The organism is Paenibacillus arenilitoris, assembly GCF_014705655.1.
GTDB lineage: Bacteria > Bacillota > Bacilli > Paenibacillales > Paenibacillaceae > Pristimantibacillus > Pristimantibacillus arenilitoris.
Genome location: NZ_JACXIY010000002.1, coordinates 115,344 through 173,014, shown reverse-complemented (window position 1 = coordinate 173,014; position 57,671 = coordinate 115,344). Strand labels below are relative to the sequence as shown.

Annotated in this window: 44 protein-coding genes and 3 pseudogenes (2 of these 47 cut by a window edge); 11 read left to right on the top strand and 36 right to left on the bottom strand. The window is 57.0% G+C overall.

What is annotated here, in order from left to right:
• From IDH41_RS02185 to IDH41_RS02115, 15 genes are all read right to left on the bottom strand, one after another.
• Nucleotides 1–848 carry the 5' portion of a glycoside hydrolase family 76 protein gene (locus tag IDH41_RS02185; RefSeq protein ID WP_190857876.1) on the bottom strand. 214 nt of this gene lie to the left of the window's left edge, so only the first 848 of its 1,062 coding nucleotides appear in the window; the start codon lies at nucleotides 846–848; the stop codon falls past the left edge of the window.
• Between the two features lie 330 nt (nucleotides 849–1,178).
• A complete protein-coding gene (locus IDH41_RS02180; protein ID WP_190857874.1) occupies nucleotides 1,179–1,919 on the bottom strand; it encodes a MerR family transcriptional regulator in 741 nt (246 codons plus the stop codon).
• Nucleotides 1,894–2,820, bottom strand: a complete 927-nt coding sequence (locus IDH41_RS02175; protein ID WP_190857872.1) for a DUF2268 domain-containing protein — start codon at nucleotides 2,818–2,820, stop codon at nucleotides 1,894–1,896. The genes IDH41_RS02180 and IDH41_RS02175 overlap by 26 nt, the downstream gene beginning before the upstream one ends.
• Nucleotides 2,821–3,033: 213 nt before the next feature.
• On the bottom strand, nucleotides 3,034–4,182 hold the full coding sequence (locus IDH41_RS02170) for a GntR family transcriptional regulator (protein ID WP_190857870.1): 1,149 nt from the start codon (nucleotides 4,180–4,182) through the stop codon (nucleotides 3,034–3,036).
• Between the two features lie 198 nt (nucleotides 4,183–4,380).
• A complete protein-coding gene (locus tag IDH41_RS02165) occupies nucleotides 4,381–5,475 on the bottom strand; it encodes a glycoside hydrolase family 76 protein (RefSeq protein ID WP_190857869.1) in 1,095 nt (364 codons plus the stop codon).
• Nucleotides 5,476–5,528: 53 nt separating this feature from the next.
• Complete coding sequence (locus IDH41_RS02160) at nucleotides 5,529–6,536, bottom strand: carbohydrate ABC transporter permease (RefSeq protein WP_190857868.1); 1,008 nt, start codon at nucleotides 6,534–6,536, stop codon at nucleotides 5,529–5,531.
• A 5-nt stretch (nucleotides 6,537–6,541) separates the two neighbouring features.
• Nucleotides 6,542–7,504, bottom strand: coding sequence for a carbohydrate ABC transporter permease (locus tag IDH41_RS02155; RefSeq protein ID WP_190857867.1), 963 nt, complete (start codon nucleotides 7,502–7,504; stop codon nucleotides 6,542–6,544).
• A gap of 24 nt (nucleotides 7,505–7,528) precedes the next feature.
• Nucleotides 7,529–10,135, bottom strand: a complete 2,607-nt coding sequence (locus tag IDH41_RS02150) for a DUF5696 domain-containing protein (protein WP_190857865.1) — start codon at nucleotides 10,133–10,135, stop codon at nucleotides 7,529–7,531.
• 30 nt (nucleotides 10,136–10,165) lie between these two features.
• Nucleotides 10,166–12,292 (bottom strand): YIP1 family protein, encoded by a 2,127-nt coding sequence (locus IDH41_RS02145; RefSeq protein ID WP_190857863.1) that lies wholly within the window; start codon nucleotides 12,290–12,292, stop codon nucleotides 10,166–10,168.
• A 20-nt stretch (nucleotides 12,293–12,312) separates the two neighbouring features.
• Nucleotides 12,313–13,176, bottom strand: coding sequence for a carbohydrate ABC transporter permease (locus IDH41_RS02140; protein ID WP_317890675.1), 864 nt, complete (start codon nucleotides 13,174–13,176; stop codon nucleotides 12,313–12,315).
• 10 nt (nucleotides 13,177–13,186) lie between these two features.
• A complete protein-coding gene (locus IDH41_RS02135) occupies nucleotides 13,187–14,149 on the bottom strand; it encodes a carbohydrate ABC transporter permease (RefSeq protein WP_190857861.1) in 963 nt (320 codons plus the stop codon).
• 40 nt (nucleotides 14,150–14,189) lie between these two features.
• Nucleotides 14,190–16,979 (bottom strand): extracellular solute-binding protein, encoded by a 2,790-nt coding sequence (locus tag IDH41_RS02130; protein ID WP_190857859.1) that lies wholly within the window; start codon nucleotides 16,977–16,979, stop codon nucleotides 14,190–14,192.
• Nucleotides 16,980–17,167: 188 nt separating this feature from the next.
• Nucleotides 17,168–18,652: an ABC transporter substrate-binding protein gene (locus IDH41_RS02125; protein ID WP_190857857.1), complete on the bottom strand. Its 1,485-nt coding sequence runs from the start codon at nucleotides 18,650–18,652 to the stop codon at nucleotides 17,168–17,170.
• 188 nt (nucleotides 18,653–18,840) lie between these two features.
• On the bottom strand, nucleotides 18,841–20,139 hold the full coding sequence (locus IDH41_RS02120) for a glycoside hydrolase family 125 protein (protein WP_190857855.1): 1,299 nt from the start codon (nucleotides 20,137–20,139) through the stop codon (nucleotides 18,841–18,843).
• A 356-nt stretch (nucleotides 20,140–20,495) separates the two neighbouring features.
• Entirely contained in the window at nucleotides 20,496–21,953 is a 1,458-nt protein-coding gene (locus IDH41_RS02115) for an MDR family MFS transporter (protein ID WP_190857853.1), read from the bottom strand.
• A 245-nt stretch (nucleotides 21,954–22,198) separates the two neighbouring features.
• On the opposite strand from IDH41_RS02115, the gene IDH41_RS02110 reads away from it, so the two are divergent.
• Genes IDH41_RS02110 through IDH41_RS02100 form a run of 3 tightly spaced genes read left to right on the top strand, consistent with a single transcriptional unit; the run spans nucleotide 22,199 to nucleotide 24,061 of the window.
• Entirely contained in the window at nucleotides 22,199–22,696 is a 498-nt protein-coding gene (locus tag IDH41_RS02110; protein WP_190857852.1) for a DinB family protein, read from the top strand.
• A gap of 58 nt (nucleotides 22,697–22,754) precedes the next feature.
• The gene (locus IDH41_RS02105) at nucleotides 22,755–23,735 is read left to right on the top strand and encodes a helix-turn-helix transcriptional regulator (protein ID WP_190857851.1); all 981 of its coding nucleotides are present in this window, start codon (nucleotides 22,755–22,757) and stop codon (nucleotides 23,733–23,735) included.
• A 20-nt stretch (nucleotides 23,736–23,755) separates the two neighbouring features.
• The gene (locus tag IDH41_RS02100; RefSeq protein ID WP_190857850.1) at nucleotides 23,756–24,061 is read left to right on the top strand and encodes a putative quinol monooxygenase; all 306 of its coding nucleotides are present in this window, start codon (nucleotides 23,756–23,758) and stop codon (nucleotides 24,059–24,061) included.
• A gap of 45 nt (nucleotides 24,062–24,106) precedes the next feature.
• On the opposite strand, the gene IDH41_RS31720 is transcribed toward IDH41_RS02100, so the two are convergent.
• The 3 genes and pseudogenes from IDH41_RS31720 to IDH41_RS31135 all read right to left on the bottom strand — a co-directional run.
• On the bottom strand, nucleotides 24,107–24,433 hold the full coding sequence (locus IDH41_RS31720) for a hypothetical protein (protein ID WP_263364552.1): 327 nt from the start codon (nucleotides 24,431–24,433) through the stop codon (nucleotides 24,107–24,109).
• Nucleotides 24,434–24,472: 39 nt separating this feature from the next.
• Nucleotides 24,473–24,688: pseudogene (locus IDH41_RS31715) on the bottom strand (HEAT repeat domain-containing protein); the annotation flags it as partial.
• Between the two features lie 493 nt (nucleotides 24,689–25,181).
• A pseudogene (locus tag IDH41_RS31135) lies at nucleotides 25,182–25,433 on the bottom strand (HEAT repeat domain-containing protein); the annotation flags it as partial.
• A 384-nt stretch (nucleotides 25,434–25,817) separates the two neighbouring features.
• Here IDH41_RS31135 and IDH41_RS02090 point away from each other — a divergent pair.
• A complete protein-coding gene (locus IDH41_RS02090) occupies nucleotides 25,818–26,687 on the top strand; it encodes an AraC family transcriptional regulator (protein WP_190857849.1) in 870 nt (289 codons plus the stop codon).
• Between the two features lie 267 nt (nucleotides 26,688–26,954).
• On the opposite strand, the gene IDH41_RS02085 is transcribed toward IDH41_RS02090, so the two are convergent.
• From IDH41_RS02085 to IDH41_RS02060, 6 genes are all read right to left on the bottom strand, one after another.
• Nucleotides 26,955–28,049, bottom strand: coding sequence for a GerAB/ArcD/ProY family transporter (locus IDH41_RS02085; RefSeq protein WP_190857848.1), 1,095 nt, complete (start codon nucleotides 28,047–28,049; stop codon nucleotides 26,955–26,957).
• 13 nt (nucleotides 28,050–28,062) lie between these two features.
• Nucleotides 28,063–28,296 (bottom strand): hypothetical protein, encoded by a 234-nt coding sequence (locus tag IDH41_RS02080; RefSeq protein ID WP_190857847.1) that lies wholly within the window; start codon nucleotides 28,294–28,296, stop codon nucleotides 28,063–28,065.
• 10 nt (nucleotides 28,297–28,306) lie between these two features.
• Complete coding sequence (locus tag IDH41_RS02075) at nucleotides 28,307–29,506, bottom strand: Ger(x)C family spore germination protein (protein ID WP_190857846.1); 1,200 nt, start codon at nucleotides 29,504–29,506, stop codon at nucleotides 28,307–28,309.
• Between the two features lie 5 nt (nucleotides 29,507–29,511).
• A complete protein-coding gene (locus IDH41_RS02070) occupies nucleotides 29,512–31,116 on the bottom strand; it encodes a spore germination protein (RefSeq protein ID WP_190857844.1) in 1,605 nt (534 codons plus the stop codon).
• A 123-nt stretch (nucleotides 31,117–31,239) separates the two neighbouring features.
• Nucleotides 31,240–31,842 (bottom strand): GNAT family N-acetyltransferase, encoded by a 603-nt coding sequence (locus IDH41_RS02065; protein ID WP_190857843.1) that lies wholly within the window; start codon nucleotides 31,840–31,842, stop codon nucleotides 31,240–31,242.
• 183 nt (nucleotides 31,843–32,025) lie between these two features.
• Nucleotides 32,026–32,652, bottom strand: coding sequence for a nitroreductase family protein (locus IDH41_RS02060; RefSeq protein ID WP_190857841.1), 627 nt, complete (start codon nucleotides 32,650–32,652; stop codon nucleotides 32,026–32,028).
• Nucleotides 32,653–32,825: 173 nt separating this feature from the next.
• Between IDH41_RS02060 and IDH41_RS02055 the strand changes: the two genes are divergently transcribed.
• Both IDH41_RS02055 and IDH41_RS02050 read left to right on the top strand, forming a co-directional pair.
• Nucleotides 32,826–33,419, top strand: coding sequence for a TetR/AcrR family transcriptional regulator (locus tag IDH41_RS02055; protein ID WP_190857840.1), 594 nt, complete (start codon nucleotides 32,826–32,828; stop codon nucleotides 33,417–33,419).
• A pseudogene (locus tag IDH41_RS02050) lies at nucleotides 33,412–34,392 on the top strand (glycerophosphodiester phosphodiesterase family protein). Before IDH41_RS02055 ends, IDH41_RS02050 begins: the two are co-directional and overlap by 8 nt.
• Before the next feature lie 158 nt (nucleotides 34,393–34,550).
• On the opposite strand, the gene IDH41_RS02045 reads toward IDH41_RS02050, so the two are convergent.
• Entirely contained in the window at nucleotides 34,551–34,976 is a 426-nt protein-coding gene (locus IDH41_RS02045) for a DUF1801 domain-containing protein (RefSeq protein WP_317890669.1), read from the bottom strand.
• 120 nt (nucleotides 34,977–35,096) lie between these two features.
• Nucleotides 35,097–36,116 (bottom strand): AraC family transcriptional regulator, encoded by a 1,020-nt coding sequence (locus tag IDH41_RS02040; protein ID WP_190857836.1) that lies wholly within the window; start codon nucleotides 36,114–36,116, stop codon nucleotides 35,097–35,099.
• 132 nt (nucleotides 36,117–36,248) lie between these two features.
• On the opposite strand from IDH41_RS02040, the gene IDH41_RS02035 reads away from it, so the two are divergent.
• Entirely contained in the window at nucleotides 36,249–36,830 is a 582-nt protein-coding gene (locus IDH41_RS02035; RefSeq protein WP_190857835.1) for an NAD(P)H-dependent oxidoreductase, read from the top strand.
• 614 nt (nucleotides 36,831–37,444) lie between these two features.
• Here IDH41_RS02035 and IDH41_RS02030 read toward each other — a convergent pair.
• Nucleotides 37,445–38,596, bottom strand: a complete 1,152-nt coding sequence (locus IDH41_RS02030) for an enolase C-terminal domain-like protein (protein WP_190857833.1) — start codon at nucleotides 38,594–38,596, stop codon at nucleotides 37,445–37,447.
• A gap of 191 nt (nucleotides 38,597–38,787) precedes the next feature.
• Between IDH41_RS02030 and IDH41_RS02025 the strand changes: the two genes are divergently transcribed.
• On the top strand, nucleotides 38,788–39,711 hold the full coding sequence (locus IDH41_RS02025; RefSeq protein ID WP_190857831.1) for an ArsR/SmtB family transcription factor: 924 nt from the start codon (nucleotides 38,788–38,790) through the stop codon (nucleotides 39,709–39,711).
• Between the two features lie 632 nt (nucleotides 39,712–40,343).
• A complete protein-coding gene (locus IDH41_RS02020) occupies nucleotides 40,344–41,018 on the top strand; it encodes a DUF559 domain-containing protein (RefSeq protein ID WP_190857829.1) in 675 nt (224 codons plus the stop codon).
• Nucleotides 41,019–41,321: 303 nt separating this feature from the next.
• On the opposite strand, the gene IDH41_RS02015 is transcribed toward IDH41_RS02020, so the two are convergent.
• The 3 genes from IDH41_RS02015 to IDH41_RS02005 form a co-directional block, all read right to left on the bottom strand.
• On the bottom strand, nucleotides 41,322–41,888 hold the full coding sequence (locus IDH41_RS02015; protein WP_190857827.1) for a DUF1697 domain-containing protein: 567 nt from the start codon (nucleotides 41,886–41,888) through the stop codon (nucleotides 41,322–41,324).
• Between the two features lie 130 nt (nucleotides 41,889–42,018).
• Nucleotides 42,019–42,642, bottom strand: a complete 624-nt coding sequence (locus IDH41_RS02010; protein WP_190857825.1) for a TetR/AcrR family transcriptional regulator — start codon at nucleotides 42,640–42,642, stop codon at nucleotides 42,019–42,021.
• Nucleotides 42,629–43,066 carry a VOC family protein gene (locus IDH41_RS02005; RefSeq protein WP_190857823.1) on the bottom strand — a complete coding sequence of 146 codons (438 nt, stop codon included), beginning with the start codon at nucleotides 43,064–43,066 and terminating at the stop codon, nucleotides 42,629–42,631. The genes IDH41_RS02010 and IDH41_RS02005 overlap by 14 nt, the downstream gene beginning before the upstream one ends.
• A 235-nt stretch (nucleotides 43,067–43,301) precedes the next feature.
• On the opposite strand from IDH41_RS02005, the gene IDH41_RS02000 reads away from it, so the two are divergent.
• The gene (locus IDH41_RS02000; RefSeq protein ID WP_190857821.1) at nucleotides 43,302–45,317 is read left to right on the top strand and encodes a hemoblobin-interacting domain-containing protein; all 2,016 of its coding nucleotides are present in this window, start codon (nucleotides 43,302–43,304) and stop codon (nucleotides 45,315–45,317) included.
• Nucleotides 45,318–45,701: 384 nt separating this feature from the next.
• Here IDH41_RS02000 and sigZ read toward each other — a convergent pair whose 3' ends face one another.
• Nucleotides 45,702–46,265 carry an RNA polymerase sigma factor SigZ gene (sigZ, locus tag IDH41_RS01995; RefSeq protein ID WP_190857819.1) on the bottom strand — a complete coding sequence of 188 codons (564 nt, stop codon included), beginning with the start codon at nucleotides 46,263–46,265 and terminating at the stop codon, nucleotides 45,702–45,704.
• A 102-nt stretch (nucleotides 46,266–46,367) separates the two neighbouring features.
• Here sigZ and IDH41_RS01990 point away from each other — a divergent pair, with 102 nt between their 5' ends.
• Nucleotides 46,368–47,009, top strand: coding sequence for a ThuA domain-containing protein (locus tag IDH41_RS01990; RefSeq protein ID WP_190857817.1), 642 nt, complete (start codon nucleotides 46,368–46,370; stop codon nucleotides 47,007–47,009).
• Nucleotides 47,010–47,139: 130 nt separating this feature from the next.
• Here IDH41_RS01990 and IDH41_RS01985 read toward each other — a convergent pair whose 3' ends face one another.
• From IDH41_RS01985 to IDH41_RS01965, 5 genes are all read right to left on the bottom strand, one after another.
• Entirely contained in the window at nucleotides 47,140–49,470 is a 2,331-nt protein-coding gene (locus tag IDH41_RS01985) for a DUF7948 domain-containing protein (protein ID WP_190857815.1), read from the bottom strand.
• A gap of 217 nt (nucleotides 49,471–49,687) precedes the next feature.
• Nucleotides 49,688–51,508, bottom strand: coding sequence for a heparinase II/III family protein (locus tag IDH41_RS01980; RefSeq protein ID WP_190857813.1), 1,821 nt, complete (start codon nucleotides 51,506–51,508; stop codon nucleotides 49,688–49,690).
• A 162-nt stretch (nucleotides 51,509–51,670) separates the two neighbouring features.
• Nucleotides 51,671–52,810, bottom strand: coding sequence for a hypothetical protein (locus IDH41_RS01975; protein WP_190857812.1), 1,140 nt, complete (start codon nucleotides 52,808–52,810; stop codon nucleotides 51,671–51,673).
• A gap of 196 nt (nucleotides 52,811–53,006) precedes the next feature.
• On the bottom strand, nucleotides 53,007–57,176 hold the full coding sequence (locus tag IDH41_RS01970) for a sugar-binding protein (RefSeq protein WP_190857809.1): 4,170 nt from the start codon (nucleotides 57,174–57,176) through the stop codon (nucleotides 53,007–53,009).
• A gap of 104 nt (nucleotides 57,177–57,280) precedes the next feature.
• Nucleotides 57,281–57,671, bottom strand: partial view of an extracellular solute-binding protein gene (locus IDH41_RS01965; RefSeq protein ID WP_223829370.1) — the 3' end only. It continues 1,280 nt past the right edge of the window; the window shows 391 of its 1,671 coding nt (coding positions 1,281–1,671); the start codon falls outside the window, past its right edge — the gene reads right to left on this strand; the stop codon is at nucleotides 57,281–57,283.

The following is a 57,671-nucleotide window of genomic DNA, read 5'->3' as shown; positions in this document are numbered from 1 at the left end:
TCTCCCGCGTAACGGACGAAAATCCCTTTGAACAAGCCCGCGTCTCCCCTGCCCTCCGCAGGCAGCAAGCCGGTGCCGGGCTCGGCCAGCACGTCGATCGCCGCGCGCCACGTCCGGATAGCGTCGCTCAAATAATCCCCGTCGCCCGTCAAGCGGTACAGCTCGACCGCGGCGCCGATAAAGACGCCCTGGCAGTAGGTGAACTTCCAGTCCTTGTCGATGGCGCCGTCGCCGAGCCGGTTCATGCCGTCCCATACGAATCCGGTAGCCGGATCGACGAGGTTGTTCTTCTGCCATTCATAAAGGTTAACGGCCCACTCCAAATCCTCGTCCCGGCCGAAGGCGGCGTGCAGGCGGGCCGCCAATATGGCGGCGGGAGCGTTGGCTGGCGTGTTCTTGTAATCCAGCTGCGTCTTCTGCCAGGCAATGCCGCCGCCCATATGATCGTTCCAGCCCGTCTTGATATCATCCCAAAGCGTCAGCGCCGCCGACTTGTACGCCTCGTCCTGCCCGATCGCGTACGCGCGAAGCCAGCCGATCGCCATCCATTCCATGTCGTCGTACAGATTGTTCGGCCACTTGCCGCCGTTGCGCCGCAGGATGCCTTCATGGAACGCCGCCAATCGCGCTTTGAAAAAAGGATCGCCCGTGCGGTTCCACCCGTCCACCTGCGTCTCGACCGCATGGGCCATCCACCAATAATGAAAAATCGTATTGCACGATCCGTCCGGGCAAGGCGTCTTAATGTCGTACATCCCGATCGCCGGATTCCAAAACCGGACATCCAGCGCCCGCTGAGCCCGCTCCGCCCTCGTTCCCCAAATTGCCGCCTTCACGTTGTTCGTCATCGCCACTCTCCTTATCCTATTCGTCCAGCGCCGTTCGCAAGTAAAGCGCTTACAGTTAATATACTATATTCGTCATATCAATATGTCAATATGCTAACCTTAAAATTTTACGATTTTAATGTTCGGTGAAAAGAATTGAAGAATCGTCAGCTTTTGAAAAATAAGTTTTAGACTGATCCAATCAAAAAAGCAGCGGCGGACCAAGACTTGATAAAATAGTCTTAGACTGCCGCTGTTGTCATTTAACGTGATTCGCTGATCATTAAATTATTGAGTCGTCGCGTAGTTGGTTTAAGAACGGCAGTCGAGCATTACCATTCATTGAGATGTTTACCGATTGATATTATGCATGATTGCATTGTAAAGAAAATCTGTTAAATCCTCGTTGCCATATTGATTAAAATAGTTTTTGAATCGCGCATCGAATTTGTAGGTATGGGCAATGCAAGCCAGTAACTCCGCATCGCATGTCATGAATTGCATTAGATTTTTTTTCCACTCCTCGATTAATCGCTGAACTTCATCGGAGGAAGGATCCTGATCGAAACAGGACGCAATTTGTTTGAATATTTCCTCCATGGACGAAAAACGTTCCTCTTTTTCATCTGGTGATAACTTTTCCAACGTTTCATTAAACGCTTTATACGCCTCTGTTTCGCCATAAATGAATCTCGCTTCGTTTGCATATTGTTCTTTCAATGGCAAAGAACTATTGAAGATTTGCAAATGACTAATATCATTTCCCGAAACGTATTCTTCGAGAGCTGCCATGATGGTTTCTAGTCTTTGTTTTTTCGCTAATAAGGTTTGTCTCTGCTTGCTTACGATTTGTTTCTGTTCTTGCCTGGTCAGCTTCAAAATGTCCGCAATCTCCTTCAAGGAAAAATCCAATTCCTTTAAGAACAAAATCGTTTGAAGTTTTTCCAGACTGCTTCGATCATACAGGCGATACCCTTTTTCCGTCAGATGCGTCGGTTTAAATAAATGAATTCTATCGTAATAATGCAGGGTCCGACCTGTAATGCCTGTAATCTGAACAATATCATTAACCGTTAATAATGGTTTCTTCATCCCAAAATCCTTTTACTTCGTCTAGTATTTGAGCAGCAGGCGTTATGGTGGCCTCAAAGATCGTTCTTCCTGTTTTTCTTAAATAATATTGGATTAAATAGTATCCGCAAGCGTAGCCGGCGCTATAAGGCATATTGACCGGTTTGAAGTTTTGAAGTTTGGCGATCTCGTCACCGTAAAGGTACGGAGCAAATTGATCAAACCCGGTTAATTGCAATTGCTCTCTAAGCACGGGCTTTATGCGCCTGTTAAGTGTTTCTGCGTTTGTTCTCGTTACCCAAGGGCCGAGCAATTCTTCTCCGAATAGGAACGTCGCATAGTTTTCGGCTAATCCTTCGCTTACGATTAGCTCGCCCAAATTAACGGTGTGATCCCACTGAATGAATTGGTATCGCACATTATGGTTGCATTCGTGCGCCAGCGCTGCCTTCATTCGAGGAATCGTGTACTCGTTCGGCAAGAGTGTACCCCAGATAAACCCGGGAATGCCTCCAAAGCCGCTATATCCTTCGTTTATTGCCAAGGCACGGCTTTCCGGATTCCCTAGTTGAATGGTAAACAAATATTCGGATACGGGGAGACTTATTTCATGTTCTATAAATAGACGGAGGCTTTTCGTTACAGCGCGCTCGCACTGTGACCAAAAAGAATCCGACGAAATCAACTCTACCTCAGGTGAAATTTGCCGGGTAATCTGATCCGGGGATCGATGCGTCATACTATTAAACGCAATAACGTCAAAACCGTTCGCCTCTTCGGCTCTGAAAGGGATCTGTTGAATTTGCCATTGTTTCATAAAGGGAGCCATCATTTCGTTTCTGAATAATTCAAGCTTTTCCTCGGGCGGGGCTTGGGCAACTTTTTGATAAATTCGGTCTGAACGCAATGTTTTTATATACATATTCTCACTCCTAGAATTTATAGAGAGAATTATGCACTATGACCTTACGTCATAGTCAAGAACTTTGAATCAAATAATGAAAATCAGGTACTTGGTTCTCCGCCACATCCCCCGCCAAGCCGGTCGCAAAAGAAGAAGCGCTCCGAAGGCTCGACTGCCTTCGGAGCGCCCATCGGCTCCTGCTCCCGTTCCCGGCGGCGCTGCGGCTCGGCTTTACGGGTTAACCGTCGACCTGCCGAGCACGATCTGATGCTCCACGATATGGTTGAGCGGCGTCTCCTCGCGATGGAGCCTGCTCATGACGACTTCCACCGCTTTCCGACCGATCTCGCGCTCGTTCTGCCGGATATGGGTGAACAAATATTGCCCGAAGTGCTGGCCGGGGGAGTCGAAGCAGACGATCTGGTAATCGTTCGGGATCGACTTGCCCATCGACTGCAGCACCTCCTGCAGAATGAGGCTCAGGTTGTACTCCGAGACGACGAATGCGGCAAGCTCCGGGTTCATCTCGACGAACCGCCGCACCGTATCGATATCCGGCTCCACGTTCACCTCTTCGAACGACTGGGGCAGCGTGCTGTACAGATTCGTCATGATATGCTCTTGCTTCGGGGTCCATCCGCGCTGGACGCAGGCGTCGGTATAGCCGAGCAGCCGGTCCTCGATCGTCGTCGTGCTGTCGGCCGGCGACGACAGGAAGCCGATCTGCTTCAGCCCTTTGTCCAGCAGCAGGCTGGCCGCGTCGAACGCCGCCTTCCGGTTGTCGGTGAACACCGCGCTCGCGGCGATGCCCTTCAAATACCGGTCGACGAGCACGATCGGGAACCCGTCCAGGACGAGCCGGAGCAGCTCGGAATTGTAGTGCTCCCCGTGCCCGGGGAAGACGATGATGCCGTCCACGCCGAGCTGGACGAACGAGCGGATCGCCGCCTCCTCGTCCTCCCGGTTGTCGTACGTCAGCTTCATCAGCATCCGGAAGCCGGAGAGGGAGCAGCACTCCTCGATGCCCCGGATCAGCTCGGCGCCGAACACGTCGCCGAAGTCGGGCAGGATGACGCCGATCGTCCGCCACTCCGCCACGGCTTCGCCCTTCGGCACGGCCGCTTCCGCCGGCTTCTGCAGCTTCATCTCCTTAAGCTCCGGAATGACCTCCGCGACGAAGGAGCCTTTGCCTTGAATCCGCTCGATCAGCTTGTACTGCGACAGCATCTCCAGCGCCTTCTTCGACGTAATCCGGCTCACGCCGAACTGGTCCGCGAGCTCCTTCTCCGACGGGACGCGATCGCCTCTGTTCAACTCGCCTTCGTTGATCTTCTGGAAAATATGATTGAAAATCCGCTCGTATAAAGGAATATCCATCATTCGACCTACCTCGTCATTTAATCTTGATATATCAACTATACCTCTTTCTTATTACGACATCAAGATTAAACAATCGCGCCATCGGCGGGCGCAGTTCCGCAATTGACGTTCCTTATCCGCCGCCGGGCTCCGCATGGAAACTCTCAGCATTTGTGACATGACCGGAATCGATTCCCTATACCTGGATAAGTTGATATACTATTCCCTCCCCATCCTTTCGAGCTTGGCGGCGGCCTCCAGCAGGAATACCCCGCTAAGCTGCACCGTCAGGTCGAGCGGCTCCGCATGGGGCCGGTCCCACGCCGTACCGAATAAGCCGATCTCTTCGGTGCTGCCCTTCTCCAGCAGCGCGTCGGCGTTATCATAAATCATTTGCTTGATGTCGTCGTTGCCCCCGGCTTCGTACAGGTTAGCCAAATACCGGATCAGGATGCCCTTGAACAGCCCGCCGTCCCCCGATCCCTCATCCTTCATGACGCCCGTTGCTTCGTCGACGTGGCGTGCCGTCGCGGCCGCGGCCGTCTTCTCCGCGTCCGCGAGATAAGCTTCGTCCTTCGTAAGCTTATACAGCTCGACGGCCGCGCCGATATACGTCCCCTGGTTGTACGTGAAGACCCAATCCTCGTTCACGTCGATGACGCCGTCCTCGCCCAAGACGAGTCCGTCGTACACGTTCCCGCTGACCGGATCGACCAGATGCTCCTTCTCCCAGTCGAATATTTTCTTCGCCCAGGCAAGGTCCTCTTGTTCGCCGAACCGCTCGTACAGTCTGACCGCAAGTATGGCGGCCGGACCGTTCGAGCAGGCGTTGCGGTTATGCCGCTGATCCTTCTTCCACGCCATTCCGCCGAGATCGTCCTCCCACCAGGCCGTCTTGATGTCGCCCCACAGCTTGAGGACGTAATTTTTGACCGTCTCGCTTCCGCCGGCGTCATAAAGCCGCAGCGCCGATAACGCCAGCCACTCCATGTCGTCGTAAAATTCGTTGAACAACGAGCCGTTGCGCTTGATGATGCCTTTGACGATGTCCTCCGCCTTCGTCAAATAAGCCTCGTCGCCGGTACGCTCGTAGCCGTCCACCATCGCGTCGACGGCATGCGCCTTCCACCAATAATTCAGGTGGCCTTCCCTCTCTTCCGCGTAAGGATACGCGTTGTTCATGAAATTCGCGTCCCCGTTCCAATAATGCGCAATCAGCTTCTGCTCCGCCCATTCCGCGGCGTCGCCGTACTTAGCCGTTGCGCCTCCGGCGCAGCCCGCCAGGAAGAAGCTGCCCGCAAGCAAGATGCGCATGCTTCGCATAACCCCCACCTCATCCTTCCTTTCTCCCTCGCGAATTCAAACGACTAGCCGACGATGCCGCTGTGCTCGATGCCTTCGACGAGCGATTTTTGCGCGAACAGATACAGCAGGATGAGCGGCGCGATGACCAGCAGCGACATCGTATTGGTCAGCGTCGCCGTCAGCGGCTGGCCGTTCTTGAGCCCGACGGTGGCGCCCTCCAGCATGAGCCCTTCGAATCCGGTCATAAGGGAATTCGACAGCAGCTTCACCTGGCTGAAGAACATGGAGGAATAGAAGCTGTCGGTCCACTGCCAGGAGAAGGAGAACAGGAAGATCGTCACCATCATCGAGAACGAGATCGGCAGGATGATCCGGCCGAACGTCCGGAACAAGCCCGAGCCGTCCACGTACGCCGCTTCCTCCAGCTCCTTCGGAATGCCTTTGAAATACTGCCGCATGATCAGAATGTACAAGCCGTTCTTGAACCCGAAGCCGATAATCGACAGGACGGCCATCGGCCACACCGAGTCCATGAGCCGGACCGTGCCGCCGGTTACCGCGGAGATGAGCCCGAACAAGTCGAAGAAGCTGAACTTCATGTAGAGCGAAATCATGTACGTCTGCGGCGGGATCAGAATCGTCAGCACGACGAGCGTGAAGACGATTCCCTTCCCTTTGAAATTGAACCGCGCAAGGCCGTAGCCGACCATCGTGCAGACGAGCATCTGCAAGGCGCCGCTCATGAACGAAATGCCGAACGTATTCGCGAGGCCTTGGAAGAACGAGGTGTATTCGATGACCGTCTCATAGTTAAACCACGTCGCTTGCCTCGGGATGAAGCGCACCGTGCCGTCGATCAAATCCTGCCGGCTCATGAAGCTGTTCGACAGCTTGACGAGCAGCGGATACAAAATAAGGAACGCCAACCCGATCAGCAGCAAATAGCGCAGCACGCTCCAGAGCAAGCGGTTCGCGTACATCCATTTCAAATATTTGGCCCTGCCCGCCATCAGGCCGCCCTTGGCCGCCGTGGCCGCGACCGCGGCCGCTCCCGTCCGAACAACACGCATCCAGCTCACTCCCTATTCTGATAAAATACGAACCGGCTGACGAACAGCCCGATCACGATAAGAAATACCGCGGCGACCAGAAAATAAATCCACGCCATCGCCGAGGCCGTCCCGTACTGCCCGAGCTTCATCGCCGCCGTGATCCGGTCCATAATCTGATTGTTGCTGCCGGTGAACGAATCGATGACGGAATAAATGATGTTGACCAGAATAAGCGGGCTGATGAGCGGGAACGTAATTTTCCAGAAGCTTTCCCAGCCGGAGCAGCCTTCGATCTTGGCCGATTCGTAGATGGACGTCGAGATCGCCTGAAGCCCGGCCAGGAAGATCAGGATTTGCACGCCGGAGTGGCTCACGACGTCGTAGATGTTCTCCGCCGCCCCGACCGTAATGTTCACGAGCGCGGGGCTGAAGTCGAACATTTGGAACATATACCGCTTAAGCTGCAGGCTGCTGAACATGCCGCCGGCCGATTCGGTCACTTCCGCGATGCCGGTGTCGAGCCCCGGAATGCTCTGGTAGGCGTTCATGATCGAATTGCCGAGATCCGCCTTGTCGACGATGCCGGTCGCGAGGATGACCGGAACGAAGAAGATCGCCCGGAAGATCGCGCGCCCCTTCATTTTCTGATTGAGCAGCACGGCGATGAAGAGGCTGTACATGACGATGATCGGAATGTCGAACAGCATGTTCTGCACGGCCCCGTACAGCTGCCGGTTGAAATTGGGATCCACTCTTAAGATTTGATGAAAGTTGTCAAAGCCGATGAACTTCGCCGAGTAGCCGCCCTGGGACAGCACGTTCACTTCCATGAAGCTGAAGCGGAACGAATCGATGAATATCCCGAGGAACAGCAGGAGAAAGCCCAGCACGAAAGGACTTACGAACACCCAGCCCATCAAGTCCCGCTTCTGCGTCACGGTGAAGCTTATCCTCTTCTTGCCAAAGGCTGCAGACCGTTTGATCATAGTCGATGATCCTCCTCGCGGGGATTATGGGGTAACGGCCGCATAGTCGACCGGGCCTACCCGGATCCCCTCCACCTGAATTTCTTGATCGCCGTAGTTCACGATGACGGCTTTGCCGCTCTCGTAGGTCGTCTTGTACACCTGCTCCGCCAGCTGCTCGTGATCGACGATCGCCTGGTCCTGCACGTCCTTCAGCACCTCGTTCATCTCCGCGTAAAGGTCCGCGGCGGCGTCCTCCCAATCGGCGAACCGCGAGGCGTATACGTCATCGAACAGGAACGCGTCCTTCAGCAGGCTGCTGTCGCCGTAATTCAGCTTGAAATACGCGCCGCTGCCGGTTTCGAGCGCCTTCAGCACCGCCGGACGCAAATCGCTTGCGAGATTGAGCGGCTCGCCGGCATACCCGATATACCCGTGAAGCGCGATTTGCAGGAACGGTACCTGACGGTCTGCGATGGAGAGCGAGCTGTCCTCGTCCGGAAGATTCAGGATATGGTCCGCGTAAGGGAACAAATACGCATTGCCGCTGTCCGAAATTACGTTCCCGTAAGCCTCGTCCGCCTTCGCCAGCACCTCTTCGGCCAGCGCCATCGATTGCTCCCGGTTGACCTGGCGGTTGTTCTTGAAATTCGAATTGAGCGTATCGCCGAGCGACGACAGCGAGATCGCCTCCGGTTTGAGCGTTGCGTAATCCTTCGCGAACCGGTCGTAGTAATCGGGAATTTTGTTCGGATCGACGCCCCATACGCTGTTCTCGTACTCCAGCGTGGCGACGTTCAGAATTCCCTTGTAGCCGGTCTTCTGGAACAGCGAGCGGATGCCGTCCTTATGCGGCTTGAAGCCGTCGAAAGCCTTATTCGCCGAGACGGTGACGAAGTCGACGTCCGGATACAGCTCCGCGCCGCTCTCCCGCGCCTTTGCCGCCAGCTCCTTCATCCCCTTCGCGCCGCCGAGCACCTTCTCCACCTTCATCCCGCTTGCGGCGGTATGGAAATACCCGCCGTTATACCACGCGGTATACCGCAGCTTCACGTTGCTTACGCCCTTCCCCGTCAGCCGCTCCAGCATCCGGCCCGCCTCGTCGAACGAAGTGACGGCCGCCTGGCTGCGCGTCGGGATGCCGAACTTGCGGACCATCGTATCGACGGCGCCCATCGTATCGAGATAGAACGGGATTTGTTCCGGCGGGTCCGTCTTCTTCAGTATCCCTTCGCTGACGAGGTATTCGCGGTACGCGCCCGCCATGCCGGCGTAATCCGCTTCCTCGCCCGTCAGAATGAAGTAGCGCAGCGCGATGTTGCCGTCGTACGCGTTCTTCTCGTAAATGATCCACGGCGCCTGCTCGAACGCGTTCTCCTGGATGAACGTATCCTTGTTCCGGATCGTGAAGGACGCGTAGGCGGTATTCCAGGAATGGTTGATGTTGCCCATCATGCCATTGATTTCCGCGACCGCGTCGCCCTCCTCGATGACGGCAAGCAGCGCCGAGCCGTCCTTCTTGATCCCGTACACGGGCGCGCGGAACTCCTGCTTGAAGCTGCCCCTGTCCGCCTGCGACAGCGCGTAGTCGGGGCCGTACAGCTTGCCGGTCGTAAGCAGCGTGTTTTTGCTGCCGTCGTTGTTGAATCCGATGATCGTGCCCGAACCGTCCGGCAGGAACAAATAGCCCTCCTCGCCGCTCTTGCCCGCTCCGAAATAAGGCAGGACGGTCATCTTCACCAGGTTGAACCGTTCCTTATCGTATTCGATTTGCCCGTTGTGAACCGTAACGGACAAGCCGTCCTCCTGCAGCGTGTAATCGAGCCGCAGCTTGAAATAAGGGAACACGGCCTCATCGCCGTCGTAGCCGACCCGCTCGTAATCCTCCGCGAGCTTCTCGTACGTATAGCCCGCTTTCTTGACGGAGCTCTCCAGCACGCCCTTGTCCCGCTCCGTGATGGACGTCTTCAGCACGTAGATGTCTTCTTTCTCCAGTGCCGGATATTTGGCGAGCAGTTCCTTGCCTTTGGCGCCTTCCAGGTCCTCGCGGGTATACAGGATATAGAAGGCGAGAATCCGCCTCTTCTCCCGCTCCGCCTCGATGAAGCTCAGCACGTTCTCCTCGAAGCTCGCTTTCGCGATCTGCTGCGGGAGCAGCCGGCGCTGCTCCTCGCGGCCGAGCACCATCTCCACCGTGAGGCCCTGCTCCTGCTTGCCCCAGCCAACCTGGTCGAGCTTCATGGCATGGGTGTAGCTGTTCATTTCCAGATCGCCTTCCTTGCCCTTCACGTTATAGACGAGGCTGATCTGGGACATCAGCTCTTCCTTCGCCGCATCGCTCGCCTTCGCATCCTCCAAGGCGCCTAGCGGATTGGAATAGAACAGGCTTCCGGTCGCCTTGTCCTCGACGGCGACGCCGCCCGAGCGGTTGTCGAAATATAGGCGGAGCCGGTCGTTCTCGGCCGCGGGCGTCAAGCTGCCGTCCTTCGCCGGCTTCCGGAGCTTCGCCGACGGAGTCCCGGCCGCCGCCGGCGCATCGCCGCCCTCCGCGGCGGCGTCCGCCGCGCGGGCCGGCTTCCCGTCTCCCGGGTTCCACAGCGCGAGGGCCGCCCCGATGACGAGCAGCGCGCAGACGATCCTTTTCGCTTTCATACGGCTGGCCTCCCTTTCTTCCCGAATTTGCTATAGCCGAAACGCTATTTCATTGAAGATCGTCGTAATAAAGGCGTTCATGTTCTGCAAAATATTAATGAAGACGACGGTCAGGAAGGCGACGAAGCCCATCCCGATCAGCGAGATGACGGACGTGTACGCGTTCTTGAACGGATTGTAGTCGTTGGTCACCAGCACGCCGACGAAGATGAGGCCGATCGCCCAAGCGAAGGACAGCGACGTGAAGAACGTAATGAACGGCTGCTCCTGCTGGGAGGCGAAATTGCTGAAGATCGTGACGGGAATGCTGATCATGGCGATCGGCATGAGCGAGTAGGCGGATGCGATGAAGATGTCCTTCAAGCTTCCTTCCCCGTCCATCAGCGTCGTCAGCCCCCAGTTGACGCAGCACCATAGACCGAACGGAATCAGCACGCCGAGCACCGTGTCGTGCAGCTCGATGACCCGCCAATCGGTCGGGTACAGAATGTAGCCGCCGGCCAGCTTCTCGAACACGTCCGCCGCCATGACGAGCGCGACGATGAACACCGCCGCCCGCACGCTGCCGCGCTTCTCGTGCTTCAAATCCCAGAAGCCGTCGAACGGATGGAACATGACGTGGAACGCGTAGAACACTTCCTCCGGGAACGTTCGCTTGCCCGACTTGCGCCAGCCCGTCGCGTTGACTTTCTTCACGTATTTGAAAAACCGGGTCAGCAGCCAGAGGAGAAGGACCGCCGCGATCGGGATGACGAGAATGAGCTTGCCGATCACTTCCTTACGGTATTCGGCGAACGCTTTGAAATAATGCTCCCAATCGTTCGCGAGCTTGTAGTTATGCATCGCTTCCTCGTACTCGCCCTTGCGCATATTGGACTGGGCGACGCCGGAATAGGCCATTTCGAGCGAAGGGTTCTGGCCGAGCACCTTCCGCCACGCCGCGATGGATTCGTCGTATTTGCGGTTTTTGCGCGCTTCGATCGCCGCCGCGATGTTATCGCCGTAATCCGTCCGCCTGAACACGGTCAGCTTGCCGGTGCCCTTGTCGAGCACCAGCAGCCTCGCGTCCTGGTAGGCCAGCGCGGATACGCTTTGGAACACGCCGTCCTGGCTGCCGTAACCGCCGAAGGCGTACAGAAGGTTGCCTTCTTCGTCGTACGTGAATATTTTGTTATGGGTCGAATCGAGCGTGCTATACACCCCGCTGCCCGCAAGCGCGACGTCGATGAACCGGGACACGTCGTTCTTGACCTGGATGTCGCCGGCGGGCGGATAAGCGCCGTTGCGCTTCAGGATGTCGATGCCGAGATTGTTCAGCCGCTTGACCGGGGCGTTCCGGCTCGATTTGTCCCGGCTTTGGAGGGCGTTCAGCTGGGCCCTCGTGCCGAGCGCGCTGCTCGTCACGTAGGCGAAGCCGAGCTCGTCGATCGTAATGTTGTTGTACTCCGTCGGCACGTTCTTGGCCGTGCGGCTCTTCTGCTCCTTCGTCGTGATCAGCCGCCAGAACAGATCGGCCACCTTGGGCGCGACCTTCTCCGCCCCGACGAAGCCGTCGAAGCCGCCGTCCGCGTTAAGCGCGATGACGCCCATGTTCGTGCTCTTCGAAATGACGTAGATGCGTCCCGCCGGATCGACGCCGAGCGCGGACGGCTCGTAGATGAAGCCGGCCGGGAAGACGTCGGAATCCGGCGCCTCCAAGATGCGCTCCAGACCGCCGTCCTGCCGCAGAACGACGATCCGCGCGTTTTTGGAATCCGCGACGTAGATCAGCCCTTCCTCCGTGACGAACAAGCCCGTCGGCGCGTTGAAGCCGCTCTTCGTCCTGCCGTCCCCCAGCACGAACTCCTTGATCTCCTTCTTCAGCCGGTATTCCTCGTCGAGCAGAACAATCCGGTTGTTCCCGCTGTCCGCGACGTACACCTGCTTGTCGCCGTCCACGAACAGGTCGAGCGGCTGGTTCAGCGCCGCGTCCGGTATGCCCATGTCCCCTGCGCCAAGCACCCGCTCGGGGACGTAAGCGTCGGGAGAGACGAAATAATTGCCTTCATAGTCGTAAAAATACGTTTTATACGGAACCATCGCCGAGGCCGATTCTACGCCGAAGCTGCCCAGCATGACCATGGCGGCAAAAAACAAGATCCATTTGGTCCTGACCATACGTTTTTCCCCTTCCAAGCCTATTCTTTCATGCCCGACGCGGACATGGTCTCGATAATCTTGGACTGCGAGACGATGAACACGATGATCGGCACGATCATCATCAGCACCGCGGCCGCCGAGCCCGTCCCCGTCCGGGCGATGCCCCCGGCCAAAATTTGGGACAGCGCGTAGTTGAGCGTCTTCAGCTCCTCGCTTTGGATAAAGTGATTGGCTCCGATTCCCCACAGCCCTTGGATCGAGAAGATGATCAGCGTCAGCCAGGCCGGCTTGACCATCGGCATGACGATTTTCCAGAAAATATGCCATTCGCTGGCGCCGTCCATGCGCGCCGATTCGAGCACCGCGTCCGGTATCATCTGGTCCATGAACTGCTTCATGAGATACAGGCCGAGCGACGACGCGAAGGCCGGCACGATGAGCGCCTGATAGGAGTCGATCCAGCCAAGCGACGATATAATGATGAAATTCGGAATTTGGGTCACGACGCCGCTGAACATGAGCGACAGCACGACCATGCTGAACATGAGCCCCTGGCCCGGGAATTTGTGCTTCGACAGCACGTACGCGCACAAGGAAGCGAGCACGACGTGGCCGAACGTGCCGACCGCCGTAATGAAAAACGTATTGAACACGTACCGGCTGAACGGCACCCAGGAATCGCTCATGACGACCATCAGGTCGCGGAAGTTGTCGAGCGTCGGATTGTTGACGAGAAACCGGGGAGGAAAATACCAGATTTCCTCCAGCGGCTTGATCGAGTTCGAAATCGCGTAGACGAGCGGCATCATCATGAACAGGCCGAACAGCAGCAGGAACAAATAAATGCCGAAGTCGGCGAAGTAAGAACGCTTAATCCCGCTCTTGCTTCGATGAAGCTTTATTTGGATCAACTCATTCACCCACCTTCGACAAAAGCTTCTGGACGAGCTTGTTCGTCCCGATCATGATGATGAACAGAATCGTCGCGATCGCCGAGGCGTAGCCCATTTCGTACCGGACGGAGCCGTAGTCCTCGAGATGGTTCACGATCGTATGCGCCGCGTAGCCGGTGCTCGGCATGCCGCACAGCGCGGTGACGATCGCGCCCGTGCCGAACGCCCCGGTAATGCTCATGACCGCGCCGAACATCAGCTGCGGTTTCATGGACGGCAGGGTGACATACCAAAGCTCCTGCCATCTGTTCCGGACGCCGTCCATCGCCGCCGCCTCGTACAGCGTCCGGTCGATCCCCTGCAGGCCGGCGATAAAGGAGAGGAAGCTCGTGCCTACGCTGGTCCACAAGGCGACGACGATGACGAGCGGCATCATGTACTGCGGGTTCTCGAACCATAGAATCGGCGACGAGATGACGTTGTAGCGAAGCAGGATGGCGTTCGCGTAGCCGTAAGCGTCTTTGTTGAAGAAGATGCCCCATACCAAATAAATGTTGCCCGATATCGAAGGCGCGTAGAAAACGAGCGTCAGGATCGTCCGCAGCGACCGCGGCAGCTCGTTGATCAGCCAGGCGAACACGAGGCACATCAAATAGCCGATCGGGCCGACCATGACGGCAAGCAGGAACGTGTTGCCGATCGCCTTGATGAAGATGTCGTCGCCCAGAAACAGCCGGATATAATTGTCCATGCCGACGAAGATCGGCGCCTCCAGCAGGTTGAAGGAGAAGAAGCCGAGACCGAGCGAGACGATGACCGGCAACGCCGTGAAGGCGAAGAACAGGATCATGTACGGGGCCGCGAACAGGTAGGCGACCCTATTTTTTTTAACCGACTTCCAGCCTTGCGCGAGGCGCCTTCTGACGAACGGGTCCGGCCTCTTCGCGATAACATTTCCTCCTACTACCAACTCTTCCTTCATGATTGGAGTCCTCCTGAATCGGCAAAGTCACGGGTCGCGGTCATTCCAGCTTGAATTCCCGTCTTTTTCTCGTTATTTCATCGTCAACCTCTTTCACGTAGTCGAGCAGCGTCTCCGGATCCGCGTTCGTGTAGGCGAGCGCCGACGCGAATCCGATGTTGCGCGTTACGTAGTAGCCGCCCGGCACTTCCGGCGTGCCCGTCGCGAAGGACCATTGCGTCATGAGATGGTCGTACTCGGTTTTCGTCCACGGCATATTGTTAAGCGCTTCCATGTTGGCCGTAGCCTGCTTCGCCGCTTTGCCGAGAATCGCTTCCATTTCCGTTCCGAACCGGGATTGCGTCTCCGCGCTCGTCCACCAGTCCATGTAGCGCCACGCTTTGTCCTTATCCGCCGCGTCCTTCATCATCATGATCGCCGTTCCGGTCGACGGCGTCGCGCGGTTCAGCGTGCCGTCCGCCATGACCGTGCCCGGCAGCGGGACGAATTCCCATAACCCCCTGATCTCCGGCGCGAAGGCGATCAGCTGGTTGTACGTCGTATAATCCGCGATGCCGATCGGCATCTCGCCCGTCCGGAACCGGTTGGCGAAATCGTAGTCGCGCGGGAACTTGTACGTCGTGAACAGCTCCGTCTGCTTCTGGAACGCTTCGATCGTCGCGTCGTCGCCGAGTGTCGACTTGCTCCGCTGCGCGTTGTACAGCTCGGCGCCGTTCTGGTACAAGAAGATTTGCAAGCCGCTGATGTCCTGCGGGAAACCGATCTGCATGTTCTGCTTCTGGATTTCCGGAATGAGCTTGTAGAACTGCTCCCATGTCGTCGGCACTTCGAGCCCGAGCTCCTGCAGAATGTCTTTCCTGTAAAACAGCATCGGGAACGATTGCGTCTCCGGCAGGGCGTAGATCCTGCCCTCCAGCTCGTAAGGCACGAGCGAGCTCGCGTGGAACCTAGCAGCAATCTCTTCGTAGCCCGGCATCCGATCGATCGGCTCGGCGGCGCTGCGGAGCGCGTACTGCACCGGCTCCGCCGCGAGATTGCCCATCGCGACGTCTGGACCGATGCCGGCCAGCACCGACGGCAGCAGCGTATTATCCGGGATCAGCTTAAGCTTCACTTGAATGCCGGTCTCCGGCGTGAAGGTGTCGTTGATCATTTCCCGAATAATTTGCGATTGGTCGCGTCCCGAGGACAGCCATACCTCGATCGGCTCCTCCGCCTGCCCGCCGTCCGCGGACAGCGTGTTGTAATCGGCGAAGAACGACATCAGGAACGCCGTGAATTCGAACGCGAGCCGCTTCCAGAACGAGGCTTCCGCCTTCGGCAGCTTCTCGGACGGAGGCATGACGCTCATATAATCGACCGTCAGCGGCTGCTCGCCGACCGTCAGAATCCACGTGCCTAGCGCCCCTACGTTTTCCTTGAACGGCGTGAACGTCTTGGCGATGTTCGCTTCCGGATCCTTCACCATCTGCTCCAGCTGGAATGCGATCTTGTCGAGCAGCACCATGTTCTCGCCCTTCTGCCCGACGAGCGCCTCCATGTCGGCCGATACCTGCCTGAGCGCGGCGGCTTGCTCCTTCATGGACGCGATCGCTTCCGGAATCAGCTTCTCGAACCCGTAATCGCGGTACAAGTCCGGCTCCGTCCCCGTAATCATCAGCACCTGCCGATAGATGCCGTTCAGCTTGACCAGACTGTCGTCGACCCGGTTCAGCACCTCCGCCAGCTCGCCGAGCGTCACCTCCATCGTCAGCTCGTGCTCGCCCGCCTCCAGGTAGAACGCGAATTCCCGCTCGCCGTCGCCCAGCGCTTCTACCTGCCAGTTTCGGCCGTAGTTGAACTTGACGGCGCCGGCTTCCTTGAACGGAACGGCGCCGTCCAGCATGATTTTCCGGTTGACGTACATCCCCGCCAGCTTGTTCTGCTTGAAGCGGGACGCGATTTTGTACAAGCCGTCTTCCTCGACCGTGAACTTGTAAGTGATCCATTGCCCCGGCATCTTCCACTTGTCCCCGCCGATGCTGTTCAGGCGCAGCTTGGAAGGATCCTGCGGCTCCGTAATGGCCGAGGACCGGTCCGCGATGGGATACAGCGTGTTATCCGATTTCTCGTACGTATTCTGCGCTTGGATTTTGATCGTTTCCGCCTCGGCCTCTTCATAGCCTTGCGCCTCGTACTCCGCTTTCACTTCCTCGTAGGATTTGAGCTCCTCCGCCTTGTAGACGCGTACGGTATTTAAAACCACCGGCTCCCGGACCGATTCGAAACCGACGGTATGCTGCCCTTTTTCCAAATAAAACAATAACGGATCGTTGTAGTAGCCAAGCATGTCCTGAAGCGTTTCCTTCCGCCATCTAGGCGCTTCCGTCTGCTTCGGCCGCAGATCGTTGCCTTTGAAATCCCGGCCGATTTCGTTCATATCCTTCCAGATTCGCGACAAATGAATATATTTCGCCTCGTTGTACGGGACCTGCCCGTCGATCGTAACCATCCGCTCGATCGCGTTGCCTTTGCCCAGTACGGGATAATAGAGCACTTCGATGTTATACATGCCGCTCTCCGGCACGTCGACTTCCCATTCGATGGAGCCGCTCTCGCCCGTGTACACGGACTCGCCCTCCATCCCCTCGTAGTCGTCGTAAATCTCGATGTCAGCGCCGGCCTTCGCGTAGTCGCCGGCCTTCAACACGATATCCGCGCCGCCCGCGGGTTTGCCTTCATGCTGCTTCAAGTAATCCCGGTAGCTCGGCAGCTTGACCAGCAGGCCGTCATCGTCGGCCGAAGCGGGCGAAGGCCACATAAACGCCAACAAGCCCAACCCTAACGCCAACATACATCCCTTCATTAACGCCCGGCTCATAACCGTTCAGCTCGCACCGTCATATTGATTTCCCCCACATGGTTAAAGTTTCAATAGAGAAACTAGCGGATTATTTCGAGAAAAAAGGGGCGGTCAGACGGTTGCTCCGAATGATCCGGCCGTTGACAGCCCCCGTGCTTCGTTGCCGGCCCTCGCGGTTATTCCTTCTTCTCTTCCTCCGGCTTCGGCGAAGGCTCGACGAATTCGCCCTTCAGCCTGAGCGCCAGCTCCTCGAGGCCGATATTGACCGCTTCCTCGATTTCGGCCACCTTGGAAGCCGGCTCCAAATTTTGATTGTAGAAGCCCACGTCCGGGATCAGGGCGAGGCCGCTGTGCACATTGCCCTGCATCTGCTGGCCGATGAACGCCATGTCCGATACGCCGTAATTTTTCAGCTCCATCAGAACGTCGAGAGACTCTTCGTCGCGCAATTGGGTAAAGGCGATTTCGTCCATGCGGATCTGCTCTTCCTCCTGCGCCTTCCATGCGAGCGCTTCCAAAATCAGCCCCGTTTTGTCGAGCTCTTTGTTCGTAACCGGCACGGCCATGGACGGCGCGTCGTGGCTTACCCAAGAAAGATAATTGTCGGTATTATTGCCCATCGGCATCGGAACGAAGCCGAAGTCGCTTTCCATTTCGTAGATCGGATCGATGACGCCGCGTCCTCTGGAGTAAGCCAGGAACAGCGCTTTGCCTTCGACGAACGCTTTGACGTACGCGTCCATATCCTCGCCTTCCTTCTTCGGGAAAAATGTGTCTCCGGGCTTGGCCAGCTTCTTGATCATTTCGATCGTTTCGAACGCTTCCGGCGTGTTGACGGCGTACGTCATTTTGCCGTCGTCGGCGATATCGATGATTTTGTTGCCCGACGCCAGATAGAGCGCAACGCCGATATCCCAATCGTGGCCCGTCGCCAGGCCGTAGCGGTCGTTGCTGTCCATGACGCCGTCGCCGTTCAAGTCGCGCTTCGCCGCCTGCTCCATTTCGAGCATTTTTTCGAACGTCCATTGCTTGTTCTTCACGAGATCGTACGGATTCTCGAGACCGAGCTCGTCGATGATGCTCTTGTTGAACGCGAGCACCCATACTTCGTCCCCCTGGTTCGCGAACGGCGCGGCGACGCCGAAGGTCCGGTTGTCGTAGGTCAGCAGGTTGGACGTGTTGTATTCTTTCCAATAGGCGTTATCGAGCTTCAGGTTCGGGATTTTGCTCATGTCGGCGAGACGCTTGCCGTTAATGTGCCGGCCGAGCTCCCACGTCGGCGCGATGATGATGTCCGCGTATTTGTCGCCGGCAAGCACCGCGTTGCTGAACTCTTCCTCCGAATGCTTGCGAAGCTCGATCTTGACGTTGTACGTCTCCTCGACCCATTTGATCCGGTCGATGATCGCGTTGGCCAGGTCGGAGCTGCCTTCCTGCGGGAACCACCTGTTCGGGTTATTGTCGGCAACGACGAATTTGTAGCCGCCCAAATCCTGCACCGGAGGCGCGCCGTCGTCCGCCGGCGCTTCCTCGCTGGCTTCCGGCGACGGCGCGTTCGAGGCCTGTCCGGCATTGTTCTGCCCTTCGGGCTCCGTATTGCCTCCGTTCCCGCCGCCGCTCGTGCAAGCGCTTGCAACAAGCGACAAAACCAAAATCAGCATGACAAACCAAACTACTCTACTTTGTTTGCGCATTCTTCTTCCCCTTCCAACCTTTTTTATTTGTTATGCAGAGCCTGCTCGCCGGAGCAGGCCTGCCCTAACACGAATGAAGGCGATCTTACGCGGGCTCGCAAAGCCCGCGGCTCGCGGCAAAATCCAAGGCCTCTAAGGGTGAGTTTGGTCGTCGGTTACGCCTCGGAAGGAAACAAATGCTGCTTCTTTCCTTCGACGAGCTTGTAGATCAGTTCGCCGAACAGGCTGTTGGCCCAAGCGAACCACGGTCTCGTATATTCCGCGGGATTGTCCGCGTGGAAGCCCTCGTGCATGAAGCCTTCTCCGGCATCCGTCGAGACGATCATGGCGAGCAGCTCGCGGATCTCCTCGTCGTCGTCCGACGTCAGCGCCTGCATGGTCAGGCCGATATGCCAAATGTAGCCGGAAGGCGTATGCGGGCTTCCGATTCCTTTGGCCGCCTTCCCTTCGTAGTAATACGGGTTCTCCCGGCTCAGAATGAACCGCCTCGTATTCCGGTAGATCGGATCGTCCGCGGGAGCGTATCCCATGTACGGGATCGAAAGCAGGCTCGGCACGTTCGCGTCGTCCATCAGGTTGTAACGTCCGAGCCCGTCCGTCTCGTAAGCGTAAATATCGCCGAATTGATGATGCTTGAAAATGCCGTACGCTCTAATGCCGGCGTCGATCTCGCCGCAGAGCTTTCCGGCGGCGGCTTCGAGCGCCTCATCCCCGTAGACGTCCAGGGCGATCCGCTGCACGTACCGGAGCGCGACGACGGCGAACATGTTCGACGGAATCAAATAATGGTACGCGCAAGCGTCGTCGCTCGGCCTGAAGGCCGACCAGGTCATGCCGGTATACGCGGTCGGCGTACCGAGTCCTTCGTTCTTCAGCGTGTCGGATTCCGGGCAATTCAACCGCTGGAACCGGTATGGCGACCATTCCTCGTGCTTCTGCTCCGCCGTCCACAAGCCGATGATGGCGTTGACCGTCTCTTTGAAAGCGTCGTCGAACAGTTCCGTTCTGCCCGTCGCTTGCCAGTACAGGTAGGCGAGCTGGATCGGGTAGCAGAGGGAATCGATCTCGTACTTCCGCTCCCACACCCAAGGGCTGCCCTCGGTCAAATCCCCCTTGTGTCCCTGGTTGTTCGGCTCCTTGTTGAAGGCATTGGCATAAGGATCGATCCGTATGTACGACATCTGCCGCCTTATGAGCCCTTCAATGATTTGCCGGTAACGGTCGTCCCCGGCCGCCAACGGGATGTAATGGCGGACCTGGGCGGAGGAATCGCGCAGCCACATGGCCGGAATGTCTCCCGTGAAGACGAAGGCCGTCCCGTCGTCCAGCACTTCGGTCGTCGTCTCCAGCGTGTTGTAGAAGCAGTTTCGGTAAAACCTCGCCATCCTCGGCCATTGCTCCAGCCGGGCGATCACGTTGTCGTTCTTCGTTATTTCGTCTACTGATCCTTTCATCCGCAGCCTATCCCTCCCGAGCCATTCTATGTTGCCATGTTGTTATGTGTATTGATATAAGCGCTTACAAATAGTATATTATACAGAATGACTTGATATGTCAATATGTACACTGCACTTTTTTTGAGCCGGAATTGGCCAAGTGTAAACGGCTGACGTTACGCACGAACCGCTAGCTGCATCTTGCGCAGCTCGGTTCTGTGCCGTCCTTTGGCGGCATAAGCTCGTTTCGCGATGAAATAGAAGCTCATTTATTAGTGCAAAACATATAAGTTCTTATATTCGAACAAAAAAATCCCTTGCCGCTCAAGGAACGGCAAGGGATTTTCGATTGACGATAGCGGCGGGCGAAGCTTCTATTCCGCCTGCGCCTTCGTGCGCTTGATGAATAGCGAGAGCACGAGAGCCGCGATCGCAAAGGCGAAGCCGACGACGAAGGCGTTATGCACGCCGGACACCATCGCTTCGGACATTTGTGCGGGAGACGTCGGATCGGAGGACTCCTCCAGGAAGGAGCGCTGTCCGGACGTCATGATGCCGATGAACAAGGCGACGCCGATCGCGCCCGCAACCTGCTGCAGCGTGTTCAGAATGGCCGTGCCGTGCGGATAATACCGCTGCGGCAGCTGATTCAAGCCGTTCGTCTGGGTCGGCATCATGATCATCGAAATCGCGACCATTAGGCAGATATGCAGAATGAGGAACGATGTCTTGGACGTTTCGCCCGACACCTGCGTGAAGAACCACATAATGACGGCGAGGAACAACGTTCCCGGAATGACGAGCGCCCTCGGCCCGAACTTGTCGAACAGCTTGCCCGTCAGCGGGGAGATAAGGCCGTTCAGCAAGCTGCCCGGCAGCATGAGCAAGCCCGATGCGAATACCGTCATCAATAGGGCGCCCTGGAACAGGAACGGAAGCAGCGACATCGTCGAGAACAGCGTCATCATAAGAATGATGAGCAGCAGCGTCGTCAGCGTAAACATCGGATACTTGAACGCCCGCAGATCCATGAGCGGCTCCTTTAGTCGGAGCTGACGAAGCACGAACAGGAGCAGCGCGACCCCGCCGACGGCCACCGTGCCGTAAACTTCCGGACTCGACCAGCCGCCGTGGCCTTCGCCCGAGCTGCTGAAGCCGTAGACGATGCCGCCGAAGCCGATCGTGGACAGGATGAGCGACACGACGTCGACTTTCGGCTTCGTAACCGTCGATACGTTCTTCAAATAGATGGACGCAAAAATAATCGAGAAAACGGCGAACGGCAGCACGAAGTAAAATAACCAGCGCCATTCAAACGATTCGAGAATAAGTCCGGACAGCGTAGGACCGATGGCCGGGGCGAACATGATGACAAGCCCGATGCTGCCCATCGCGGCCCCCCGTTTCTCCGGCGGGTACAGCACGAGAATCGTGTTCATCATGACCGGCAGCATGAGGCCGGTGCCCGCGGCTTGCAGCAAGCGGCCGGCCAGCAGGAACGAAAATTCGGGCGCGGTTCCGCATACGAGCGTGCCTACGGTAAATAGAGTCATCGCGCCTAGGAACATCTGCCTCGTCGTAAACCATTGCACAAGCAGCGCCGAAGCCGGAACGAGCACGCCGACGACGAGCATGTAGCCGGTTGCCAGCCATTGGAGCGTCGGAGCCGATACTTGAAGCTCGACGAGCAGCTCGGGAAACGCGATGTTGAGGAGCGTTTCGTTCAATATGGAAAAAAACGCCCCGATAATAATCGAAATCAAAATCGGCAGCCGCTTCACGTTCCCAAGCTCTTCGGGAGCGGCAGCGGTTGCCGTACCAGCCGTATTCATTCTCTCTCCTCCTTAACTTTCGCGCGGCAATCATCGCTTTGGAAAGCAACCTCCGCGCCTTTCGCGATCTATATTTGTATGTCTGCCCGTGACCATACTAAGCAATTATAGTGCAAGAAACATCGCGATACAAACATTTCCATGGTAAATTTCATTTTAAATTAATATTGCTGACCGTAGCTGTCAGGGATTGACATGTATACTCCATTTTGAAAGCAAGCGATCAATCGAATGGAGGAATTGGCATGTACGAGAAATTGGAGCAATTCGCTTCGGAATGGGCGCAAGAGGCCAAATTGACCGAAGCCGTCATGAACGCATTGACCGATGAAGCTTTGTCGCGGGAGGTCGCCCCGAACCGGCGGACGCTGGGGCAGATCGCCTGGCATCTCGTCGCGTCCCTACATTATATGGCGTCGCTCGGACTCGCCTTCGAGGGGCCGCCGGAGGGCGATGAAGCCCCGTCTTCCGCGGCCGTGATCGCGGAGCGGTACCGGCAGACGAGCGAGTCGATGCTTCAGGCGGTCATGACGCAGTGGGACGACGCAAGCCTCCGGGCGACGGCGGAGATTATGGGCGAGCAGTGGGCGAACGGCGCATCCTTGCGGTTTACGGTCATGCACCAGGCTCATCACCGGGGACAGATGACGGTCTTGATGCGCCAGGCCGGCATAACGCTTCCGGAAGTGTACGGCCCGACCTACGAGTCATGGATCAGGCAGGGCATGGCGCCTTTAAAGTGAAGCCGCTATAATGGAAGCAACGAATCCAAGACATTCATGACGGGAAGGAATCCTCGACATGTCCAAGGCGGATAACATGCTCGCCATTCTGTGGCTGCTCCAATCGGGCAAGCGGATGACCGCCAAGCAGCTGGCGGACGAGCTGGAAATTCACGTGCGTACCGTATATCGCTGCATCGACTCCCTATGCGCCAGCGGGGCGCCGATCATCGCCGATTCCGGCCCGAACGGCGGCTATCGCATTCTCGGGCGCTTCGCCGAATCGCCTCTCCTGTTCGACATGGACGAACAGAAGGCGCTCGTGCAAGCCTCGACGTTCGCGCGGGAAGCCGGCTATCCGTTTACGGAGGCGCTGGACCGGGCCATCGACAAGCTGAAGCGGTACGCAAACGAGAAGCAGCTGGGCCACATGGAGCGCCACGGCGAAGGGATATCCGTCATCCAGCCGCCGGTTGACGACCGCGTCATGAGTTATCTCCAAATACTGGAGGAAGCCGCGGCGCAAGGCCGGTCGCTGCGGATGGCGTACGAAAGCGCCGGCGCCGATTGTCCCAGCGATCGGGAATTCGACCCTTACGGCATCATTCATTGGAAGGGCCATTGGTATACGGCCGGGTTTTGCCGGTACCGCGGGCAGCCGCGAAGCTTCCGCGTGGACCGCATCGCGGGCTTGTCGCTCATGGACCGGCATTTCGAGAAGCCCGCCGAATTTTCCGCCAAGCAGTTCCTTATGGGCGGCCTGCTTCCCGGGGCGACCGGCGAGAGCGGCCTGCTGACGGTTCGCATTCGCGCGGCCGAGCAGGCGCTGAACGAATTATGCCGGCATTGGATGTTCGGCCATGCGATGAAGGAGCGTAAAGACGGCGAAGCGACATTCGAGCTGAGCGGCTCCTCGATGCGCTACGTGCCTTACTTTCTGCTGCCGTACGGCAAGGCGCTAACCATTCTCGAACCGGACGAGCTGATCGGGAAGATGGCGGAGGTAAGCGCGGGCATCGCGGCGCACTACGATTCGATGCGCTCGGACCATTTAACTTGAGAGGAAGAGTGTGGGACGAAATGGAAAAGTTCACGATGTACGGGAAGCTGACGGCGCAGCCGGGCAAAAGGGACGAGCTCGTTCAAATTTTGCTCGAAGCGGCCGAGGGGCTTCGCGATTACGAGGGTTGTTTGTTGTATATCGTCAATGTATCGGACGAGGAACCTGACGCGGTATGGGTGACCGAGCTGTGGACGAACGCCGAAGCGCATGCCGCCTCGCTGAAGAACGAAGCCGCGATGGAGCAGATCAAGCGCGCCCGGCCGATCATCGCCAGTGTGGATAATCCGATCCGGCTGCGCCCCGTCGGCGGCAAAGGGTTATAAGAAGAAGGAAGACTCGGCGATGCCGGGTCTTCCTTCTTTTTTGCCTCAGAACGTGCTCGCTTTGGTCGTGTCGGGACACCATCTTGCCGAGCGGTAATAGCGCAGCAGGACGTCCACCGCTTCCGCCGTCCGCAGATGGTCCAGCGCCTCGCAGGCATAAGCGCGCACGTAGCGGTCGGCGCTTCCAAGCGCCCGCTCCAGCACGCCGACCGTGCCGCCGGCGGCGGCGTGCCCGCCGATTCGAAGCAGGGACAGCGCGGCCGTATAGCCGATTTTATTGCGGATATAGCCTTGCGAGGGGGCGTATTCGCTGGCCGGGTCCTTCTCGGCGGACGCCGATTCCTCGGCTAGCGATGCCGCAAGCGCCCTCATCAGCGCGGTCACCGCCCGGCCGGTAGGCGCCAGCAGCAGGCCGAGCGACTCGGCCGCGTTCCGCCGCACCCATTCGCTCGAATCGGCTAGCGATCGGATCAAGGCGGCCTCGACGCGGTCGTCCTTGCCGCCCGTCATGCCAAGCGCGAAGCAGGCAAGCGCCCGCCGGCCGTCGTCCGGGTGGTCCAGCAGCTCTAGCAGCCCGGCGATTTCCGCCCGGCCGGCGGCCTGCAGCCCGTATGCCGTATGCCGCATGCCGCGCCGCTACGCGCGAGCCGGAGCGCACCGCCTCCAGCAGCTCGCGGCCGCCCGCTTCGCCCAGCTTCGCGAGCGCGTAAGCGGCATTCGAAGCGGCCGCCTCCGACGGGTCGTCGAGCAGCTTCGCGACCTTCGCGCTTGCCGCGATGGCTTCCCCGCCGAGCAGGCCCAGCTCGCTTGCGGCATCGGCGCGTACCCGTCCGTCGGCATCGTTCAGCAGGGCGGCAAGCTCCTGGACGGCACGCTCGCCGGACGGCCGCTCCCCGGCGCCGTTCGCGCCGCTCTCTCCTCTCAGCCAGCGCCACACGTCCGTCCATAGATGAATGCGGGAATCGCCCTCATCCGCAGGGGCCGGAAACGCCGCTGAACGGTTGTTCCAGCTTGGAGCGGTCGGCGCTTTCAGCCTCGCGAATTGAAACTTAAGCATATACCGGTCCGCATTCGACGTGTTCAGCGACGCCTTATGCCACAAATCGAAGTGGACGAGCACCATCGTGCCCGCCGGCCCCGTCGGCAGCAGAAACGGCTTGTCGTTTCCCGGGAACCGCTCGTCGTACTGCGAGCCGGGCATAATGGCGGTCGGGCCTAGCTCTTCCGTTACCGGCTGCGTATAATAGAAAATCATCGCCCACCAAGGACGGTGGCTTCGCATCGCGCTCCAATAGCCGTCCTTATGCCAATTTCCGCCGCCCGGATTTTGATCCGCGGGCCGGTTGTAATGGCAGTGCCGATGCGGATGCATGTAATAGCCGGGACCTAGAATGCCGGTCAGCGCGCCTTTCACGACCGGCGTTTCGAACAGCTTGCGGATATCGGGCACTCTCGGCAAAATGTTGTTGCCCGGATTGCCTTCCTCGTGCAGCACGCCGTTAATCCGGTTCATGATGCCCTGGTGCAGCTCGTCCGGAATATCGTTATGCAGCACCAGATAGCCTTTCGCAATAAACTGGGCCATTTGTTCGTCAGTCAGCAAATAAGGATTCGGTTCCAATCGGATCACTCCTCGGATAATCGTGTCGTTACCCTATCAATTTATCCGAATTGCGGACCGATGTATTTAGCAAGCCGTCATTTATTTGCACAATCGTCAGGTAAATTTACGACTAGAATTCGGAGGCGTTCACCTGTGGATTTTTCGTCGCTGCACCCTTACGTCTATTACGCGACCCGCTATCCCTTCTCCAAGGGGCAAACGAGCGCGGAGAGAATCTGTTACGCCAGCTCCATCTATTTGATCAGCGAAGGATTCGGCGTATTGAAAACGCTCGGAAGAACGTACGAGACCGGCCCCTGCTCGCTCGTCTACATCCCGGCCGGACAGCCCCATGAATGGATCGCCGACGATCGCGAGCCGATGGTCCACGTGTGCTGCTACTTCGATTGGAGCTACGTGGACAGACGTTCGCTGTCCGAATGGGCCCATTTCATCTGCTACAATCCCGAACTGCTGGTGGAAAGTCTCGTCGGCGCCCCGTTCCCTTATCCGATCCCCGAGGCGGCGAAGGTCGATTCGCTGCGGACATGGATCGACCTGTTCCAAAGCTTCTACAAAACGGGCGAATACACGACCGGGCGTACCTTCATCCGCAACTTGACGTCGCAGCGCAATTTTCAAACGTTCATCGCTTATTTCCTGCAGTTCATGCTAAAGGATGCGCATATTCCCGATCCGCGGATAAGCGGGATACTGGACAAGATGGAGCAGGATCTGCTGAGCGGAGAGGACAAGCCCTTGTCGGACTATTACGGGCGGTTGAACATGAGCAGAGGCTACTTCTTCGAAATGTTCAAAAAAGCGACCGGCGCCTCGCCCGTACAATACCGGAACCGCTTCCTGATCGGGCGCGCCATGGAAGACCTGCTGCACACCCGCTTAAGCGTTACCGATATCGCGGCCAAATACCATTTCCGTTCGGTCCATTACTTCTCGCGGCTCTTTCATAAGGAGACCGGCCAATCGCCGAGCGATTTCCGGGCGTCAGCCAAGTACAGGTAGCCCCTTAGGGCTGCCTGCTGCCGCCTCCCGACCCGAACGATGAGGACACCTTCATCCTTTATGAGCCGAAACTTACTATTTTGATAGAAGACAGGGTGCTTTTACGAATTAATGAGGCAATCCTCATTCCCCGTGAGGCCAGCCTCATGACAAGTGAGGTTTGCCTCATTAATCCAACGATGCTCAATGACTGCCTGCCTATCCATGAGGTTTGCCTCACAAAACAATGCGGATGCCTCATTGATGGACGAATACGCAAAAAAAGGGCTACGCTTGGCCCTTTTTTCTAATGACCGCCACAATCCAGATCAGCAAGGGAAATACGACCGCATACGGGAAGGAGTAGGGGAAATCAATTTTGGAGGCGAAGCTGACAAAACTCGTTATGTTCGGATAGGCGATGACGGAAAGCACGATCAGGATCATGCCGAAAGGCAAATACAGCGGCCGCGCATCCTTCATGCGGAATAATTCGGCGAAGGTCATGATGGATGCGTAGAAGGCGATTCCGAGCTTGAAGTAGATCGTTATGAACCAAATTCCCGCCATGATGACCTCGAGCCTTTCCAGAAAGTTGCCGATACTGATTTTTTTCGCCAAGCTGTAGCTTGGATACATTTGCCTCGCCGTCAAATCCGCGCCCAAGACCAGAATCGATAAGGCGGAAATGATAATAAGCAGCACCCCTCCGATCAGGACGCCGGTCAAAAACGCTTTTCTGGCTTTAGGCGCGTTATTAATAAACGGAAAGATCATCAAGAAGATGACAAGCTCCATGTACGGGGTGCTTATCATCGGCAGGGAGGCCTTGATAACCGGTTTGATTCCGTATCCAAGTATGGGGGTTATGTGGTGAATATCAAATTTCGCCGGCAGCAGAAACACCATGATCAGAAAAAAGAAGATCATCCACGGAAAGAAAATTTCCGCCGTACGGGCGAAGGTCTCGATGCCGCTGCGGATGCCCGTGATAATGACGAGCAGGAAGAAAATGTGAATGTACTGGATAGGCGTGTTCGGCATCACCTGCGTCGTCAAAAAATCGCCGATATTCCGCAGCACCAGGGCGGCGAGAATGAAAAAATAGCAAAAATATAGAAACGAAACGATCGCTCCCGCCCACTTGCCGAGCACCTCCCGGCTGTAATGGACCAAGGTCGTATTCGGAAACCGGACGGTAAGCCTGTTGTAGAAGAAGACCATGCCCATACCGATCGCAAGCCCGACAGCCGCGGCTATCCAAGCGTCCTGCTTGGCTGCGTGGGCAAGACCGGAAGGCGCGATAAGGATGGAACTCCCTACCGTGAACAGTATCGTCAACACGGTAAACTGATGGACGCCGATCTTTCCTTTTTCAATCAATGCAAACCCACCTCTATTTCAAAAATGCGTTCATCATATCGCTGATCGGCTTATGGATCGCCGTAATGAGCGTCAACGGATTCGGTATCGGCAGCTTGACCGCTTCCATGATGCCGACCGCCGTTCCGATGAGCAGCACGATCAAAAAAATGCCCAATTCCTTCATCATTGCGTTTCTTGCAAGATTGGGCGCTTCCAGGTACAAAATAAAGCCGCTTGCAAGCAAAATTCCCGCTACCGTCCACATCGGCCTCCCGTCACTCCTCTCGGTCCAGCAATGAATTCGAAGTCGTACCCATGCGTCGAAATTTTGCGTTCACTTGAATGGAGACGTCCAATCGGGAGAAATAATCGTCCCAGTCCTTCTTCAGCTTCCTCCACGATTTCGGATCGGCATCCTCGATCTTTTCGCCAAACCCGAAAATATCCGCTTTATTTTTTTTCGCTTTCCTGATCGCGGCTTTCATCATTTGCGTGAGCTTCTCTTCCGCGATCTCTTCCAGCGCCTGAATATTCGCCTCTTTCATCAGATCGACTTCGCAACGAACCTCACCGATATTTTGCTCCACGAATAGATCGATATGGATGCTCGGTTGTCCTCGCGCCACCTTGCCTTTTACTTTTGATTCCGAGCGGGTAATATCCAGCGCCGCCGTTCCTCCACCGGGACAGGCGATATGGCCGGCTGAATTGTTTACGTTTCCCATAATATAGTTGTAGCCCTTGGCCTCTTCTTCGTTGAGCCAATCCACCAGCTTATCCTCCTTGAACAGGGCGACGCCCGAATAAGCCAGATTGACGTAAGGCGAGATGCGGCTCATGTTTTTTTTGGATTGACCGCTTTTTCCGTTTCCGGTAATGACGATGCCCGTCAGCACGGTATCCTTCGTCGGATTCGACAAGTCGGATATGAATTTATCCAATTGCATGCTTACGGTGGCCGCCCATAGCTTATCCGACATCTCCAGCGTGCTGAACATTTTGTTCGCCGGAATTTTATCGATCGGCGTCAATATTTTCATGACTTGTCCGGCCGTTGTCCCTTTGGCGACGACGATGTAGAAATCGCTGCGAAGCTCATGGTTTCGCGATATCCCGTCCATGACCTTCAGAATCCCTTGTCTGGCCAAGCCCTCGCCGATAACCAGAATACGCAAATGAGACATATAGACTTTTCTTGGCGCCACGACCGTCAGCTTTCTTAACGCTTCGATCGTTGTCGATTCCGCGACTTTCAGCGTCGTTACCGGCGGACTATAGCCTCCCCCGTCTTTTTTGGAGGCCACCTCGCCCGGATTCACGATTTGAACCGTAACCTGCGTCTGACCGCCCTGCCGATCAAGCCCCATTCCTACGGCAATGGCCAGATCGTTCAATTCACGGCGATCCCAGCATCCTGCTAGCAATACGGCGGCTCCGACCGTAAGCAGTCCAAGCCATGCGCAATATTTTCTCATCTTACTCACGCTCCTCCGTTCGACTTCCGTTCGGGCCTTGTTGTCGGAGCGTTGCGTTCTCGAATTCGATTATTTTTGCTCATTAGCCGCGGCCTGGCGAACAGCGCCCATTGGGGAAACCGGAGAATGACGTCCTTCTGATCCTCTACGATGAAGGGTCCCATCGGCGTCATGTACGGAACGCCGAAGGAGCGCAAGCTGCATAGATGCTGCACGACGCCGATCACGCCGACGATCACGCCGAACAAGCCGAAGGTGGCGCCGAAGATCATGAGAACAAACCGCAAAATTCGGATCGATATGCCCATATTGAAGGCGGGAATGACGAAATTCGAAATGGCGGTGATAGCCACCACGATGACCATCGCCGGCGATACGAGGCCCGCTTCGACGGCCGCCTGGCCGATGACCAAGGCACCTACGATCGAGACCGCTTGTCCGACCGTCTTCGGAAGCCGCACGCCCGCTTCGCGAAGAATTTCGAAGGTGACCTCCATAATGAACGCTTCAACGAAAGCCGGGAAAGGAATACCTTCGCGCTGCGAGGCCAGAGAGAACAACAGAGCGCTCGGAAGCAGCTCCTGATGGAAGGTGGTGATCGCGATATAGAGCGATGGCGCAAGCAGGGAGATGAAGAAGCAGCCGTACCTTAACATGCGAATTAACGTCGCAAACTCGGCCCTTTGATAATAATCCTCCGCCGATTGATAAAATTGGACGAACAATGCGGGCGCAAGCAGCGCGAACGGGGTTCCGTCGACGAGGATCGCGACGCGTCCCTCAAGCAGTCCGGCCGCGATGACATCGGGCCGCTCGGAATTGTACAGGGTAGGAAACAGCGTAAACGTCTCATCCTGAATCAGCTCCTCGATATAACCGCTTTCCAGGATGCCGTCTATTTCGATGCGTTGAAGCCGTTGTCTTACCTCTTCGACCACCTTCTCGTTAACGATTCCGTTAATGTACATGACTCCGATCCCGGTCTGCGTGAATTTGCCGATCGTCATCGTCTCGAGCCAGAGCTGCGGGGTTCTGATTCTTCTGCGGAGCAGCGAAATATTCGTATGTATGGACTCGGTAAAGCCTTCCCGCGGTCCTCTGACGACGGATTGCGTCGTCGGCTCCTCAACGCCGCGTTCCTTGCCCCCGGATGAACTCGCAATCAGACCGTAAGGGCAGCCATCGGCCAATATGACCGTCTCACCCGATAATATCGCATGATAGACGGCCTCCAAATCGGCTGCCGGTTCCGAATCCTCGACGGCCGGGACGTTATTTTGGATGAAGGCCAACTTGTCCTGCCGGTCATGGTCCGCTTCCTGTCGGAACGCCTTGACCGTCCTGATAAGCGGCTCTTTGATCATCTCATGGACGACCGAAGGATCCGCCAAGCCTTCCAGGAACACGATTCCTACGTTTCCCGAATCCAGATCGCCGTCCCGGATGAGGGCGGTTACGACATCCTTGCTGTTGCCGAAGGCTTGTCTGATCTTCGAGAAATTACGGCTTACATCCGGATCAAGCCGCTCCGGCTCCCGCCCGTCTTCCGGCTGTTGAGAAGATCCGCTCTTGTCGAACAGGTTGCGGATAAATTTCGTTAGTGCGCCCATAACATCCCCCGGCATCGAATTCTTTTTCTTACCATTTCCAAAATGGGGAAAATTATGACGGACCGTTATGCATCTACGATTCTTATAAAGGCTTCAAGCACGAAAAAAAAAGGACCTTCCGCCTCAGCGGGAGATCCTGTTTCTCATATATAAACGCTCGTTAAAGCCGAGCCGCCTGCGGAACCATCTCTGCTTCCTCGATTTGAATACGGAGAAGCCCTGCTTCTCGTACAGCCGTATGGCCTTGACGTTTGTATCGACGACTTCAAGCGTGAATACTCGATACGGCAAATGTTCGAGCAAATGATTGAGCAGCGCCGTGGCGATTCCTTTGCCCCGATAGGCCGGGTCCGTCGCGACGGCTTCCAAATAGCACTCGTCCTCCCCGAGTTCGAGCGGCGCATGAAATTGCTTCTCGAATATGCCGTGCAGCAGCCATCCTTTGAAACGCCCGGCGGCTTGCTGCAGCTCCCTTCGGTCGAACCGCTGGGAACGGGTCTTGTTCGTGGAATAGGCCATAATGCCGGCCACTCTTCCGTCTTGGATCGCCGCGTAGAACTGTTGCTTCACGAACGATTGCTTGATCAGCCGGGCGAGGACGGTTCGATCGCGGGACACCTCTTCGAGCTCCTTCCGGTAGCTGTCCACGAACACTTCCGCGGCCTGCTCGAGGCCGGCGGAATCCAGCTCGGCGAAACTTCTGATCGCTGCGGGTTCCATCAGCATCACCTCATCTCCTGATAGGAAATTTCCGGAGCCGAACGGATTGCAGCGGACGGCTCCGATGCCATTGTACCGGATACGGCCGGGAGGAGGAACCGTCTGCGGGTCGTCATTTCCTCCTTCTTCGGAAGGAGACGGGATATCTTTCAAGGACGGGTTCCACGTAACGCGGAACCGTAATCGGCCTTAAAACCGGTTATACGTGACGAACTCCCCATTCGGCTTCCGATAGCCGCGCGGCCGCTGGCTGGACGTGTCTTCTTTGCCGAGCGTGATGAGGAGAGCGGGAACAAACCGCTCGGGGATGCCTAGCGCTTGGATGAGCCGATCGGGATCGAAGCCGATCATCGGGCATGTATCCCAGCCTTTGTCCTTGGCGATCATCATGAACAGCATAGCCGACAGGCTCGCGTTGCGGATCGCTTCGTCGCGCTTGAACGCCTCGCCTCTGCTTTCGTACATCGCATGCACGCTGCTGACGGTATCGTCGAATTCCCGCCTGTCGATTACACCGAGGCTCAGCAAGCCTTCGTTGATCGGACCGACGTTCCGGTACGCCTCGAGGTCGCCGAGCACGACGATCGCCGCCGAGCTCGTCAGCACTTTATACTGCCGGAATGCCGCTTCGTGCACCTGCTTCTTCAATTCGCTATCCGTAACGGCCAAATAATGCGCATGCTGCAAATTAAAGGCCGAAGGGGCGAACTTCGCCAGGCTGAACAGCTCGTCCAGCTCCTCCCTGCCGATCGCAACGTCCGGTTTGAATTTGTTTGCCGATCTTCTCGATTTCAACAGCTCCGTAAATTCGCTCATGATAGTCTCGCTCCTTATTGTGTATATTGCCAACGATTTCCTGCCCCTTATCATAACATACTTACTTTACTTACGTAAGCTAGTAAATATAAAGCAGTAACAGATTTGCATTTTCGACGCGCCGCCTATATAATGACCGCAGTCATATATGACCACGGTCATTATTGGGAGAGATGAGAACCATACTGAGGGAAATCAAGAAAAAAAACACGAAGGAAGAGATCGTGCGGCAAGCGGTGGCGTTGTTCAAGCAGAAGGGCTACGATCAGGTGACGGTCGAGGAAATCGCGCATAACAGCGGAATCGCCAAAGGAACGTTTTTTAACTATTTTCCGAAGAAGGAGCATATTTTGCTGCACTTGGCCGAATCGCATTCGCAGCTTATGGGGCAAATCGTCGCCAGGCATAACGAAGGCGCCCCGAAGGAAAGAATATACCGCGTTTTGCGGGATCTGCTGGACATTTATTTGAAATATTCCGGACTGCTCCGCCTGACGCTTGTCGAGACGATCAAGTCGGCCGCCGAGTCGCGGGAAGCGCCGAGCAATATGGCCGTCTTGCAGGAAGCGGTCCGCGATTTGATCGAGGAAGCGAAGCATGGCGGATCCCTCCGGAGCCGGTGGGATTCGGATGCGGCCGCGTCCGTACTGGCCGGGGTATTTTTTCATACGCTCATTACCCATGCTTCGGATGCGCGGGAAGAAGCGATTCTCGAATCGCTGAGGCTGCAGCTGGACGTCGTCTGGGAGGGTATCGCGGATGAATAGGCTGAGGAGGGCATTAAGAAGCAAATTCGTTATTTTCCTCGTCATGCTGGTCGCATTCCTATACGTCAACAACGGTCCTCTCTTCAGCAAGCCGCGCTACGGCGATCCGCTTCTGCTTGCCCACCGGGGACTGGCCCAAACCTTTACGATGGAAGGCATCGCCGGCGATACGTGCACGGCCGAGCGCATTTACGAGCCCGAGCATCCGTATTTGGAAAATACGATCCCGTCCATGGAAGCGGCGTTCGAGGCCGGGGCGGACGTCGTCGAGTTCGATGTCCGGCCGACCGAGGACGGGCAGTTCGCCGTGTTCCACGATTGGACGCTCGACTGCCGGACGGATTTAAGCGGCTTGCCGAGCGACTACACGATGGCGGAGCTCAAAGCGGCGGACATCGGATACGGCTATACGGCCGATCAGGGACAAACCTATCCGTTCCGGAGCAAAGGGATCGGGTTGATGCCTTCGCTCGAGGAGGTGCTCGCCAGCTTCCCCGGCAAGTCTTTTCTCATTCATATGAAAAGTAACGATCCGGAGGAAGGCAAGCTGCTCGCAAGCTATCTCGGCAAGCTCCCGGAAGGGCGCCTCGCGAAGTTGTCCGTCTATGGCGGGGACGAGCCCGTCGCCTCGCCACTGTAGGCTCTCCCCGGCGTCCGCGCCATGTCGAAGGCGACGATGAAGAGCTGCCTGATTCCTTATCTCGCAGTCGGCTGGACCGGGTATACGCCCTCGGCCTGCAGCCATTCGCAGCTGCATATCCCCGAGAAAATCGCGCCTTGGCTGTGGGGCTGGCCGGATCGCTTTCTGAACCGGATGGACCGCGCGGACACCCGCGTCATCGTCACCGGCGGCGACGGCAGCGATTTCTCAAGCGGCTTCGACACGCCGGAGGACATACGCCGCCTGCCGTCCGATTATTCCGGCGGCATCTGGACGAACCGGATCGACCGGATCGCGCCGCTTTATCGATAGGGGCGGCTGCCGCCGCTTCGCCGCACAAAAACAGAGCCCGCGCAGCCTGCCGCCAGGCAGGTTGCGCGGGCTCTGCGCTCCTATCGGCTTTGCTCCGATTCCATATCAAGCACATGCCACCTATGGCCGTCCAAAATTCGCGAAGCCCGCGCCGTACTTCAGTATTCGATCCATCTGTTTACCGCTTCCGCTAGCTTTTCTTTTTTGGCCGCGACGTCGTCCATGTCCGTAAATTTGACGGTCGCGCGATCGGCGGCCGCCCACTCCAGCAAGCCTGTCTCGTCCTCGTACGTCTCCTTCGCCGCTTTTGCCTTTGCCCCGCGGTGGAAGACGAGCAGGAAGTACCCGTTGCCGCGCAAATTGAACGTAACGCGATCTTCATTCTCGTAGCAAAAGCTTGGCGCGTTCCACTTGATCTGTTCGGTCAGCCGGTCGTTGGCGCTTAATAGGATGCTGCGCACTTCCTCGATTTCCGCTTTCAACGGATGCTCGAGATCGTTCAAGAAGGCGACGACCCGTTCATGGCCGGTCGGCTTCTCCGCCTTCCTGCCGCCCGCTTCCTTCCTCCCCTTCGTTGTGGCCACGATAACCCTCCTCATTCCCCGAATTATGCTTGTTTCCAGTATCCTGTTTATCTTAGCATAATCGGCAACGCTCGATTTCTCTCGGATTGCTCTCGATCAGGAACAGGAATCGAGTCTGGCTCAACCGGACAAGCCTGCCCGTTTCGTCGTCCGGTATTGCGCCGGCGTTAAGCCCGTCCACTTTTTGAACGCGCTTTGGAAGGCGCTCGGCTCCGAATAATGAAGCAGGTAGGCGATATCGCTCACCGAGTGCTCCCGCTTGCTCAGGTAGCTCATCGCCAGCTCCTTGCGAACCGCCGCTGCCAATTCGTTGTAGGAACGGTTCTCTTCCTTTAATTTGACCTGGAGCGATCTCGCGCTCATCCCGAACGAATCGGCTGTCTGCGCTAGCGTCGGAAAGTACGACGGGATGCATCGGAGCATCCATTGGTATACCCGGTCGGACAGCGCTCTGCCTCCGATCAGCTTCTCGCTCGTTTCGGCCGCGATCGCCTCGAAGATGCCAAGCAATCTGGCGTCGGAATACATGATCGGGTACTGCAGCACGTCTTTGTCCATGCGCAAATAATTGCTGTCGACCCCAAAGCGGGGCTCGCAGCCGAATACGTCCGAGTAAGGCCCGGCGTCGCCCGGGGCCGCATGCGAGAAAGCAAGCTCGCGCAGCGGGACTCGCCTGGCGCTTAGCCTGCCGATCAGATGATGAAGCGAGCTCGCCATATCGTCCATGCAGTGCCTGGACATCCGCCCGTCCGGGCTATGCAGGTACAGTCGGAGCATGACGTCGTCCCCGTCTTCCTCCCATTCAAGGTTAAACCCGCTGCACAAAATGACGTTATACCGCCGGTAGGCGGCCAGCGCGCCGGCTATCGTCCCGGCATGCGTCATGACGTAACCGAGGATGCCGAGGTCCTCGATCTCCGTCAACCGCCCTTGGCGCAAGCCGAAATAATCGTCCCCCGTATAGTCCGCTGCCGCAAGCATCAGACGCTCCAGCTCCGCCCCGTCGATTCGGGCCTCCGTGTCCTGCAGCAGACCGGCATTAAACGATACATGGCGGAAAAAAGATTCCGGATCGCATCCTTTATGAACGAGCGTCTTCACGATCGGAAAAACCATGGATACCGCAACGCCTTGCTCCATCAAGCGTCCACTTCCCCTCTGCGCGATTCATCCTGTTTTATGCGTCTATGATCATTCATCTATCGCGTAAAAAGCCTTATGCTCATCTTAGACTTACACCCGTCTATCATATCATAAGAGAGGAACATGCAGATGAAATCGAACATCCTGGTCATTAACGGGCATCCCGACCCGCAAAGCTACTGCGCGGTCTTGGCCGCCGCCTATATCGAAGGCGCCGCAGGCAGCGGCGCCGTCGTTCGCGAGCTGCGGTTAAGCGAATCGAGCTTCGAACCGAATTTAAAATACGGGTACCGTCAACGGACGGAGCTGGAGGAGGAATTAATCGAGGCCCAGAAGCTGATTCGCTGGGCGGAGCATATCGTGTTCGTCTATCCGACCTGGTGGGGGGCGATGCCGGCCATCCTGAAGGGCTTTATCGACCGCGTCTTCCTGCCCGGGTTCGCCTTCAAATACCGCGAGGATTCGGTGTACTGGGATAAGCTGTTAAAGGGAAAATCCGCGCGGCTGATCGTGACGATGGATACGCCGTCCTGGTACAACCGGTGGATTTACGGCCATGCCGGGCATAAAGTGATGAAGCGCAACATTTTGAAGTTTTGCGGCATTACGCCCGTTCGCGTCACCGAGATCACCCCCGTCAAGCCATCGACGGAAACGCGGCGCGCCGTGTGGCTGGATCAAGTGAAGCGGCTCGGGTCGAGGCGGGGGTAGGCCGCGACGGCAGCATCGCAAATACAAGATGGGGCTTGCCAACGCTCCTTATGGGAGGCATCGGCAGCATCGCATTCGATCGCGAAAAAGAAAACGGCTTGTCCGATGTTCTTGCGGGCGCGCGGTGCTGCCGGTCCATGTTCCGGGCTCGAGGAGCAGAACCTGCATTCGTGCATCTTCTGCACCGCCGATCCCGATGCCGAACGGTCATGCCTGCAAAAGTACAGCCGGTCCACGTTCCGGGCCCAAGGAGCAGAACCTGCATTTGTGCATTTTCTGCTCCTCCAATCCCGATGCCGAACGGTCACTCCTGCAAAAGTACATCTTCCAAACCGCTTGAAAGGGATGTTCCGCTCGTTGGCCGCCGATTTCCTGCACAATCGCATCAATTTCCCTCCCAGCCCCGATTTCGGACGAAAATGCCTGCATTTTCGCAGGCTCACTCGCCCGACAACGCACCTTTAAGGGCAATCCAACGACAAAAGCCCCTTTAAGGGCAACGCGAAAAAACCTCGGTCTCCGGCGCTCGCCAAATACCGAGGCTCTATTCTTCTACTCGCATCGGGGGGCAGCGCCCGCCTTCGAATGCGACCGGACGCGTCTCGCGGCCGAGGCTACCGGCTCCAGCCGGTTGCCCGAACCTGCCCCGCGAACCGCTCCTCGTCGAAGTCGAGGCCGAAGCCCGCTTTGTCCGGGACGTAGAACAAGCCGTTCTCGACGCGGTAAGCGGATGCGTCCATGCCTTCGATCGCGATGTCGTCGTATTCGACGAATTCGAAGTTTTCGATCGCCGCGGCGACGTGGCCGAGCGCGTAAATGCCGTATGCGCTGCCGTAACAGTGAGGCGCCGACCGCAAGCCCCATTCGTCGAGACGAGCGCCAAGCTCAAGCCAGTGCGTAAAGCCGGGATAAATGATGTCGTATTGCAGCACGTCGACCAGACCCTTCTTCGCCCAGTTGACGAGATGGGGCGACGCGAGCCCTTCGCCGTCCGCGACGAGCACGTTCTGCCCGCGCCGGCGGAGCCAGTCCTTCAGATCGGCGTACAACGCGTCGTCCTCGTGGAACGCCTCTTCGATCCAATGCAGGTTGACGTCCGCGGCGGCCGCCAGCACCTCTTTCGTCAAGTTCAGATTATACGCGTTGTTCGCGTCGATCATGATCTTGCCCGCCGGTCCGGCGACTTCGGCAACGCCGTGAATGATGGCGATATCCCGCTCCGTGCCTTCCCGCAGAGGCATATGCCTGCCGCCGCGCCCGACTTTGATCTTGAAATTCCGGTGCCCTTTGGCGAAGCCTTGCGCCGCTTCCTCCTTCAGCAGCTCCACCGCATCCCGGTCGTTCTTCAGATGCAGGTCGTCGAAGTAAAGCGACGTATCGTAGCAGGGTACGACGAGCGGAGTACCCGGCTTGCGTCGTCCTGCAGACACCAATTCGTAGACGGGCAAGTTCCGCCTCCGGCCGATCCAATCCAGGATCGGATATTCGAGCGGAATGCGGTACCGTTCAAGCACCCTTCCATTCTCGTCGAACAAATCGATAAGCCTCATCCCGACGACGGCTTCCGCCATCTCCTCCGTCAGCAAGCCCGTGTTTCCGAAGCCGGCCTCTCCGTCGATCGTGACGCGGGCAACCCGTGCGGAACAGCTTTTGCCGTGATCGCCGAGCCTCCCGTTTGACCCCGCGCTCCTCGCCCGCTCTCCGTTCAACGTCGCAATCTCGATCTTTTCCACTTTCCAATCGGGCCGAATAAAAGAAATATCCATGAATCTCTACACCTTCCTCCCGGTTCTCGCCCTTCTCCATCCAATTCATTCGTTAATAGACTAATCAAATATCTCTCTATACAAATTATAAAAATCCGTCCTGAATATTGTCAAGACAATTAAACAGACCACTTAGCTTGAATCTTTTTCGTTATTTTGTTAGTATTTTAACTAATGAAAAGGAGCTGATCATGATCCGTTACCTGTCTACCGACGACAAATCGCTGCTCGTCTACGAAGCGCTGGCCTCGAGGCCGCGACTCGATATTCTCGACTGGCTCGCGAAGCGGCCGATGAGCGTGAAGGAAATCGCCGAGGCGCTGTCGTTCTCGTCCGCGACCGTTACCGTTCACGTCCAAAAGCTCGAGGAAGCCGGGCTGATCGTATGCTCGCCGGCTCCGGGGAAGCACGGACGGCAGAAGCTGTGCAGGCTTGCGGCCGACTCCTTCCAAGGAAGCATCCGCACCCGCAGCGGCTCCGGCTATCGGGATGACCTATCCTGCTCGATCCGCGTCGGCCATTATACCGATTATTCCGTCAAGCCGACCTGCGGGCTCGCGATGGCGTCCTCCTTCATCGGCCAGCTCGACGATCCCCGGTACTTCTCCGACACTCGCCGTTTCGATGCCGACGTGCTCTGGTTCGCCGAAGGATTCGTCGAATACCGGATCCCGAATTACTTGCTGCCCGGACAGCGGCTCGCCCGGATCGACATCTCGATGGAGCTTTGCTCGGAAGCGCCCGGCAGCAACGAAATTTGGCCGTCCGACATTTCGTTCGAGCTTGGCGGCGCGCCGCTCGGAGTATGGACCTGTCCGGGCGACTTCGGCGACAAGCGGGGGGTGCTCAATCCGGATTGGTGGCCAAGCAGGAACAAAACCCAATACGGGCTTCTCAAAATCGTATCGGTCACGGAAGAAGGCACGTTCATCGACGGCGTCAAACTGTCGGACACGTCGGCTCGCGACGTCCAGCCCGCGTTCGGCCAGCACTTGCCGCTGCGGATTTCCGTCCTCCCGGACGCCGGCAACGTGGGCGGCGTCACGCTGTTCGGCCGAGGCTTCGGCAACTACGATCAGAACATCGAGATCGCGTTCCAGGTCGCCCCTGTTTGATCTTGCAAACGAAGATAGGCAGCGCCATTCTAGCGGCAAGAGACGAAGAACGTCCCGATCCATTCGCCAAGCGCGGATGGAACCGGGACGTTCTTTTTTGGCAAACATCTGCCGCCTGACGCTCCCCTGCTGCCTATCGCTTTACGTGCCTACTAACACTGCGTATCGCTTCGCGTGCCGACTAACGCTGCGTATCAGCTGTAAATTGCTGCAATTGTACAGGTTTTCGCTCATCGGCAGGTAACCTATCGTATGTTCCTGCAAAAGTGCAGCTTTGTAAGAGCCATACTGTCCGATCGAGCGCGGATGCCCCATAATGCCTGTACTTAAGCAGGAATTTCATCCGGACCGTTCGAGAACGATAATAATAACTGCATTTTCGCAGGCATGATTGACCTAAGTCCATGCCGTTCATCGCCGCCCTGAGGGGACGGCTCTGATACGGCCGCGCCGCTTGGTCGGCCAATGACCGGCAACCGGCCGTCCGAAGGTGCACCTGTGATTAACCAGCGATTGGCAATCGAAGCGTTCTCGGCTATACGAACGGTAAGAGACGAAGAACGTCCGATCCATTCCTTGCGCGAATGGAAGCGGACGTTCTTTTTTTCATGCTTGCGGAAGAGGTGCCGAATATGAAAACGAGCTTCGAAGGGCAACATCAATCGTTTATCCAGGAGCATTTACGGAGAAGAACCGGCGAACGGAAAGGCCGGCTTGAGCGGGGGCACCAGGCTGCGGAAAAGTTGTTTTGCGGCAGCGTGTGGTGGCCGCTAAGGGGCAGCTTCGACGATTTGCACCCGGAATACGAAGTGCTTGATTGGCGGGGCATGTCCTATTTTTGCGATTTCGCATGGATCAAAAGAACGGTTAAGCTCGTCATCGAGATCAAAGGCTTCGGCCCGCATGTCAGGGACATGGACAGACAGAAATATTGCAACGAATTAAACCGGGAGAGCTTTTTGACCGCAATGGGCTTCCAGGTCGTTTCCTTCGCCTACGACGACGTCGCGAACCGCCCGGAGCTGTGCATCACGCTGCTTCGCCTCATTTTGAGCCGATACGAAACCTCCGCTTCATCGGTCGAGCTTCTTCGCTTAAAGGAGAGGGAAACGATCCGTCTCGCTTGCGCGCTCGCTCGTCCGCTGCGTCCCGTCGATGTCGAGACCCATTTGGGCATTAACCATCGGACGGCCGTTCGAACCCTTCAGACGCTATGCGAGCAAGGGTGGCTCACGGCGGTAACCGGAGCCGGCGGCAAGCATGTGGTTCGGTACGAGCTTCGGCCCAACGCGCTGCGTTTATTGTAGATTCCTGCGATTGTGCAGGCTTTCAGTCATCGACGCGTAATGCTTCGAATGCGCCTGCAAAAGTGCAGCTTTTTACAAGCACTGCTCATCGATCGAGCGCAGATGGATCATAAAACCTGTACTCCAGCAGGAATTTGTTCCGATTCGGTTGATACCGTTAAAAATAACTGCACTTTTGCAGGCTTGCTTCGCATACGTGGATGAGACAAGTCCAAACTTTTGCAGGCTTGCTTCAACCACTCTAATCCGATGGGTTCGGTGACGAGAAAGCCCTTGCAGCAATCGCAACGGCAAGGGCCCTTCCTATTTGGCGCTCTCCATTTCGCCGGCCAGCGCGACGAGCTTGCTGAGCGTCTTCCAGTTCCGGACCGTCGCCGGCGCGAGCTGCCTGAGCAATTGATCCGCAAGCTTGGAGTTTCGCACGCTCTCGCCGAACAGCAAGTACACGTCCCTCCCCGCGATCCGGTACCGGTCGTCCTTGAAGTCGTATGCCTTCAGCTTCTCAACGCGATCCGCCCTCGGCTCCTCCAGCAGCATCGCGACGTACAAGTGCTCCGCATCCGTCAAAGCTTCCGCCGCTTCGATTTCCTCCCTGGAGAAGGGACAGCCCTCCGCGATCGCCTTCAATTCGGCGGACGTCCGGATAATGGTCGCAATTGAAAGGCCGAACTCCTTCTCGATTGTCTGCTCGATCAAGCCGCGCAGCGCCGACTCTTCCAGGTCCGATTCGAACAATACGTTGCCGCTCTGGATATACGTTTGTACCCGTGACAGGCCGGCCGCTTCCAGCGCCTTGCGCAAATCCGCCATCTTGATTTTATTGTTCCCGCCGACGTTGATGCCTCGCAGCAAAGCGATCTGAATGGTCATAGGATAGATTCCCCGCTTCCCGATAGGATGCGTTAAGTTTATCACAACTTGGCTGCCGTATTGGAATCTTTACCCCGATAAGCTGCTGCCGACCGGATAGGCTTACTTATCTATAGAAACGGCTTGTTCCTTAACCAGCCGGCTCGATCTTGCCCGTTGCGCGCTCCGCTTGGCGCTTAAACCCTTCCATGAAGAAGCCGACGGCCTCCATCGCTTCCTCCAATGCCGCCGTCCGAGCGGATTCGTGCGCCAGCCAAAGCGTCGTTTCGTTCAGGGCGCCCGATAGGAAATGGGTCATCGCATCGAGCGGAGCGGGCCCGATAACCCCTTGCCGCTGCATCGTTTCGAGCTGCCCCCGAAGCAGTCGCATCGAATGGTTCTCGTCCATTGCGCGCCATGCTTCCCAGCCTAGAATCGCGGGACCGTCGATCAGCATGATCCGTTTATTCCGCTCCTCGACCGCGGCCGTAACGAAAGCGCGGCAGCCGAGATAGAGCTGCTGCCAGACGTCTTCGCTAGCCGCCGCCTCCCGCTCGACGCGGTCGGCAACCTCCTTCTGAACGGCTTCCAGCACGCTGCGAAACAGCTCCTTCTTATTCCGAAAATGATGATAAACCGCCCCACGCGTCAGCTTCGCCTCGTGCACGATCGACTCCAGCGCCGCGCCGGCATACCCATGCTCCGTGAAATGCGACCGGGCGATATCGATCAGCTGGCGGATCGTCTCGGCCGCTTCCTCTTTACTCCTTCTCATGATCCCGATCCCCGACGTACCCGGCACTGAACGATTCCGTCGGCGGGATGACGGTGATGACATCGATTAACAGGCCGTTCGGATCGGAGGTGATGAAATGTCGCTGGCCGAACTCCTCGCTTCGGATATCCTGCAGCAGGGGGAGCTTCGCCTTCCGAATGAGCCGATCGTATTCCGCGTCGACGTCATCGACTTCGAAATTAAGAATCATCCCCGTCGCCCGGGTTCGATACGGTTCCGGTACGGTCGGATGGCTGGCGTCGAGAACGGCCAGTTCGAACGGCATGCCGCTTCCGGACATCCTAAGGCTGACGTACCAGTCAGCCTCAAACACGCGCTCGAAACCGAAATGCTCCAAATAAAATGCGGATGTGGCGGCAACCTCCTCCGTCAAAATAACCGGATAAAAGCTGTTTGTTTTCATCGTGAATTCCCCTTTCAATGGAAGATGCATCCATCTTAACATACATACAGTGTGTATGTAAATGGCGGACTTTCGAATGGACCGAACAAAGGTTAGTTCAAATTTCTTGCGACATTAGACCTATTTCAGGCAGGAAATTAGAAAATTATGTAGAATTCTGTCTAAAACAAAACTCGCTGCCTTCTATCCTTCTGCAGCGGGAATTTTAAAAATGACGCAAGAGGAGCGCAATCGAATGAAGTCGTCAATGAAAATTAAAAAGAAAGCAGCCAGTGTTTGGTTATGCGCATGCTTGACCCTATCGGCATTCGGGTCGGCCTACGCGGCTGAACAGTCGAGCGGCATCGAGGATCACTGGGCCGAGTCGCAATGGCAAGCCTGGGAAGATAAAGAGTATCTTCCCGATCAATGGACGGGCAGCGACGACCCTGACGAGCCTGTCACGCGAGCGGAATTCATTACGCTTATGAACCGGGCCTTCGACTTCCAGGAAAAATCCGAAACTGCGGCAGCAGACGTCGGTCCGAACAGCCCGGACTACGAACAGATTGCGATCGCGCTTCATGCAGGCTATTTGAACGGCTTTGAAGACGGTTCGCTTCGCCCGTCGGCTAATCTGAACCGGCAACAAGCCGCCCTGATGATCGCCCGCGTATTGAAGCTGACCGGAGAGGATGCCGTATCGATTCTCAACAAGTATTCCGATGCGGCGCGCATTCCCGCATGGAGCAAGCCGGCGCTCGCAGCCGTCGTATCCAAAGGCATCCTGCTCGGCTACGCCGATCATACCCTCCGCCAAGAACAGAGCGTCACGAAAGCCGAGGCGGTCGTCATGCTGGACCGGGCCTTGTACGCCTCCTATTCGGACGTTTATAAGCAGGCCGGTACTTACGGGCCGGAGACCGGGGAACGGGCCGTCGACGGCAGCGTGCTTGTCGATGCAGCGGGCGTCACGCTCCGGAACATGAGCATCGAAGGCGATCTCGTGCTCGGTGCAGGCATCGGGGAAGGCGACGTCGAGCTGGACAACGTGACCGTCAAGGGCGACACGATCGTGAAGGGCGGAGGCGGGAACTCGGTTCATTTCAAGGATGCCGTGCTTTTCAAAATTATCGTGAACAAAAAAACGGGTGAAGTCCGCATCGTGGCGGAAGGCAGAACGACCGTTCAGCAAGTGAACGTGCAATCCGGAGCCAAAATCGATAATTCGAAGGCGACGAACGGCGGATTCTCGAACGTCAAATTGGAAGACAAGCTCCCTTCCGGCTCTAAAGTGTCCTTGCTCGGAAACTTTGAAAACGTCGATGTCGCCGCCAAATCCGTTTCGGTCGACGTGCCGAACGGCAGCGTCAAATCGCTTTCCGTGTCGGATAAGGCTGGCGGCACCTCCCTCAGCCTCGGCAAAGACGCCAAGATCGCCGATCTCGTCCTGAAGGCTGCGCTTAAGGTGACGGGCGAAGGTAAAATCGAAAAAGCGACGATCGACAAAGGCGCGGAAGGGACCACGTTCCAAACCAAGCCATCCGCCATGGAGGGCAGCGGAGCTCCTCCGACACCTGCTCCATCACCTACGCCGAGCGAACAGCCCGGCGAAGAACCGGGCGAGCAGCCGGGCGAGCAGCCGGGCGAACAGCCGGGCGAGCAGCCGGGCGAGCAGCCGGGCGAGCAGCCGGGCGAGCAGCCGGGCGAGCAGCCGGGCGAGCAGCCGGGTGAAGAGCCGGGCGAACAGCTCACTCCGCCTGGATTGATTTTTGATGCAACCGATATTGATACGTTCAATCCGATTGAGATTCAATTTATTTCCGATTCGAATTGGGAGAATGCGATCTACCAAATAACGGCTGATTCAATCCAATTGGATCCAAGCAGTTATACGATAACTCCCGGAAAAATTACTTTCCAAGCCGGAGCGATCGGCGAGGAACGCATCCTACTGACGGTATCGGCAGCAGGTTATACGGATGCCTCCGTCTATCAAAATGTATATAAAAGACCGCCTGTCGTAACTGGATATAGCAATGGATCAAGCATATTCCTTAATTTTGAACAAAATGAAAGTTGGAGCCGTTCGATTAGATCCGTAAGCGTCGGCTCGCAAGTACTAACCCGTCAAAATTCCGAATTGATTGTCGATACAGGCAGCATTTCATTTCCTTATACTTGGCCGGAATCATCTCCTGCCAACATCACGGTAACCATTGATTCAATTACATATTCTACGGTTTCCGTCCTTATCGCCAACCAACCCTGAACAACCGAACGCATTAAAAAGCAACTGGTTAATGGCCGATTGCCGCCTTTCCTTCGCAAATTGTGGGCGAGCAATTCATCCGTCCTCTTGGCTTACTTGTAATTTCAAAAACTGAAACAAAATGCGAAAATAGTAGGCTTCGAAGGCGTTTAGTTTCAAATTTTGAATATAAGTCGGTTTTTATTGAAAGGTAAATCACGTATAAAACCGTTTAATTTCAAATATTGAAACTAAATAAGGAATGAGCGATGTAAAGAGAAATTTAGTTTCATTTTTTGAAACTAGCGTATTTTTATCGTGGGTCCAAAAAGTTGGTGCAAAAAGTTGATGTTCGCCTTTGTTCGACCAAAATAAAGCCAAGCTCCCGGGAGCTTGGCTTCTTTTTTACTTCGGTGTATACTTCCTCCTGCGCGGTTGGTCCAGAACGATCTCATAATCGACGATATTGCCGTAACGGTCCGCTTCGATTTGGCAGCAGCTCGTCATAAGCTCCTTGATCATCTCCCGGGCGCGCTGCACTCTTGACTTTGCGCCGGAATACGAAATCGCCAAACGCTCGCTCACCTGTTTCTGGGACATGCCCGCCAGCTCGGCAAGCTCGACCGCTTCCCGGTATTTGTCCGGCAATAACGGCAGCACCGATTTTAACCCGGCGAGCGCTTCCCCTGCATAGTCCGACGGCTGCGCCTCCTGCGGCGTTTGCGCGTGATCCGCCGGAAGCTCCTCGGTCCGTTGTTCTTTCCGGTAATGATCCGCAATGCAATTGCGGGCGATCCGATACAGCCAAGCGCGTATCTTCGACTCGTCCTTCACATCCGCAAGGTGATCGAATGCCTTAAGGAATACATTTTGCACGATGTCGTCGGCATCGGGATGCCGGTTCGTTTTTTTATGGACAAAACGGCTGATCGGCTTATGATAATCGGCCCATAACGATTCAAGCTCCACCGAAAATCTCTCCTTTTAAAAAAAGTTTAAATTTTTTTGCGTCCATTTCCTTTTTCTCGCGTCAGCATTAGTGTAACTCATAATCGGATGGGAGAGAATCATATGGCAAAACAAACGAAAGTGCTGCTTATCGGCGACAACGGCGAGGCTCCTTGGCATCCGCTGGAACCGGCCCGGGCCGAGCTGGAGGTCATCCTCGGAGACGAATTCGAGCTTGCCGTCACGGAAGATTACGAACAGCTCGCCGGACTCGAACGGGAACGATACGCGGCCGTCATCTCGTATACCGACTGCTGGAGGCGGAAGCTTCCGGCGGAACAGACGGCCGGCTTAATCCGCTTCGTCGCCGGTGGCGGCGGGCTGCTCGCGATCCATAACGGCATTTCGCTGCAAGCAAGCTACGAGCTCGCGCAGCTGATCGGCGGCAAATTTACCGATCATCCGCCTTACCAGCCGCTGAACTACATCGGCGCAACCGGCGGGCATCCGCTGCTCGAAGGCGTGCCCGATTTCACCGTGGACGAGGAGCCTTACCTGTTCGAATTCGACGCCTTCACCCCAAGAAACGTGTTCCTGGAATACGAATTCGAGGGAAAGCGATATCCGGCGGCATGGGAGCACACTTACGGCTTGGGCAAAGCGGTATACCTGCAGCCCGGCCATAACGCCGGCTCCTTCAAGCCGGAAGCTTACCGGACGTTGATCCGCAACAGTTTGCGGTGGGTGACCGCTCAAGCCGAATAACGGCATTTGCCGGAACCGGTCTTACCGGACGGAACAAGCGCGAACGGCTGCCGAGCGGCGTGCCGCACGCATTCGCTAATCATATCGGCAGCCGCCGGAAACTTAACGTTCCGGCGGCTGCCGTACTTTCCTAATCGCCGATGATTTTGACGACCGTTACCTTATCCGTCACGATCCTACTTCTTGCGGGACAATGCTTCTTCTTCCGGCGCCGGACCGGGCATTTCCGCTTCCTGCGCTTCTTGATGGCCGCTTTCCTTCCCCGCGGCCCCCTGCGCCCTCTCGGACCTCTCGCTCCGGACTGGCCCGGCACCCCCTGCTGACCTTGCGGACCTTGCGGCCCCGGCGGTCCTTGGCCGATCTTGCCAATCTTCACGACGTAGGCGTCTGAAACCCCCGTCTCCGAGGTTTGGAACGCGCCCGGCGTGACGGGAAAATCGGAGGAGAACGTAAAACCGATCGCATAAGCGCTGCCCTCCGCATCCACGGCAATGCCGGTCCCGCGTTCCAGGCTGCTGCCGCCTAAATAGGAGGAGAACAGCAGCGTCGAACCGGTCAGGCTGAACCGCGTCAGGAACGCGTCCGGCGCCTCGCCCGGCAAGTCCGCGTTATACGTATCCTCGAAGGCATCCGGCGTGACGGGGAAGTTCGAGGAATTGGTCAGTCCGGTCACGTTCGCGTTGCCGAAGGCGTCCACGGCGATGCCGAGGCATTGATCGTCTACGTTTCCGCCCAGTAATGAGGAATAAACCAGACCCGAGCCTGCTGCGTTCAATTTCGTGACGAAGCCGTCGGAGAAACCGTTAAACGTCGGATCGAATGCCCTTGGCGTCGTCGGAAAATCGGCCGAGCCGGTCCCGCCGGCAATGTAGGCGTTACCGGAGGCGTCCACGGCGATACCCGCCGACGTATCGAACGAGGCGCCTCCGACGAAAGTCGAATAGACGAGCGCCGTACCGGTCGCGTTCAGCTTCGTGACGAAGGCGTCGGTCGCGCCGTTGTACGTCGTATCGTACGCGCCGGCCGTCGTTGGATAGTCGGAGGACTCTGTATCCCCCGTAATATAGGCGTTGCCGGCCGAATCGACCGCGATGCCGCTTCCGATCTCCTCGTCGCTTCCCCCGATGTACGTCGAATAGACGAGGCTCGCCCCCGCCGGATCCAGCTTCGTTACGAAGGCATCCTGCGGACCGTTCAGCATCCCTTGGAGGACGCCGGCGGTCACCGGAAAATCGGAGGAATCGGTCGTGCCTACGATATAGGCGTTTCCCGCTCCGTCAACTGCAATGCCGCTCGCGCCGTCCGGCGAGGACCCTCCGAGAAACGTGGAATACAGAAGCGTCGAGCCGGTAGGATCGAATTTGGTTACGAATGCATCGGCGGCGCCGGCAATCATCGGTTGATAGGCGCCGGCGGTTACTGGAAAATCGGCCGAGGACGTTCTCCCGGTCACATAAGCGCTGCCGGCTGCGTCCACGGCAATTCCCAGCCCCTGTTCAATATCGCTGCCGCCAAGAAACGTCGAATAGATCAGAGCCGTACCCGCCGCATTCAGCTTTGTGACGAACACGTCGTCCACGCCTTGAAACGTCGTTTCGAAAGCGCCGGCCGTCGTCGGAAACATAGCCGCTCTCGTAAATCCGGTGACATAAGCGCTGCCGGCTGCGTCCACCGCGATCGAATGCCCTTGTGTCTCGCCCATTCCGCCTAGATAGGTGGAGTAAAGCAGGATCGGATCGATGACAAGCGGCAGAGACGGATCATAGCCTGCTGCAAGCTCGAATCCGACCGCCGTCTGCCCGCCGTCCGCCGAACGGATAACGAAGCGGCATGCCACCGGCTGCCGGGCGCCATCGCATTCGTGGTACGCAACCGGCTTCAGGTCGGTCAACGCGCCGAACGGCGTTTCGATCAGCAGATTGCCGAGTTCGTCCAGCCGGATCGCTTCCGCCCCATCGAAAGCAAGGGCAATTCGGTCGACGCGGGCGCCCGGCGCCAGCAGCGCGTCATATTTGAGCCTGCCTCTCTCGCCTTGAAAGACCAAATCGATGCCCGGCCATAGCTCCCGGTACGCGATTTCGCGGTAAACCGGCAAATTTTTCATCCATTTATGCTGATCGTTGCCCTTTACATAATGGACCTTCCCCTCTTCCTCCCTTTGCCCTTCCGGCTGGCAATCCGGATTTCCGCCGAGGAAGCGCAAAGTCAGATTAAACCCTCTAAGTCCGGGTCGATGGCGGGAGTCGGACGATTCGTAAAACGTGAACAACGCTTCTTCCGATGCGAACGCGCACCGAAAGCCGCTGCCATGCGTGTAATAGCGCAGCCGATGCTCGATTTGGCCACGATTCGGGATGAAAGATACCGGCAGCATGCCATACGTTTGCAGCACAGACGCTTGGTATGGCCGGGACGGCTCGGTCGGTTCCGGGTCTTGCGCGGAATTGTACAGGGTGATCACTCGCCTTTTCGCAGAGATGGCATGCCGCGCTGGCGCGGACGGCATAGATGATTGTACACTCTATGCATGCTACCTATGCCGCGAATAAACGAACATCAGCCTTTTCCAAAAATAGGCATGACGGACGATAAAAGAAAGGGCTGTCCCGGAGGCCAATATAGACCTATAGGGACAGCCCTTGACCCGGATTTGCGGCGCAGCCCTTATAAGATAACGCTCATGCCTGAAAAGCGAAGCGCATCGCCACGTCCAACCCGCCGGCGCCCTCTTCGTTAACCGTTAGCAGAATGCGGTAATAGCGCTCTTCCTTTCCGTAATGATTCGAATACCGGCGCTCCTCCGTCGAAATGCCGTATCGCCCCGGATCGAATTCGAGCATGACGGCGTGGCGGACGCCCCGCAGCAGGACGCTCCCGTCCGCGACGAGCTGCGGCTCGCACCTCGTAATGACGACCTCCGTGACCGGTTCGCCTTCGCGGGCAAACCGGAACGCATCGTTCAGCTCGAGAACCGGCAGGCCGGTCTTGCGCCAAGTCAACCGCCGCCTGAACGAGGCGAGACCGCTGCCTGGGTAACAGGCAGCCAGCTCGAGCTCCAGCCTGTCCTCGTCACCGGAGGTATGCGCTTCGAGCACGGCGGCGGCGCGATCCGCTCCCGCCGCCTGCTCCCGGCCCCCGACGACCGGAAGCGAATGGCCGTGCGGTCCCGTGCAGTCGTAGGCGTACCGTCCGCCGCCGAAGTAATCGGCGGTATATTCGCCGCTGCCCAGGTCGGCCGCGAAGGCCGGATCGTCGTCCGCCAGCAGGATGAAATGGCCGACGTCGATATGGTTGTGCGGTTCGCCGTTCGACCCGCCCTTCGCCGCGAAGCCGAAGCTTCCCGCAGGCGAGACGGTGCGCGAGACGAGCCACTGGGCATCGGGCAAGTACCAGCTGCCCGGCCGCCAGCCGGCATCCCTCTCCGCATCCGGCCGGAACCAAATAAAATTGCGCAGAGCGGGGGCGAACCGGCTGCAATGATCGTCGGTGAAGCTTGCCCTTATCGCAAGCGGCGGATGCTCGGCCTCCTCGTATCGCGAAGCCAAATAATCCGACAAGCCGATATGGACGTTCACCTCGGGCACCGCGTCCGAGAAATTGGCGGGCCGGTTGCCGGCAAGGTAGCAGCGCTGCTGGAACAGGGCGATCGTCCTTATCTTATCGTCCCCCAGCAGATCCGCCCTCCCCCCGGTCGCGCGGGCGAGCAGATCCGCGAAATAAACGAAATAACCGAAGCCGTAGTTCCAGTAGCCCGGCCCTTCGAGGCAGGCGCCGTCGGCGCCGAAGCCGGACAAATAGTGACCCATGCTGCCGAGCGCCTTCTCCGCGATGGCCGCCGTCCGTCCGAGGTCCCGCTCGGCGAGAAGCGCCGCTGAGCCGATCGAGCCTGCGCATACCGCCGACCAGTTATGCTCCGCCGTTTCCCAGTGATACGGACCGAAGTTCAAATAAGGAACGAATAAACGTTTGTCCACCTGTTCGAGCATCGCCTGCCGGAGCCTCTCCGGCAGCCCGTCGCCCGTCATCGCCGCAATTTCGCATAGCGCGAAGCCGGTCTCGGCGGCGAACAGATCGATATGGCGGTCGATCGCCTGCCCCTTCAAATGCGCAGGCAGGCACCAGGTCGGCTCGATCAGGATCGCCTCGACGATTTCGACGAGCGACTCCCGGTACGTCTCTTCGCCCGGATACAGCAAATGCAGCAGGGCGAAGGCCGTCAGCCGGCGCCGCCGCTCGAAATAGACCGATTCGAAGGTCAGCCGGTTGCCGGTCTTCTCGAACAACCCGTACAGCTCCGGCGTCAGCTCGGGTATCGGGCTTTCCAGCAGACGGCCTCCCTCCTCCTCGACTTCTCTCGCCATTTCCGCGTAATGCGGCGAAGCGGCAATCGCCTGCCAATCCGTCGCCGCTCCCTCTTCCGCGTACATCCGCCGGTCTTCCGGCGGCCTATCATGCAACCATTCCTCCAGCGTATCCCTCGTCCACTTCACCTCAGGCATCTCCGTTCTCCTCCTTCGCGCGTTTCTTCCAAGAAACTTATTCGATAACCGTCCGCCCGGTTTCCTTCTTGTCCGAAAGAATCGTTCTCCGATAGAAGAAGGCGCCCCGGGAGCGAATACATTCGCTTTCCCGGGGCGCCTGCGGCTGCGGAGAATAGGATCCTATTGTTGAATGGCGTACAGCGAATTGCCGGCCAGCCGGTACCAGGCTCCGTTCAAGTATCGGAACTCCGCCGGACCGCCCGACACGCGCAAATGCGTATCCGACTGAGCGGAATAAAGGAATGTTTTGCCGTATTTCAAATTCCCGTAGTACACCGTATAAACCATCGATCCGTCCGCACCTAACTGATTGATGGTAAGACTGCTTCTATAGTACCACGACTGTTTCCAAGACTGCGGAGGCGTTTCGGCAATCGGTTTGATCTCGCCTTCCGGCGAACGGACATATAGAACCAAATTATCATTCGCTTTATTATACTCGCTATAGGCAATCCAGCCGTTATTGATCTGATAGCCCGATCTAGAGTTGAAAAAATGGCCATAAAAAGGATTCAGGGCTAATGTGGTAATATTATCGTCGGCGTCACGAAACCGGATTAACCACTTGTATCCGCTGCTGTACCGTTTGAGTACGCGGTAGATCGTGTTCGTTCCGTCCGTCAAAGGGCCGCCGTAGCTTAAATAGCCGTTAGGCAGCACATGCGTCGTCAACGTACCGTCCGGAAGAGACTTGTAGAGGTCCGAACTGTAAGTCGGATCCGTATAAACGACGGTTCCGTCAGCCGACAGATCGAAGCGATTCGTATTTTGAAAGCCCGAATTCGGCAAGCTGCGGGACTGTCCCGTAGCCAAATCCAGCACGCGGTTATTGAATACCGCAAAATTCCCTTTCACATCATATACATCCCCGTACGGGTAACTGCCTTCGATCAGATTTTGAACGTTGCCGTCCTTCCAATAATAAACGGAATGATAAGTAGGCCATCCGCTAGGGTCGGTATTGGATATCGTCAAGACGACGCCCTCCGCGGACAGCTTCGCCGAATGGATCTTATCGTTCGGCCCGGCGGCATCGTATACCTTTACCTCGCTTTCATCCGCGCGGTTAAACAGCCACAGCTTCTTATCACCGGCTTCCTTCCATACGATCCGGCTCTCGTCAAAGTCGAGAATCGTTCCGTTAAACTCGTGAAGGAGCACCTCCGAGCTCCATTCGTCGGCGGCCGCTACCTGCAGCGGCGACAGCAGCATCAGCATCAGCGACATTGCCCCGACGAAAAAAATCCACCGTCGTTTCATTCGAATACACCTCTCCTGTTCTCTTTTTGTTGCTTTCCCGTAAAAATGAGGAAAGCTTTCAAATATTATTCATTTCGAATAACATTATACGATTATATTATTCGAAATGAATATCGAATTTTGGTGTCGTATCCCGACTTTCTTTGTCAAAATAAAAAGCGTCCCGCAGAGGCTGCGGGACGGGCGTATAAAACGGTCACTTGATTTTGATCGTTCCTTTGAACTCGGCATGAAGAAGCTCATAATCCGGGGGGAGACCGTCCGATTGCCCCTTCCATGCCTGAATGCTGACGCGTCCGTCGTTTTCTTTCGCTTCCTGCGTCATGATTCGGATCGTATACGCTTCCCCGTTCAGGAGGAAGGAGCCTTGCATATACGCTTTTCCGTTTGCGGCAGCCATCCACTCGGATTGCACGCCGATCTTTTTGCCGGAGTTCGCTTTCAAGGTCCATTGCTTTTGAACGCCGTTCTTGAACTCCACGTCCAGATGAAGCTTCTCCTTCCAATCGTCGTCAAGCCCGGGCCCTGACGGAAGCTCCACATGCCCTTTCACCTTCAGCTCTTTGGGAGCTTTGCCAGCCACGGCCAGGCGAGATGCCGTGCCGGCGCCTATATAATAAGGATTGTCTGGAAGCGAGGCGCTCGCTTCATATAATCCTGCAGGCAGCACCGCCTCGGCGGAAGCAAGACCGGCAGCGTCGGTTACGGCCGTTGCCGCGTCCGTCGGAAGGACAATCTGCGTCATGGCCCCGTCCGGCTCGATTGCGTATACCGAGAAGGTAACCGTCAGTCCTCCCAGCGTCCCTTGGCTGCCATCCGATGGTTCGGATACTTGAACCGCAAGCGTAACGGGTTGACCTGCCGCTCCGAGCCGGCTGCCCTCATAAGCAAGGTCGGAATCTTCGCGCGATACCGTAAGCGACGCCTGGGAAGACGAGCCGCGAAAATATAAGCTCTCGCTCTGCGCATATCCGGCCTCCACCGCATACGATCCCGCGCCAAGCTGAATGGAATACGCGAGCTCCGCCGTCCCTTGTTCATCGGTTACGGCCGTCCCCGCCGGATCGCCGTCCACCAGGAAGGACACGGTCTCCCCGGTTATCGGGCTGCCGTTCCGGTCCGTCAATGTCGCGGCCAGCATGGCCGGATCGCTATACGCGCCGCTTGCTTGCGCGGCGGCAAGCATCGTGGAAGCGTACACCGCAAAAGAAATTTGCCGTACCGTTTGATTGGACGCGTGATCCTCCGCTTCTACCGTCAGCACGTAAGCGCCCGGCTCCGTGATCGCCGTGCCGCTGAGCCAATCCGAGCCGTTTAACCGGATCGACGTCTGCTTCACTCCGCTTCCGCCATCCGGTTCCTCGACGGACACGGCCGGCGTCGCTTGATCCGTATATTCGCCGCCATCCTCGACTCCCGTTACGGTCACGACGGGACCGGCTCCGTCGCTCGCGCCGATCAGCTTGGCATTGCCCCACAGTCCGCGATCCAGGTTGTTCCGGTTCGTGCCGTTCCATTCATACTGCCGCTTCCGGCTGTTTCCGTCTTCGCTCTCGTTAAACCCGAAGTCGAACAGAAATTCCCGGCCGCTCGCCGGCTGCATCCGCACCGCTTCCCACGGGATTGCGGCTTCGAGCACATAGCCTTGGCCGTCCGCCGCCGCTTTCCTGAACATCTGGATCGGACGCTGGCGTCCGGTGTTAAACCATAACCAGAAATCGGATTGCCCTTCAGCCCCCGGGCCCGCGCTCATAATGATCTGCCGGTCGTCGTACAGCAGCGGGCCGATCTGCTCAAGCTCGCTCGGACCGAAGAACAATTCCACCCCGTCGCCCTTCCATACGTTGCTGTTCGGGTTATTGTTCATCATCGGCGTCGGTTCGTTAATTTGGGCGGTCACGTACAAATGCTGCTCATCCCACGCGAAGGCGTAATCCGCGGTAATGTCGTCTCCGCCGCTGCCTCCGACCCGATTGTCGGCCGTAAGCGTCGCTTTTCCTGCGGCCCCTTCCGGATAGCCGTTTATTTCCCCGTCGAGCGGAATCGGCACGGACGTGTAAGGGATGTCGATCGTCAGATTATTCCCCGTACCGCCGCCCGGCGGCTCGTCGCCGAAATCGTGGAAGAAAGGTTCTTTTTCGCCGAACATCACTGCGTAAATGTCATGATGCGTCTGCATCACGCCGTCCAGGAACGTTTTGTAGGGCCGGTCCGCCACGTTGATCAATCCGGTGTTGTAGCGTTCCCCGGTTAACCCTTCGAACCAGCGTCCGGTCGCCGCCTGGTCGACGTAGTCGAACCAATGCGTACCGACGATATAGCCGAGAGAAGCCGCTCCTTCGACATAATTGCGGTAGCGCCAAGCGCGTTCCTGTTCGTTCGCGGCCGCTCCCGCCACGATCGGATCGAGCCCTTGCTCCGCCGTGCCGTAGCTCCATTCGCTTAACATGATCGGCTTGCCGCCCGACTTCGTGTAGATCTCGTTCAGCATCGTCACGTCAAGGTTAGGGGCATAGTGGTTAATGCTGATGACGTCCATATATTTGCCCGCTTCCTCGGCCAGAATGCCCCGAATCTTCGTATTCATCATCGGCAGGGTAAGCCACCGGTCGCCGAGCAGCAAATGGTTCGTATCGTATTTCTCAAAGAGACGCTTGACCGTGCTGTAATACGTGTCCAAATACAATCGGAAGAAGTTCTCGATATCGTTGCCGGCCGCCGGAGTGTCGATATACAGCTCCGCTTCGTTCAAATCCGTAAAGCTTGCGTAATCGGTCTCCCAGCTTGCGTTGAAGGCCGCAATATCGACGTACTTTTCCTGGAGCATCTGAACGAGCCGTTTCTTGATTCCCGTCTTGCTCGCCTTCAGCTTCGGAACCGCGGTGAAAAACTTCTCGTAATGGTATTCGTTGTCGACAAAATACCCGATCAGCAAAGGATCGTCCTTCAAGGCGGGCACCGATGCGGCGAGGGCGCTATCGATCCTCGCTTCCGCGTCGTCGGCAAAGATGTCGAATATTTTAATTTCGCTCGGCTTGCTCATCCCGTTGAGGGGAAGCACGAGCGTATACGGCAATCCGTTCTGCTTCGACAAAGCTCCCGAGCCCCACGCGCCCGCGCTGTTAAAGCCCCATTTTTTGAGCCGGTCGACCGCCTCCGCGAAAAACGCCTCATTCGTCGGCATCGCCCCGGTTTTCCTGTATTTGTTCGCCATGTAGAACGAAAAGACGTCCTGCGAGCCTTGGAACGCGCCCCCATATTCGCCGTTATAAGGAGGCACCCATTCGAACTTCGTCTCCTGGCCTTTGAGCAGAGTGAACGTTTCATTGTTCGTAATCCCGTTCATCCCGAGGCTGAAATAAGCTGCGCCGCTCGGCGATACGAGGATCGGCTTGCCGTTTACCTGCTGGATATTGAAGAACCCTGTGGCTTCCAGCTGAAGCTCTTCCTTGCTGCCCTTTAAACCGCCAAGCTCATCGAAGTCGGACGGAATCGCAAGACCGTCGTAATAGGCCTGATCCGACGCAACGTCTGCCTGCAACTGCGCGTCGCTTGTCACCTTCATCGGAAAATCGGCCGTTTTGACCTGACCGTACCGGTCGATCAGCATATCCGCTTGTGCATAGTACTTGTAGGTTTTGACCGGACTTGCTATGAGTCCTTCCTTGGTCGCATAAGTGTCCAGCGAAGTAAACGCGGCAAGCGACAGCGGCTCCGTATACGCGCGATATTCGACATCGTCATTCAGCTTATAAAAAATGGAAGCCCCCGAGGTGGCCGAGCTCAAGGCAACGGTAAGCGGCTGATCGCCGATCAGGCCGGTCGGCGGGTCCGCAACGACCGAGCCGACGTTCTGGTTGACGACCAGCTTGGATAATTGCGGCGTCCAGGCTTTGGTTTCTCCGATGAACTCGATTTTCAAATAGAGCGTGCCGGACGGCACTTGAGCGTCCTCGTATATGACGAGCTGCCAATTGTTCACCGGCGCGCCGGAGCCGAAGATTGACGGACTCACCTCGGTGAAGGCCGAGCCGTCGGCGGAAGCATAGAAGCGATGCCCGACCAGCGGCATGCCCGCGCCGATAAAGGAATAGCTGTAAGCCGTGAAGGAGTCGATCGGCGCCGAGGTTTTGTACAGCATATGGCCGGCGGCCGTCGTGTTGCGGACCATGCGGCTGGCATCGTTCCCGAAATAGTGCTGATCGGCTTTCTCGATCCGTATATTCGAGCGCTGGTGCACGAGAGCGAAGTTATCCATTTCATCAACGAACCCGCTTTGTTCGGCTTGTACGGCAAGCCCCTGGAATCCAAGGGTTGCTAACAACGACCATATGCAAATGAAGGCGACTATTTTGCGTAAACTCATGATGTTGACCTCCCATTTCTATTTATATACGCTTTCAACCCCTTAGGTATGGGAAAGGGACACAGCCGCGTCTTGCCTGGCGCGTCCCTTTCTCCAAACCCTTGCTATTGCGACTGCTGCTGCTCCATCATTTCGTAAATATCTTTTGCCAGGAACGCGTTATCGCTGTCGTTCTCGTACCATTGCTTGAACCAGTCCTCGATCGCTTTCCCGTTTCCTTTATCCCACGTATCCTTCGCATCCTTCGTCGCCTGTTCGGCGGTATACCCGTCCCCGCCCAAAATCCCTTTGACGAACGTATCGTCGATCGGCTTCACCATCGGCGCGGAGATCGCTTCGATATCCTCGGGAAGCTGCGGCATATGCTCCGGATGGGTAATTTCGACATACGGTTTGCTCGGATCGGTGTAGATGTCCATCGCTTTCTTGTACATGTCGAACCCTTCCTTCTGCACCGGGTCGCTCAGGTTGAAGCCGGTCTCGAGCTTGCCGCAC

Excerpts from the sequence above, each read along its gene's own strand:
- IDH41_RS02180 (WP_190857874.1), bottom strand. The coding sequence starts at position 1,919 with ATGAAGAAACCATTATTAACGGTTAATGATATTGTTCAGATTACAGGC.
- IDH41_RS02175 (WP_190857872.1), bottom strand. The coding sequence starts at position 2,820 with ATGTATATAAAAACATTGCGTTCAGACCGAATTTATCAAAAAGTTGCC.
- IDH41_RS02170 (WP_190857870.1), bottom strand. The coding sequence starts at position 4,182 with ATGATGGATATTCCTTTATACGAGCGGATTTTCAATCATATTTTCCAG.
- IDH41_RS02165 (WP_190857869.1), bottom strand. The coding sequence starts at position 5,475 with ATGCGCATCTTGCTTGCGGGCAGCTTCTTCCTGGCGGGCTGCGCCGGA.
- IDH41_RS02160 (WP_190857868.1), bottom strand. The coding sequence starts at position 6,536 with ATGCGTGTTGTTCGGACGGGAGCGGCCGCGGTCGCGGCCACGGCGGCC.
- IDH41_RS02155 (WP_190857867.1), bottom strand. The coding sequence starts at position 7,504 with ATGATCAAACGGTCTGCAGCCTTTGGCAAGAAGAGGATAAGCTTCACC.
- IDH41_RS02150 (WP_190857865.1), bottom strand. The coding sequence starts at position 10,135 with ATGAAAGCGAAAAGGATCGTCTGCGCGCTGCTCGTCATCGGGGCGGCC.
- IDH41_RS02145 (WP_190857863.1), bottom strand. The coding sequence starts at position 12,292 with ATGGTCAGGACCAAATGGATCTTGTTTTTTGCCGCCATGGTCATGCTG.
- IDH41_RS02135 (WP_190857861.1), bottom strand. The coding sequence starts at position 14,149 with ATGAAGGAAGAGTTGGTAGTAGGAGGAAATGTTATCGCGAAGAGGCCG.
- IDH41_RS02125 (WP_190857857.1), bottom strand. The coding sequence starts at position 18,652 with ATGCTGATTTTGGTTTTGTCGCTTGTTGCAAGCGCTTGCACGAGCGGC.
- IDH41_RS02120 (WP_190857855.1), bottom strand. The coding sequence starts at position 20,139 with ATGAAAGGATCAGTAGACGAAATAACGAAGAACGACAACGTGATCGCC.
- IDH41_RS02115 (WP_190857853.1), bottom strand. The coding sequence starts at position 21,953 with ATGAATACGGCTGGTACGGCAACCGCTGCCGCTCCCGAAGAGCTTGGG.
- IDH41_RS02110 (WP_190857852.1), top strand. The coding sequence starts at position 22,199 with ATGTACGAGAAATTGGAGCAATTCGCTTCGGAATGGGCGCAAGAGGCC.
- IDH41_RS02105 (WP_190857851.1), top strand. The coding sequence starts at position 22,755 with ATGTCCAAGGCGGATAACATGCTCGCCATTCTGTGGCTGCTCCAATCG.
- IDH41_RS02100 (WP_190857850.1), top strand. The coding sequence starts at position 23,756 with ATGGAAAAGTTCACGATGTACGGGAAGCTGACGGCGCAGCCGGGCAAA.
- IDH41_RS31720 (WP_263364552.1), bottom strand. The coding sequence starts at position 24,433 with ATGAGGGCGCTTGCGGCATCGCTAGCCGAGGAATCGGCGTCCGCCGAG.
- IDH41_RS02080 (WP_190857847.1), bottom strand. The coding sequence starts at position 28,296 with ATGTGGACGGTAGCGGGAATTTTGCTTGCAAGCGGCTTTATTTTGTAC.
- IDH41_RS02075 (WP_190857846.1), bottom strand. The coding sequence starts at position 29,506 with ATGAGAAAATATTGCGCATGGCTTGGACTGCTTACGGTCGGAGCCGCC.
- IDH41_RS02070 (WP_190857844.1), bottom strand. The coding sequence starts at position 31,116 with ATGGGCGCACTAACGAAATTTATCCGCAACCTGTTCGACAAGAGCGGA.
- IDH41_RS02065 (WP_190857843.1), bottom strand. The coding sequence starts at position 31,842 with ATGCTGATGGAACCCGCAGCGATCAGAAGTTTCGCCGAGCTGGATTCC.
- IDH41_RS02060 (WP_190857841.1), bottom strand. The coding sequence starts at position 32,652 with ATGAGCGAATTTACGGAGCTGTTGAAATCGAGAAGATCGGCAAACAAA.
- IDH41_RS02055 (WP_190857840.1), top strand. The coding sequence starts at position 32,826 with ATGAGAACCATACTGAGGGAAATCAAGAAAAAAAACACGAAGGAAGAG.
- IDH41_RS02040 (WP_190857836.1), bottom strand. The coding sequence starts at position 36,116 with ATGGAGCAAGGCGTTGCGGTATCCATGGTTTTTCCGATCGTGAAGACG.
- IDH41_RS02035 (WP_190857835.1), top strand. The coding sequence starts at position 36,249 with ATGAAATCGAACATCCTGGTCATTAACGGGCATCCCGACCCGCAAAGC.
- IDH41_RS02030 (WP_190857833.1), bottom strand. The coding sequence starts at position 38,596 with ATGGATATTTCTTTTATTCGGCCCGATTGGAAAGTGGAAAAGATCGAG.
- IDH41_RS02025 (WP_190857831.1), top strand. The coding sequence starts at position 38,788 with ATGATCCGTTACCTGTCTACCGACGACAAATCGCTGCTCGTCTACGAA.
- IDH41_RS02020 (WP_190857829.1), top strand. The coding sequence starts at position 40,344 with ATGAAAACGAGCTTCGAAGGGCAACATCAATCGTTTATCCAGGAGCAT.
- IDH41_RS02015 (WP_190857827.1), bottom strand. The coding sequence starts at position 41,888 with ATGACCATTCAGATCGCTTTGCTGCGAGGCATCAACGTCGGCGGGAAC.
- IDH41_RS02010 (WP_190857825.1), bottom strand. The coding sequence starts at position 42,642 with ATGAGAAGGAGTAAAGAGGAAGCGGCCGAGACGATCCGCCAGCTGATC.
- IDH41_RS02005 (WP_190857823.1), bottom strand. The coding sequence starts at position 43,066 with ATGAAAACAAACAGCTTTTATCCGGTTATTTTGACGGAGGAGGTTGCC.
- IDH41_RS02000 (WP_190857821.1), top strand. The coding sequence starts at position 43,302 with ATGAAGTCGTCAATGAAAATTAAAAAGAAAGCAGCCAGTGTTTGGTTA.
- IDH41_RS01990 (WP_190857817.1), top strand. The coding sequence starts at position 46,368 with ATGGCAAAACAAACGAAAGTGCTGCTTATCGGCGACAACGGCGAGGCT.
- IDH41_RS01980 (WP_190857813.1), bottom strand. The coding sequence starts at position 51,508 with ATGCCTGAGGTGAAGTGGACGAGGGATACGCTGGAGGAATGGTTGCAT.
- IDH41_RS01975 (WP_190857812.1), bottom strand. The coding sequence starts at position 52,810 with ATGAAACGACGGTGGATTTTTTTCGTCGGGGCAATGTCGCTGATGCTG.
- IDH41_RS01970 (WP_190857809.1), bottom strand. The coding sequence starts at position 57,176 with ATGAGTTTACGCAAAATAGTCGCCTTCATTTGCATATGGTCGTTGTTA.